The following is a 56469-nucleotide window of genomic DNA, read 5'->3' on the forward strand; positions in this document are numbered from 1 at the left end:
CACCGGAATGTTGCGGGTGGCTTCGTGACTTCGCAGCCAGCCGAGGACCTCGACGCCGTTCATCCGAGGAAGTTTCAGGTCGAGCAGTATCACGTTCGGCACTCCGTTGGCGCCGCCGCCATCCGGCGTAAGTCGCTCCACCGCCTCGACGCCGTCGCGCGCGACGATCACCTGGGCGTCGACGCCGATCCTCCGCAGGGCGCGAAGGGTCAGGAACACGTCGTCATCGTTGTCCTCCACGAGGAGGATATTGCCGCTGCGCTGCCCGCCGTGCCTCACTGGGGCGAGAGTAGCACGGTGCAGTTCGAGCAGAGGTCCTGCCCGCGGGCCGGCCGGTCGAATTCCTGGAGCGGCTGTCGAGTGCGAAACTCGACTGGCCCGGCAGGCGCGTGTATACTCTAAATCGGAATAGCTCCTAGAAACGACTTATCCCGACTCGCAATACCAAGAGACAAGCGCAGAGGTAGCCGATGAGTGAGAACAAACTGGAAATTCGCGACCTGCACGCCCGCATCGTGGGCGGCGAGAAGATACTCCACGGAGTCGACCTGGTCGTGCCGAAGGGTGAAGTGCACGCACTCATGGGTCCGAACGGATCGGGCAAGTCGACTCTGGCCAAGCTCATAGCGGGCGACCCGGCCTACGAGGTGACCCAGGGTGACGTGCTCGTCGACGGTCAGAGCGTCCTCGAGATGGAGCCTGACGAGCGGGCCAGAGCCGGCCTCTACCTCGCGTTCCAGTACCCGGTCGAAGTGCCCGGGGTGTCGATCGCGAACTTCCTCCGTCTCGCCCTCAACGCGCGGCGCGAAGATGACGACGAGATCGGCGTGATGGAGTTCTACAACAAACTCCAGAGCGCGGTGAAGGCGCTCGACTGGGACGACTCGATCATCGAGCGCAACCTGCACGAGGGCTTCTCGGGCGGCGAGAAGAAGCGCTCCGAGATCCTCCAGCTCCTGGTGCTCGAGCCCCGCTACGCGATCCTCGACGAGACCGATTCCGGTCTCGACGTCGATGCGCTCAAGGTCGTGTCCCAGGGGGTGAACGCGGCCCGCGGTCCCGACTTCGGCGCCCTCGTGATCACCCACTACCAGCGGCTGCTCAACTACATCGTCCCCGACCGCGTGCACGTGATGGTCGCAGGCAAGATCGTCACCTCCGGTGACAAGGAGCTCGCCAAGGAGCTCGACGTCAAGGGTTACGACTGGGTTCGCGAGCAGGTGGCCGTCTAGCCCGCCCTGCCCATCAGGCCTGACGAACGAGAGGAGCAAAGCATGGCAGAGATGCCGCTTGAACACCCCGATGCCGGCAAGCTCGAGGGGATGCAGCACGAGCAGCAGTACGACTTCCGACTGCCCGAGAACTACTTCTTCAGGTCCGAGAAGGGCCTGAACAAGCGGGTCATCGAGAAGATCAGCTACTACAAGAATGAGCCGCAGTTCATGCTGGATTTCCGGCTCAAGGCGCTCGAGATCGCCGAGAAGAAGGGCCGCCCCAAGTGGGGACCCGACCTCTCGAGGCTGAACTTCGACGACATCTACTTCTACATCCGCCCTCAGGACCGCAAGGGCAGCAACGACTGGAACGACGTGCCCGAAGAGGTCCGTGAGACCTACCGCAAGCTGGGCATCCCCGAGGCCGAGCAGAAGGCGCTGGCAGGAGTCGGCGCCCAGTACGAGTCGGAGATGGTCTACCACAGCCTCAAGGAGGAGTGGGAGAAGAAGGGCGTCATCTTCCTCGACACCGACACCGGGCTGCAACAGCACCCGGAACTGTTCAAGGAGTACTTCGCGACGGTGGTGCCCCCCGAGGACAACTACTTCGCCGCGGTGAACTCGGCGGTCTGGTCTGGCGGCTCGTTCGTCTACGTTCCCGAAGGCGTCGAGGTGGAGGTTCCTCTGCAGGCCTACTTCCTCATCAACGCCCAGAGCATGGGCCAGTTCGAGCGCACCCTCATCATCGGCGCTCCCGGTTCGAAGTTCCACTACATCGAGGGCTGCACCGCACCCACCTACAACTCCGATTCTTTCCACTCCGGAGTGATCGAGATAATCTGTCAGGAGAGCTCGTCGGTGCGTTACTCGACCATCCAGAACTGGTCGCACAACGTCTACAATCTCGTTACCCAGCGGGCGCTCGTGCATGAGCACGCCTCGATGGGTTGGCTCGACGGCAACCTGGGGTCGAAGACCACGATGAAGTACCCCAGCTGCTTCCTCGTCGGTGAAGGGGCCCACGGCGAGGTGCTCTCGATCGCCTTCGCCGGTGACGGTCAGCATCAGGACGCCGGGGCCAAGATGATCCACGCCGCGCCACGGACCACATCGTCGATCGTCTCCAAGTCGATCTCCAAGGGCAGCGGCCGCTCCAGCTACCGGGGCCTTGTGCAGATCCACGAGGGGGCCGAGTACGCGCGCTCGAACGTCGAATGCGACGCACTGCTGCTCGACGAGACCGCGAAGACCGACACCTATCCCTATATCGAGATCAACGAGAAGACGGCGCACATCGGCCACGAGGCCACGGTCAGCAAACTCAACGACGAGCAGATCTTCTACCTGATGTCGCGGGGTCTGCCCGAGGACGAGGCGATGGCCCTCATAGTTCGGGGCTTCCTCGAACCGGTGGCCAAGGAGCTACCGCTCGAGTACGCCGTCGAACTGAATCGCCTCATCGAGCTCGAGATGGAAGGGAGCGTAGGATAGGGGCCCGCGGGCGACCCGAATCAAGATGGCAACACTCGTAGACAACACCCCCCTGTCGGACGCTGCCCTCGAGGCGCTGATACAGAAGTACGACGAGCCGCAGTGGCTGGCGCAGGAACGCCGGGCCGCCCTGCGTTCGTTCGAGCAGACTCCCTTCCCGACCAGGAGGGATGAGGAGTGGCGCTACAGCCAACTCGACCGCTTCTCTCTCGAAGGACTCTCGATCGTCGAGGGCGCGCGGGACCGCGAGGTGTCGGAGCGCATCCGGATGCGGATGACCGACTCGGACGCCGAGGGGATACTCGTCCACAAGGGCGGCGAGGTGATCCACCGCGACTCGAAGATCAGCGAGAAGGGGGTCATCTTCACCGACTTGAGGAGTGCGCTCCGTGAGCACGAGGACCTCGTTCGCGAGCACCTCTACAGCGCCGTCAACGCCGGGCAGAGCAAGTACACCGCCCTCAACTCGGCGTTCTGGGAGAACGGCACCTTCGTCTACGTTCCGAGTGGTGTCGAGGTGGCACTGCCCCTGGGTGCCTTCACCACCGCCGACAGCGGCGGCCTCGTGAACGGGCGAACTCTCGTGGTCGTCGGTTCCAATGCCAAGGTCACCTACCTCGATGAGTACACCAGCGAGCCGATCGGCGAGCGGCACTTCTACAACGGAGCGACCGAGATCATCCTCGAGGGTGGCGCCAAGCTGCGCTACGTCGCGCTCCAGAACTGGAGCCGCGATGTCGTTCACATGAACCGCATCAGGGCGCATCTGGCCCGCGACAGTCGGCTCGAGAGCCTGAGCGTGAGCCTGGGCGCCAACACCGCGCGAGCCGAGGTCGAGAGCCGACTCGAGGGGCCGGGTGCCGACAGCGAGATGCTGGGTCTCTACTTCGCCGACAAAGGTCAGCATTTCAACCAGTACACGCTGCAGCACCACGCCTCCCACCATGCCAGGAGCGACCTGCTCTTCAAGGGTGCCCTGCGTGACGCCTCGACCGCCGTCTACTCGGGCGTCATCCGCGTCGACGAGGGTGCTCAGAAGACGGACGCATACCAGACCAACCGGAACCTGCTGCTCGATCGCGATTCAGAAGCGGTGTCCATCCCGCAGCTGGAGATCGGCGCCAACGACGTGAGGTGCTCCCACGGTTCCACCACCGGCCCCGTCCCCGAGGACCAGCGCTTCTACCTGATGAGTCGCGGCCTGCCGCCCGAACTCGCCGAGCATGTGCTCGTCACCGGCTTCCTCTACGAGGTGATGAGCCGCGTTACCCTGCCGAAAGTGGCGCAGTACGTCGAGCGGGTGGTGCAGGCCAAGCTGGGCGTGCCGGGCGTGAAGGAGAAGCTCTGATCACGCAAGAGGCTGGTCGGTGGTGACCGAGACGAGAGTCGAAGTCGGAGCGACCGAGAGCTTCCCTGAAGGTAGCGTCACGGCGGTGAGCGTCGGGGGCCAGAGTCTGGTCGTGATCCGTCAGGATGGCGAGTTCTTCGCCGTTCCCGACCAGTGCACCCACGAGAAGTACCCGCTATCCAACGGCGAACTGCTCGACGGGAAGATCAAGTGCATAAAGCACGGCGCTACCTTCGACTTGCGCACCGGAAGGGCGACCCTGCCCGCGGTGAAGAAGCTGAGGCTGTTCGACACCGCTGTCGAGGACGGCAAGGTCTACGTGGTGATGCAGGAGGCCTAACGGTTCCCCCTACCGCCGGATGAAGGGCACCGGACCCGCGTTCACAGCGCGGTCACGCCATCCACGACCAGTTGCACGGCCAACATGATCAGCAGCATCCCCATGAGCCGCTCGATAGCGACCAGGCCGCGCTCGCGCAGGACCTTGTAGAGGAGCGGGGCGGCCATCAGGACCGCAGCGGTCCCGATCCAGGCGATCAGCAGCGCCGAGATCCACTTGCCCATGGCTTCCGGCTCGGTCCTCGACATGAGGATGACCATGGCCATCGCCGATGGCCCGGCGATGAGCGGGATGGCGAGCGGCACGATGAAAGGCTCGCCGCCGATCTGCCGCCCCATCACACCTTCCGGGCGCGGGAATACCATCCGCAGCCCGATGACCCCGAGCACGATGCCGCCCGCGATCGCGACCGACTGCTGTTGCAGGCCCAGGAAGCCGAGGATGTCCTGACCGACGAAGAGGAAGAGGACGAGCACGGCGAGAGCGATCAGCAGTTCGCGGAAGACGATGAAACGGCGGCGCGACGCATCGACATCCCTGAGCAGCGAGAGCACCAGCGGAGAGTTCCCGAACGGATCCATCACGAAGAAGAGCAGTGCAGCCGCGGACCACACGCTGTTGCCGATGTCCATGCGTCAGAGCGTACCCGTCGAGCCCGGCCACGACGTCGGTCCGACTCGCCGTGACCTCGGAAGGCCGGTCGCACCTGCTCAACTGGCACTACCTCACGGTGATGGAGCGGTACACCGTTACCGTGGGACACGTTCAATGGCGGCGCGAGCCGAGGTTTCGCGGCGCCAGCCATCCGGGGGTGATATGAAACGACTGACAACGATACTTTTCGCTTTGCTCCTGTTGAACGCGGCTTCCGCTCAACAGGAGCTAGGGGACGTGCCCGACGACCATTGGGCTGCGGATGCGGTGCAGCGCATGGTCGAGCTGGGCATCATCCAAGGTTTCCCTGACGGAACCTTCCGCGGGAACGAAGCGTTCACCCGCTATCAGGCGGCGCTCGTGATCGACAGGGTGCTCGACGTCCTCGAGGACCAGCGACAGGCCGCTCAGGTGCTCGGCGAGGAAGACATCGAGGTGCTGCAGAACGCCATCGACGAGTTGCGGGCCGGTTTCGAGGACCTCGATCGCAGAGTCGCTACACTCGAACAGGAGGAGGACCAACCAACGGTCCAGTCGGCCGAAGTCGAGCAGTTGCGAGCCCAGGTAGAGGCGCTCAGCACCGAACTGGAAGAGTTGCGGGCCCAGATCGAAGAAGGTGAACTGCAGGGGCCACCGGGACCTCCTGGACCGGCGGGACCGCAGGGTCCCCAAGGTCCGCCCGGACCCGCCGGGCCCGAGGGACCACCCGGACCGGAGGGCCCGCAGGGACCGCCAGGACCACCAGGACCCCCGGGGCCGGCAGGTCCGGCAGCCGAGGTCGCGCCCCGACCCGAAGTGCCGCCAGTAGTCGAGGTCGAGGAACCGGAGCCCATCCGTCCCGCCGGCCAGGTCGAAGGGTTCCACCTGGGGGTAGCAGCGGTGAGCGAGCTCAACGACCGCGTGCCGGCAAGGTTCATCATGGGGTACAGCCGTCTCATCGGGCCGATCGGCATACGAGCCAGCGTCGACTACGGGCGTCAGAGCCCGATCGACCAGGGGACACTCGCTTTCGCCGGTCACCTCACCTACCGGATCGGCATGGGGCCCCGACTGTCGAGCTACCTCGGCGCGGGCGGCGGCTACCAGCTCAACCTGATGGACTGGTACCAGGCGAACGACGGGCCGTTCGCGAGCGCCCTGCTGGGCGTCGAGTACTCGCTCAACGACTCGATGGGCCTGTTCGTCGAGGGGATGGCCGACTACTACTTCAACACCCCGCCCATCGTGGGCGAATATCAGTACGACCAGTTCTACCCGACGGTCGCGCTCGGCTTGAACCTGCGCTTCTAGGTCGCCGAGGAGGATGACGCGAGGGCGGTCCCGATCACCGGGACCGCCCTCGACGTTGCGGACCGGGCTTCTCCTTGTCCTGCTACTTCACGTCACTCGACAGCAGGACGGTGACCCGGGCCTGGATGTGATCGGGAGCGGCCCCTTCGCTGGTCTTGAACGTCACCCCCACCCGTCCCGAATCGAGACCCAGGAGACTGCACAGCCGCTTCTCTATCGCGTCGCGCTGCTCGCCCAGCTTGGGCTCGTCGAGGGTGATGACCGCGGCGACGTTGTTGAACTCGATCTTGCCACCCAGCCGACGTAGCCGCCTCAGGACCTCGCGCACGATCTCGCGGCCCGGGATGTCGCGGTAGCGCTCGTCGGCCGGTGGGAACAGGCGACCGATGTCGCCGAGGGCGAAAGCCGACAGGAGCGCGTCGGCGAGGGCGTGCAGGAGCACGTCACCGTCGGAATGCGCCTCCGGACCTCGGGGACTCCCTTCGATCTCCACCCCGCCCACGAGGAGCTTGCGCCCCGTCACGAGCCGGTGGCTGTCCTCGCCGTAGCCGATCCTCTGCATGGTTGGCATCGTCGCATTCTAAGTCAGCCGCCACTTTGCGCCGCGGCCTCTTCCAGTCAGATGGCTCCAGCAGAAGGGCCCATGCGACAATGGCGGCGATGTCCCGTGCCGGTGGGATCCTCGTCCTGGTCTGCATCACGCTGGTGTGGGGAACGACCTTCGTCGTCATCAAGGACGCCCTCGACACGATCTCGGTACCGCTCCTGTTGGCCGTGCGATTCAGCCTCGCCGCGCTGCTCCTCGGCTGGGTTCGCGTCGAACGCCGTGCTCTCGGTCCCGCGATGATCCTCGGCGTCCTCGCATTCCTGGGCTTCGCCAGCCAGACGATCGGCATCGACCTCACCTCGGCCTCCAAGGCAGCCTTCATCACCGGGCTGTCGGTGATCCTCACGCCGCTGATAAGTTCCGTCTGGTTCAGGAACAGGATCGCCCCTCGGGCCTACCTCGCAGCGGCAGTGGCTCTGGGCGGCCTGGCGCTGATGAGTTCCACCGGAGCCAGCGGGGTCAACGCCGGCGACGTCTGGCTGCTGGGCACCGCTCTCTCGTACGCCCTCTACATCGTCTACCTGGGCCAGGTCGCCGCCGACCTCCCGGTCCTCTCGCTGGCCGGGGCGCAGCACTGGCCGATGGCGCTGCTCGCCTGGGTCTGGGCGCTTCCGCAGGTCGGCCAGCTGGGTAAGGTGCCGCTGGCCACGTACGGCGCTATCGTCTACCTGGCGCTGGTCGCGACCGCGCTCGTCGCAGTCCTGCAGGCTTACGCTCAGAAGGTCGTTCCGGCGCACGTGGCCGCGCTCATCTTCCTGCTGGAACCGGTTTTCGCGGCCCTGTTCGCGTTCCTGCTGCTCGGTGAACGCCTGGGGCCCCTCGGCTGGCTGGGTGGCGTGCTGGTGGTCGTGGCCATGCTCATCAGTGAGCTGCCCAGGCGCAGGCGTGGTTGGCCGAGCAGGGAGCAGGACAGGTGAGTGCCGAGAGCAGCGGCTCACACCGCTGTTCATGAAGCATGTGTCGGACGAGTAGCGGTAAGGCGGACGCCCTCATCCAGGTGACCGAAACACACGCCTCTGACGACGGCTCCCCTTTCGCCGAGGAGGCAACGGTTCTCGGAACGTTCGGGACGTACCCAGCGCCGAGCGCGAATCTCTCGACTCCGCCTGAGCTGTGCCGAAGAGAAGGCCGTCCGGGATAGAACCCGGACGGCCGCCTTCCAGTGACTGGAACGACTTCTCAGTGTGCCCGCATCAACTGCTCCACGACGCCCTTGTCCTCGAGGGTCGAGATGTCGCCGCTCTCCTCCTTGCCGGCGGCGATGCTGCGCAGCAGGCGACGCATGATCTTGCCGCTACGCGTCTTGGGCAGCGCGTCGGCGAACCGGATCTCGTCGGGCTTGGCGATCGCGCCGATCTCCTTGGCTACGTGGTTGCGTAGTTCCGCCGCGAGTTCGTCGGAGCCTTTCAGGTCGCCCTCCAGCGTCACGAAGGCGACGATCGCCTGGCCCTTTACGTCGTGCGGCTTGCCCACCACGGCCGCCTCGGCGACATCGTCGTGGGAGACCAGAGCGGACTCCACCTCCATGGTGCCCAGCCGGTGGCCCGAGACGTTCACCACGTCGTCGACCCGCCCCATGATCCAGAAGTAACCCTCTTCGTCGCGACGCGCGCCGTCGCCGGCGAAGTAGACGTGAGGGATCTCGCCCCAGTACTGACGCTTGAACCGCTCGTCGTCACCGTAGACCGTGCGCAGCATGCTGGGCCAGGGCCGCTTCACCACCAGGTAACCGCCCTCGTTGGCAGGCAGTTCGTTCCCCTGCATGTCGACCACGGCCGGTTCGATGCCGAAGAAGGGCACGCCCGCCGAGCCAGGCTTGGCGTCGTGGACGGCAGGCAGGGTGGTGATCATCACGCCGCCGGTCTCCGTTTGCCACCAGGTATCGATCACGGGACAGCGGTCGCCGCCGATGACGCGCCGGTACCAGGTCCACGCCTCGGGGTTTATCGGTTCACCGACGGTACCGATGAGCCTTAGTGAGGAGAGGTCGTGCTTCCCGGGGTGCTCCTCACCGAGCTTGATGAAGGCCCGGATGGCCGTGGGCGCGGTGTAGAAGATCGTCACGCCGTAACGCTCGATGATGTCCCAGAAGCGGTCGGGCGCCGGGTAGGTGGGCGCTCCCTCGTACATCACCTGGGTTGCGCCGTTGCTCATCGGGCCGTAGACGATGTAGGAGTGCCCGGTGACCCAGCCGACATCGGCGGTGCACCAGAAAACGTCGTCCTCCTGCAGGTCGAACACGTGCTTCGTGGTCAGGTAGATGTAGGTCTGATAGCCCCCGGTCGTGTGGAGCACGCCCTTGGGCTTGCCGGTAGAGCCGGAGGTGTAGAGGATGTAGAGCGGGTGCTCCGAGTCGAGCGGCTCGGCCGGACACTCGTCCGAGGCGCCCTCCATCAGATCGTGGTACCAGAAGTCTCGGCCGGAGACCATGTTCACGTCGTTGCCGGCGCGCTTCACCACGATCGCCGTTTCGACGCTGGGGCAACGCTCCAACGCCTCGTCGACCGCCGGCTTGAGGGGCAGTACGCTGCCACGCCGGTGGCCGCCGTCGGCGGTGATGACGGCCTTGGCCTGAGCGTCCTGGATCCGGTCGGCGAGCGCCGTCGAACTGAAGCCGCCGAACACGACCGAGTGGGTCGCCCCGATCCTGGCGCAGGCGAGCATGGCCGCAGCGGCCTCGGGGATCATCGGCATGTAGATGGCGACGCGGTCACCCTTCTTGATCCCCTTCGACTTGAGGACGTTGGCGAGCTTCGAGACCTCGGTAAGCATGTCGCGGTAGGTGATAGTGCGCTTGTCGCCCGGTTCGCCCTCCCAGTAGAAGGCCACCTTGTCGCCCCGCCCCTGTTCGATCTGATAATCGAGGCAGTTGTAGGCGAGGTTGGTGGTGCCTCCGACGAACCACTCCACGAACGGCTCGTTCCATCGGGTCACCTGATCCCAACGACGGAACCAGTGGAGCTCCGAGGCGACCTTGCCCCAGAACTCGTCGGGCTCATCCAGCGACTGGCGGTAGAGGCGTTCGTACTCCTGGGGATCGTTGAACTTCGCCCGCGAACGGAACTCGTCCGAGGGCTCGAAGCGACGTTCCTCCTGAAGGATGGATTCGATGTTCTCCGACATTCTCTCTCCTAAAGAGGCAACTCGAATCGGGGCGTGGGCTCGCTGGTTTGGTTCGAGGATAGCCCAAAGCCGGGGGCTCCGACAAATGAGCTACAGGGTTTACGCCGCCGCAGGTACAACGGGCAGGGGGTTGGCAACTTTCCTCACCACAGGTGTAAAATTCTCATGCAGAGCAAATGTCCATAGGTCCACCAGGACGACAGCTTTGTGCGGCTGTGGCAGTCAGCTGCGCACACAGTCGCCGATCCCAGAGCCGCGGAGGTTACTCGATGGCGAAGTCCCGTGACAGGAAGAAAGCCCCGTCCGAGAGAGCAACGCTCGAGAACGAAGAGCAGAGGATCGAAGAGCAGAGTGTCGATGAACAGAAGCCGAAACGCGCGATAAGCCGCCGCTCGTTCTTGAAGACGGGCGTCGGAACGGCCGGTGGCCTGTTCCTCGCCAGCCGACTGGGTGGATCGTTCGCACGAGCGCAGGACTATCCGGCGCTCGGCAATTTCCCGGTTCGGGGCAGCACCGTAGTCTTCGGCTTCAACGTGCCGCAGACCGGCTCCTACGCCGACGAGGGCGCCGACGAGCTGCGGGCGTACGAACTCGCGGTGAGGCACCTCAACGAGGGAGGCGGGATCCTGGAGACGATGCAGCCCCTCGCTCTCACCGGCCAAGGGGTGCTGGGCAAGCGGGTCGACTTCGTCACCGGCGACACCCAGACGGATCCCGACGCCGCTCGAGCTTCCGCCCGGCGGATGATCGAGCGTGACGGTGTGATCATGTTCTCGGGCGGCTCGAGCTCGGCAGTCGCCATCGCGCAGCAGTACCTGGCCCAGGAGGCCGGCGTGATCTTCATGGTGGGCCTCTCCCACTCGAACGACACCACCGGCAAGGATCGCCGCCGTTACGGCTTCCGGCATTTCTTCAACGCCTACATGTCGGGTCAGGCCCTTGGCCCGATCCTTGCCCAGGAGTACGGCAACGACCGGCGCGCCTTCCACCTCACCGCCGACTACACCTGGGGCCACACTCAGCTGGAGTCGATGCGCAACTCCACCGAATCGCAAGGTTGGACCACGGCGCGCAACATCATGACGCCGCTGGGCCTGCAGGATTACAGCCAGTACCTGACCGCTTTCCTCAACAGCGACGCCGACGTCCTGATCCTCAACCATTACGGGCAGGACATGGTCAACTCGCTCACCCAGGCGGTTCGCTTCGGCATCAAGGACATGGATCGGAACGGCAAGCAGGTGCAGATCGTGGTGCCGCTCTACAGCCGACTGATGGCCAGCGGCGCCGGTGACGCCATCGAAGGGATCTTCGGCAGCACCAACTGGAGCTGGAAGATGGACGACCCTGGCTCCCAGGCGTTCACGCAGGCGTTCGAAGCCGAGTACGGCCAGCCTCCCTCCCAGGCGGCCCAGACCGCTTACGTGCAGACGATCCTCTACGCCGATGCCGCCGAGCGGGCCGGCACCTTCTACCCGCCGGAGGTCATCCGCGCTCTCGAGGATCACGACATCCAGGGCATCGGCCCGGGCACAACGACCTACCGCGGCTGCGATCACCAGGCGTTCCACGACATGCTCGTGGTGCAGGGCAAGTCGCCCTCCGAGCGGGAGAACGAGTTCGACCTGCTCGAGACAGTGGCGCAGATCGACCGCGACAGCGTGATGTACGAGTGCGACTTCTTCCCGGGAGAGCTCGGTCCGTACAAGGACGAGTAAGCCGTCATCGCCCGCAACGGACTCGACCGTGCCCGCCGCAGCAGATGCTGGCGGCGGGCACCCTCAGTAGGGAAGTGATATGGGGTTCGAACTCGGAGATCTGGCCCTCCAACTCCTCACCGGCCTTCAGGTCGGCGCCATCTACACCCTGGTCGCCCTCGGCCTCACACTCATATTCGGCACCCTCGGCGTCGCCAACTTCGCCCACGGTGCCCTCTATCTGATCGCCGCCTACGCCGGTTACGTCCTCTCGGAGGAGGTAGGCTGGTGGGCAGTATTCCTGATCGTCCCGATCGGGCTCTTCGTCGTGGGGGTCGTCCTCGAGCGAACCCTGATCCGTTACTTCTATCGGCGGCCGGTGACCGACCAGATCCTGGTCACCTTCGGACTCGCGCTGGTGATCCAGGAGGCCGCCCGTACCATCTTCGGCGGGACGACCAGGCCGTTCCCGCCGCCGCAGTGGGCGCTCATCCCGATCGACATCGGCATAGGCTTCTATCCGCCGTGGCGACTGGTGATCATCGCGGTGACCATCCTCGTCGTAATCCTGCTCTACCTTCTGCTCCGCTTCACCCGGGTGGGCCTCATGGTGCGGGCGGGGATGCGCGACCCGGAGATGGCCAGGTTCCTGGGGATCGACATCGACAAGACGTTCACCTGGGTGTTCGGCTTCGGGGCGCTGCTGGCGGGCGTTGCCGGCATCGTAGGGGGGCCCACCACGTCGGTCTACCCGGGTCTGGGAATGAGCGTCCTGGTCCCCTCCTTCCTCGTCGTTGTGATCGGCGGCATGGGGAGTATCCCCGGCGCTATCCTCGCCGGATTGCTCATGGGTGAAGCTATCAGCCTCTCGGTGCTCTTCTACCCACCCCTGGCTCAGGTGATCGTCTACCTGGTCGCGGCCGTAGTCCTCTCCTGGCGCCCGCGCGGCCTGATGGGCGTCGAAGGGGTGATGGAGTGAGGGGCCTGCGCAGAGATTCGGTCGCACGCGAGTGGCTGATCATGGTGATCGCCGCCGCCGTGCTCCTCGCACTACCCTGGTTCCTGGTGCAGATCGGCGGTTACCGCGAGCTGGCCACGAGGATAATCATCTTCGCCATCTTCGCCCTCGGCTTCGATCTGCTGGTCGGTTTCACCGGGTACCTCTCGTTCGGTCACGCTGCCTTCTGGGGGGTAGGCGCCTACGTCTGCGGCTACTACATGCTCCACTTCTCGCCCAACCCCCTCATCGGCATGCTCCTCGCCGTGGTCGTGGTGGGCATCATCGCTCTCGTGCTGGGGCTCATCACCCTGCGACGCCACGGCATCTACTTCGCGATCCTCACGCTGGCGTTCGCCGAGATGTTCTATTACGCCGCTTTGGCGCCACTACAGCAGTGGACCGGCGGCGACAACGGCCTGACAGGCATCCCAACCCCGGACCTCTTCGGCATCGAGTTGCAGGGCAACGCCGTCCACCTCTTCACCTGCGCCTGGGCGCTCGTAGCGATCTACGTGGCGCTGAGGATCCGGCGTTCCCCGTACGGACTCATCCTCAAGGCGATCAAGGCCAACGAGCGAAGGCTCCTCTACACCGGAGTGGACGTCTTCCGCTACAAGGTCGCCGCCTTCACCATCAGCGGCATCTACGGCGGGCTGGCGGGCAGCCTCTACGCCATCTACGAGACCTACGTGCCTACCGAGAGCCTGCGCTGGACCACCTCCGGGGAGGTGATCATCATGTCGGTGATAGGTGGACTGGGCACCCTCTTCGGCCCGATGATCGGCGCCGGGATCGTCCTCTACCTGGAGAACGTGCTCTCGGCGGTCACGTCACAGTGGTACCTGATCCTCGGCCTGATCTTCATGGCCTTCGTGATCTTCCTGCCCGGCGGCGTGGTGGAGGCTTTCGGGCGCATCGGCCGGCGTTTCGGCCGCAAGAGGGCGGTCGGGGGCGGTCCCACGCCGGCAGAGATACGAGACCGGCCGGAGCGGGGAGTGGACAGATGAGCGCGCTGCTGCAAGCGACAGGAATCAGCAAGCGGTTCGGTGGGCTGGCTGCGGTCAGCGACGTGAACCTCTCTATACGGAAGGGCGAGGTGCACAGCATAATCGGCCCCAACGGGGCGGGGAAGAGCACGCTGGTGAACATGCTCACCGGCGCCCTCGTGCCCGATACAGGCACCATCGTCTTCGACGGCAAGCCGATAGCGGGCCGCAAACCTTACGAGATCAACCAGTTGGGGGTGTCCAGGGTTTTCCAGAGCCCCGAGATCTTCCCCCAACTCTCCCTCGTCGACAACGTCACCATCGCGGCCCTATCGGCACGCGACGGCAGCTTCAAGGTCAACCCGCTCGAGCGGCCCAGCAGGCGGCGCGACGCTGTCAGGGTGGCCGAGGAGGCGTTGGACAAGGTCGAGCTCCTCGACAAGCGGGATGCCGAGGCGTTGCATCTCTCTCGCGGCGATAAACGGCGCCTCGAACTCGCCGTCTGTCTTGCGCACGAACCGCGCCTGCTGCTCCTGGACGAGCCCACCGCCGGCATGTCGCAGAAGGAAACCCAGGCGACCACCGAACTCCTGCGCCGCCTCGCGCGCGACGGCATGACCAAGTTGGTGATCGAGCACGACATGAAGGTGGTCTTCGCACTCTCCGACACGATCACCGTGCTCCACCAGGGCCGCGTGATCGCCTCCGGTCCGCCCGACACCATCCGCGAGGACGAGGCGGTGCAGGAGGCGTATCTGGGAGGGGTCGAACTGTGAACGCCACCGGGGCGAACGGCCACTACTTCGCTTGCGACGACGTCCACGCCTGGTACGGCGAGAGCTACATCCTGCGGGGCATGAACTTCACCGTCGAGCACAACGAGATCTTCACGCTGCTCGGACGGAACGGCGCGGGCAAGACCACGACCCTCAGGGCGATAGCGCGCGCTCAGGAGCCCGTCGTCAGATCGGGGCGGATAAGCCTGAAGGGCAACTCCGTGGAGCGGTTGAGCACCCATCAGGCGGCGCGACTGGGGATCTCGCTGGTACCTGAGGAGCGACGCATCATCCCGGGTCTCACGGTGGAGGAGAACCTCATCCTCGCTCAGGTCGCGCCGAACATCGGCTGGCCGCTGGAGCGGATCTACCAGCACTTCCCGCGTCTTGCCGAAAGGCGCCGCCAGCTGGGAACCACCCTTTCCGGGGGCGAGCAGCAGATGCTCGCCATCGCCCGGGCGCTCGCACGCGAACTCTCGCTGCTCCTGCTCGACGAACCGTTCGAAGGGTTGGCGCCGCAGATCGTGCGCGAGATAGAGGAGATCCTGGTCGAGATCAAGCAGGCGGGGCTGACGATAATCCTCGTCGAGCAGAACGCGGTCGCGGCCCTGCGCATCGCCGACCGGGCGGCCATCATAGACGACGGCCAAGTGGTCTACGAGGGCAGCCCGTCGGGTGTGCTGGAGAACGAGGAGCTCAGGCGCGACTACCTGGCGCTTTGACCGGCTGATGCAGGTTCGGGCGGTCGCACCGGCCGCCCGCTCGTCTGCTTCCAGGAAAGCGTAGGGGAGCGATATTCGTCTTGCCTCCCGGGGGCTAGCGTGGCACGGGAGGAAGCGGATGGAGAAGCTCATGCGAGCGGTTCGCCCTGCGCTCGATCGCCTCGGTCCACTGCAGCGAGCAACACCGGACATCGCTCTCCTGCGCACCCTGATCGTGAACCTCTACTTCGTCGAGGTGCCGGGCGGCTGGATCCTCGTCGACGCCGGACTGCCGGGTTCGACCGGGGCGATAAAGCGGCAGGCAGAGAGGCTTTTCGGGGCCGCGCGGCCCCTTGCGATCGTCCTCACCCACGGTCACTTCGATCACGTCGGCGGATTGCCTGCGCTGGCCGATTGCTGGAGCGTGCCGGTACTCGCCCATCGGCTGGAACACCCTTACCTCGATGGGCGGTCGGCCTACCCGCCCCCCGACCCGTCGGTGGGCGGGGGCCTCATGGCGCGTGCTGCCCCGCTCTACCCGAGGGGACCGATCGACGTTGGGCCTCACCTCCGGGCCCTGCCTGGCGGCGGAACTGTTCCGGTAATGCCGGGTTGGCGCTGGATCCACACGCCCGGTCACACCTCCGGCCATGTCTCGCTCTTCCGCGAGAGCGACCGAACCCTGATCGCCGGTGATGCCTTCATCACCGTCAACCAGGAGTCGGCCCTCGATGTGATGAGACAGCGGCCCGAGGTATCGGGCCCCCCGGCCTACTACACGCAGAACTGGTCGGCGGCCAGGCGGTCGGTCGAGGCGCTCCTCGAACTGGAGCCGTCGGTAGCGCTGACCGGACACGGGTTGCCGATGAGGGGAGAGGAGCTGCAGCGCGGACTGGAGGCGTTGGCGGCCAACTTCGAGCGGCACGCGGTGCCGCGCCGCGGCCGCTACGTGGGCGACCCGGTGCTGGCCGACGAAAGCGGACCGAGGTGGATTCCTCCCCCGGAAAGGCGATTCGGCGCCGTCCTCCTTGCGGGGGCCGCACTCCTCGGGGTGGCACTCGCGATCCGCCGAATGCGCGAGCGCCGTGGCGGGGGGACCTAAGGAAGCTCGGGTCGCGAGCGCCACAGGTTGCGACGCGGCAACCGCCACCAGTCGACGGTGAAGACGACGAAGACGGTCACCACCTCTAGCCGTCCCGCGTACATCTCGAAGATGAGCAGCGCCCTCCCCAGCGGGTGGATCTCGGTGAAGTTGAGCATCGGGCCCACTCTCGCCAGGCCCGGTCCGATGTTCCCCAGGCAGGCGATGCTCGCGGTGAAGGCCGTGATGAAATCGCTTCCCAGAACCACCAGGATGGCGGTGCCCACCGCGAACAGGAGCACGTAGAGCGTGATGAAGGCCGCTACCGCCCGCAGTACCTCTTCGGGCACCGCCCGGCGACCGAGCCGCACTGGCAGCACCGCCCGTGGATGGAGGGCCCTCTGCACCTCGCGGCCGGTATGACGCAGCAGGATGAGCCACCGGACGACCTTTACCCCGCCGGCTGCGCTGCCGGCGCTGCCGCCGATGAACATCAGCATCAGCAGGATCATCTGCGCCTGCTGCGGCCAGAGGGCGAAGTCGGCGGAGGCGAAACCAGTCGTGGTAACTATCGATAGCGCCTGGAACGACGCGTGGCGGATGGCCCCGAACAGGTCGTAACTGCCCAGCAGGAAGAGGGTGAGCAGGGCGGTCGAGACCAGGACGATCGCCGTGTAGGCGCGGAACTCGGCGTCTCTGCCGAGGAGCCGTGGTTTGCCTGTGAGCACACGGTACTGGAGGGCGAAGTTGGCTCCAGCGAGGAACATGAACACGACAGCGACCCAATCGACGGCGCCACCCGCCAACCCTTCGAAGGAGAGCGGATCGGTCGAGAAGCCGCCGGCCGCCAGTGTGGCGAAAGCGTGGGCGATCGCCTCGAAGGGCGTCATCCCCGCGAGCCAGTAGGCGACGATGCAGGCTATCGTGAGCCCCGCGTAGATGACGAGCAGGTTGTTGGCCGTGTTCCGCAGGCGCGGGGTAAGCCGGTCCTCCGTCGGTCCCGGAGCCTCCGTGAAGAAGAGCTGGCGCCCGGCGATCGCCAGTTGCGGGAAGACCGAGATGAAGATGACGATGATCCCGATGCCACCGACCCAGTGTGTGAGCGCGCGCCACATGAACATGGTGCTGGGGAAGCTTTCGAAGTCGCGGAGGACGGTAGCGCCGGTGGTAGTGAAGCCGCTCATAGACTCGAAATAGGCGTTGAGCGGGGAGAAGAAACCGGAGTGAACGAAGGGGATGGCGGCCGCGGCGGGGATTATCAGCCAGAGCAGCAGAACCGCCATGAGCGCCTCCCGGCGGGTGGGCTCGCCCACGGCCGAGCCGAAGCGCCTCAGTGGATAACCGAGGACGACGGACACCAGGGCCGTGTACAGGAAACCAGCGTGAGGTTCACTCGCCACGGCTGCATAGGCAGCGAAGAAGAGCGCGGCGAGGGCGAGTGCGACAAGGCCCGAACCGACGACGTAGGGGGCGAAGCGTCCACGCATTCAGAGTCGGCTCAAGCTACCGGCACCCGTTTGCGGCCGATCCAGGTCTCCACGGCCTCGACGTTGTCGGGAGTGGTGACGATGAAGAGGTGATCGCCGTTCCTGATGACGGTGTTGCCGTTGGGGATCAGCACCTGCCCGTCCCGCCTGAGCGCGCCGATCAGCGAACGCTTCGGCGTTCCGAGCTCGGCCAGACGCCCGCTCCGGGCGTCGGCCGGGTACTCGACTTCCATGACCTCGGCCCGGTCCTCGATCGAAGCCAGGTGGTCGACGTCGTCGACGTGGAGCCAATTGAGGACCTCCTGGACGGCTGCGCTGCGCGGCGTGAGGGGAACGTCGATGCCCACCCGTTCGAAGAGCCTGCGGTTCTTGGCCCGGCCCACTCTCGTCACGACCTTCGGGATGCCCAACTGCTTGGCCAGCAGCGAAACGAGGAGGTTCTTGCCGTCGTCGCTCGTTACTGCCACCATCACGTCGGCGTCCTCGACCCGCTCCTGCTCGAGCAGTTCGAGGTCCGAACCGTCCCCCTTGAGGACGGTCACTCCGGGCAGCCAGTAAGCAAGCTTCTCGCAGCGTGCTTCGTCCTGTTCGATGACGGTGATGTGGGCCCGTTCCTCCTGTAGTTGTTGAGCGACCATGAAACCGACGTTGCCGCCACCTACTATGGCCACGAACATCTGCCGCTTGCGGCGGGCGAACTTCGCTTCCAGCCGCCGCATGCTCTCGGTCGACCCCATGAACACGACCTTGTCGCCGGGGCAGAGGACCGTGTCGCCCGACGGCACTATGAACTTCTCGTTGCGGATCGAGCCGACCACGAGGACGCTCTCGGGCATGCGCGTTTCGTTGAGCGTCTGCCCCACGAACGGGTCGCCCTCCTCCATCCGGTACTCGAGCATCTTGATCAGACCGCCCGCGAAGACGGCGCTGTCCACTGCCCTGGGCACACGCACGATGTCGACGATCTGGTTCGCCAGGGTCCGCTGAGGCCAGAGGACCCTGTCGATCGCCGTAGCGACCGAGGCGACCGCGTTGCGGCCCTTGAAGGCGTCGATGTAGCGTTGGCGGGTGACGAAGGCGAGCGTCTTCTTGGCGCCCAGGCCCTTCGCCGCGAGGCATGAGAGGACGTTGATGTCGTCGTTGTCGGTGCAGGCGATGAACGCGTCGGCGTGCTCCACCCCGGCGTCTCGCAGGTCATCCGGGTCGGTGCCGTTGCCCCGCACGAACTGAACGTCCATCGTGTCGAAGCTGGTAGCCCTCTCTTCGTCCGCCTCGATGATGGTCACGTTGTGCTCGCGGTAGAGCGCCTCCGCGATCCTCGAACCGATCTCGCCACCGCCTACGACGAAGACGTTCATGGCGCAAGCATACCCATACCGCTGCTCATCGCGAGGATACCCTCACCACTATCGCCGTGACGATCCAGACGGCCAGCAGCGGCATGAGCAGGTGGCCGAAGCGCACCCACGGAGTCTCACCGTCGAGCAGCGCGAACTGCGCCGCCATAACCGCCCTGGTCCCCCGCTCGAGCTGTTCGACCGTGCGTCCCAACGGATCCACTACGCCGGTTATGCCGTCGTTGCCGGCTCTCAGCAGGTAACGGCGGTTCTCGATCGCCCGCATGCGCCCCATCGCGTAGTGCTGCTGCGCCCCGTCGCCCCTGGCGAACCAGGAGTCGTTGGTGATGTTGACGAGCAACCTGGCTCCTGCCGCGACCATCGCCCGCTGCACCTGGGGGAATACCGACTCGTAACAGATGTAGGCGGCGAGCGGTCCCAGCGGGCTCGCCAGCGGCTCGAAAGCCGAACCCTGGGCGGTACCGGGGATCGGCTGCATGCCGAAGAGGCCGAAGACAGCGCGATAGAGGGGTGCGGCGGCGTCGGCAAGAGGGAAGCGCTCGCCGAAGGGTACCAGGTAGTACTTGTCGTACCGGTCCAGCAGCCTGCCATCGGCGATCGTGTAGGCGCTGTTGTAGGAGGCGCCGTCGACGCTGGCCCGGGCGCCGACCAGGAAGACGGCTCCCGGAACGCTCGACTGCACCTGCATCAGCATCTGCCTGCCCCGCTCGCCGTCGAAGCCGGCCAGCACCGCCCCCTCGGGCCAGACGACGAGGTCGGGCGGCTGAGCCAACGCCTCCGCACCCTGCCTGCTCAGGCGTGCCTGCAGCTCAACCTCGTCCGACAACCCCATGAGCCGGCCGAACGGATCCACGTTCCCCTGCACCAGCAGAGCGGTGTATTCGGGCTCGGGCAGCTGGCGCTCGAGCTTGACCCCGCCGGTCCACCAGGCGAAAGCGAAGACCGCGGCCGCCGCGAGCGGCGGCACCACCAGGCCGAGGGACCGAGGAGCGCGTCGGGTCCCGTGCCGCCCGGGCACGAAGGGGGCAGCCAGCAGCGCGGCGAGGCTGGTAGTGAGGAGGCCGAGTCCCCATACTCCCACCGTGTCGGCGAGCTGAGCTATCGGGGTGTCGAGCCAGGCGTAGCCAAGCGTCCCCCAGGGGAAGCCGAAGTAGCCCTGAGTGCGGGCCCACTCCATCAGTATCCAGAGAGGTGGCAGCAGGAGGAGAGTGAGTCGACCACCACCGCCCGCGACCCGTGCTGCAGCCGTCACCAGCCCCCAGAACGAGGCGAGGACGAGGAGCATGGGGGGGTAGAGGAGCCAGAAGGAGGAGCCGAAGAAGTCGGGGCCCGCGAACGATGCCGGAAGCCACAGGATGTAGAGCGTGAAGAAGGGGAGGGCGAAGGCGAACCCCAGCCAGAAGGCGTGGGCGGTACGGTCGCTGCGGGCGACGAACACGAAGAGCGGCACCAGGGCGAGGAGCAGCGGCCACGAGCCGGTGGGCGGAAGCGCCGCCGACAGGAGGGCGCCGCAGGCGACCGTTATTGACAGCGTCTCCCTCCTCACCCCCGGCTCGCCTCGGGTTGGAGCAGGGCGGCCAGCAGCGCGACGCGCTCGAGCGTCTCACGTAACCGGATGTGCTCGTTCCTGGCGTGCGAGGCGGCGCCCGAGGAGCCGAGTCCGTCGAGCGTCGGGATCCCCAGGGCGCTGGTGAAGTTGCCGTCGGAGCCTCCCCCTACGATCGCTCCCTCCAGCTCCAGACCGAGCTCGCGCAGCCGTTCCTGCGCCTCGTGCCAGAGGCGGGTATTCGCCTCGGTCGGCTCGAGCGGCGGCCTATTTAGGCCACCCTCCACCTCCACCAGGACCCGCGGATCACGGGGCCGGTAGCGGCGTAACGCCTCGTCGACTCGCTCGTCCTCGCCGGCACGCAGGACCCGAACGTCGAGGATCGCCTGAGCCTGTTCGGCGATCACGTTGACGACGGTCCCGCCACCGGCGACGGTGACGTTCACGGTCGTGCCCGCTTCACGGTCGCTCAGGTCCTCGGCGTAGAGGAGGAAGTGGGCGAGTTCCCGGAGCGCGCTCGCACCAGCCTCGGGATCGTTGCCGGCGTGGGCGCTGCGTCCGCCGAAGTTCACTCGGTACGAGGCCACTCCCTTGCGGCCGATCTTGATGGCCCCATCGTCGCGGCTGGTCTCGAGCACCAGGACACGGTCGTGAGCTCGAGCGAGCTCCTCGATAGACGGGCGGGAGTGGTGGCTGCCGGACTCTTCGTCCGAAGTGATGAGCAGGGTAACGTCGCCCCGCGGCTCGTGTCCCGCGGCGCGAAGCAGGCGCACCGCGTGAACAGCAGCGGCTATCCCCGCCTTCATGTCGCAGGTTCCGGGTCCGTAGACTACGTTGCCGTCGCGTCTCCACGGCATCCGCTCGAGCGTTCCGAGAGGCCAGACGGTGTCGTAGTGGGCGAGCAGAAGCGTTCTGGGCCCGCTCCCGCCGGCGATCTTCGCCTCGACTATCTCGCCCGCCTCGTCGCGAGGGTGCCGCTTGACGCTCCAACCGTCACCCTCGAGCAGGGCGGTCAGATGCTGCGCGAGGGCGTCGCAGGCTTCCTTGTGGGCAGTCGGAGTTTCGAAGCGGACGAGCTCCTCGAGCGTCCTGAGGTACCCGTTCTCCTGTTCCAAGGCGAGGGTCAGCATCGGCCCATGCTAACCGGCAAGCGGTGACGCCAGGCGTCCTGCCGCCGCTTCAGCGTGTCGCTTGCGGCTCCTCTTCGGCGCCCGCCCAGCGCCTGCGCCAGAGCTCCTCGGCCAATCGGCGGACGCTTGGTTCGAGGGTCGTGCGGGCGTACGAGTAGCCCCAGCGCAGATCCGCCAGAGCCGCTTCCCCATCCGTCTCCCGGGCGATCTGGTAGCGCGACAGGTAGACCTGCGCCAGCAGAACGTCCCGCATGCGCTGCGGCTTTACGGCGTGCAGGTCACGCAGAGCCTGGTCGAACGCCTGCAGGGCGCCGCGGACATCCCCGCGTTCCGCGAGGGTCCTGCCATTCTTGTAGTGCCTGGCGGCGTCGTAGAGGAGTTCACGCATCGCTTGGCGGGAGTATATCGCGCGTTGACGCGTTTTTCGGTCGCTCACAACGGCGCCCGCCGGGATCGGTGCCGGTCGAACCCTCGTTCAGGCGGGTGAGAAGGGACGTTCCATACCGGCCCGAGCCGCATCGACGGCCTCCTGCGGAGCATAGTCGAGCGCCAGTACCCCCCGGTAGGCGCGTACGGCGTCGTCGCGCCGGCCTGCCAGGTCGCGCAGCTGACCCAGCCGCGCCAGCAGGTAACCGGGGAGGAAGTAGGGGGAACTGAAGTCGCCGCGGCTCGCCCCCTCGAGCAGTTCCAGCGCCTCGAACCCGTGTCCGTTGGCGAGCAGGATGTTGGCTTCGTGGTAGCGAGCCTCGGCCCCGTCGAGCTCCCGAAGCTGAGCGAGCAGCCGTTCGGGGTCCGGCACCTCGGAACGGAAGGCGAAGTCCAGCAGCGAACGCTCCCGCGAGTCGGGGGTGAGCGCCGGCGCGGAGGGAGCCACGAGTGTCGCGCTCGAACCGGCCAGTGCGTCGCTGAGGAACGGGAGCGTATCGACAGGCACGAGCAGAGCGACCCGTTCGAACTCCAGGTCGAGGATCCGGTCGGCGATGACGCGGCACCGTTCGCGCAGCCAGCCCGAAGCGGGACCGTCCTCGAACGCCTCCTCGCGCGTCTCCTGGTAGCGCCGCAGATGGGGCAGCAGCGCTTCCTGGATGCGGTCGAGGCTGAGCGGTTCCTGGAGCAGGCGCGAGACCGGCTCGAGCAGCGCGTCCACCTGGGCCAGGCGCTGCCGCATCTCCGGGTAGGGCTCCAGGTAACGCCGGAAGTCCTCCTCGGCACCGGGCTCGGAGCTGGCTTCGCCGACCTCGAGGAGAGGTACGCCCCTGCGGCGGGCCCACGGCGCGACCGCCAACGGCAGGGCGACCTCGGGAGTATCCTGCCAGCGCAGGTCCGCGAGGTCACCGGCGAGCAGGGCCGGGGTGGCGAGCGCCTGAGGCTCCCATCCCGCGACCAGATCGCGTACGCTCACCGCGTTGTAGGCGGGGCTGCGCAGGTGGAAGGGCCCGATGAGGGGCACGAGAGCCAACTCCATCCCCGCATCGTATCTCCCGCCCAACGTCGGGGCTGCCTCTCCACGCCGAACAGTTCAGCAGTCTTTAACCCGCCCTGGATAGAATCGCGCAGTCGTTCGTCCGGTGCGCGAAACGCAGATCAGAGCCGGCAGCCGCGAGTCGAACGAGCAGAGAGTTGAGGCAGATGTTCGAACGAAATACTCCCGGTTGGCGGGTAGACGCCAAATGGTTGAGCGGAATCCTCCTGGTACTGACACTCGTCGTTTTCGTGCCGTTGCTTGGCCTGAGCCAGCTCACGGCGCGGGAGCGTGCCCTGCCGCTGCTCGAGGGGATACTGCGACTCACGCTCATGCCCCCCGGCAGCGAGGGGGTCGTGGAGGCGGTACGCGAAGAGGTGGGCTACAGGCCCGGTGAACCGCTCGAGGTGCTCCCCGGAACAGGCGTTGTCATCGGGCCGGACGAGATCGCCCAGGCGAGCGCCCCGGTTGCCGCCAGGCTGATCGCCCAGGCGCTGAGCGTTCAAGTGATCGAGGAGGGTGCGCCGGCCGTCGTCGAACGGCTCTCGGGCAGCCCCATCGCCGAGCAGTTCGCGCGTGCCCTCGACGGCAGCGCCCGTGACCTGGTGAGGGCTTCGTTGCTGTCGGCGCTGATGCCATCCGGACTGGACAACGGCAGCCGCCTGGCCAACTGGCCCCTGCAGGCCCAGCGGAACCCTGGCGAGCCGGTACAGCCCGTCGTAGGGGTGTTCGTCCGCATCCCTCCCGCCGAGCTGCGGTCGCTCAACGAGCGGCAGATCGGTGAGCGGGTCGTCGTCGAACTGGCCGACATCCTCATGGCGAGCGGGCTCGAGGCAGCCCGCGAGCAGGTGACAAACGTCAACCTCACCGCCCGCCTCACCGAAAGCGCTACCGGCGCAGCCCGGGAGCGACTCGAGGAACTCTTCGGGACCATGCTCGTGGCCCGCCACGAGGAGATCGGCGAGCGCCTCGAGCAGGCACGTGCCGCGATCCAAGCGCAGGTCAGCGGCAGCGATCAACCCGATCTGGGCGTGGTTCGCTCCGAGGAACTCGCCGGCCTCACGCCGGAGAGCGCGAACGCCCTCGTCATCGGCCGGCTCGCCGAGCGCGCCTACGAGGGTGGGAGCGAGGCCGTGCTCGCCGCCATCGAGGAGAGCGAGCAGAGTGAGCGGCTCGCTTCGGTCGCTGGTCTGATGGACGCGCTCTCGCGGCAGGCCCATGCGAGGTACCTGCGGAACACCTGGCTTGCCGGACTACTGGCCATCCTCCTGCTGGCTGCTCTCGTGACCACCAGTCGTGGTTGGGGCAGGCTCGCCAACCCTGGCCTGGCCCTGATCGTAGCGGCCTCGGGAGGGGCCCTGCTCTCGCTGAGGCTCGCACAGATCACCTCCTCGGCCGGATCGAGCGGCCTGCCCACCAGCATCCAGGCCCAAGGCGTCTTCGGCTACCTCCTCCAGCTGGCCGGATACGCGGGCGCCAGCCTGCCGGCCGGCGGCGTCGAACTCATGCTGCGGAACCACCTGGCGTTGCTAGTGATCGGGGGCGCCCTGGTCGTTTCGAGCGTCCTGCTCCGCTTCATGGGCGGCATCCGACCGAGGCGGAGGTCGTTCATCTGAGGAAGGACCACCTCACCCCTCCAGTAGGTGCTCCAACTTGAACCAGCGGAAGCCGTACGGCCCCAGTTCCAGCGCTCCGTCGTTCTGATCGAGACGGTCGTAACGCGCGTCGGCGAACATCTCCAGGGCAACGTCGAGCTCCTCGTGACCGAGGTCCAGCCTGAACCTGCGCGTCTCGGGCGAGAGGTTGTGCACCGCCAGGGCCGAGGAGTCGCCGCTACGGCAGAGGTGAGCGAAGACGTCGGCGCAGCCCGTCTCTATCACCTCGGGTTCCCCCTCCCCGAACTCCGGCAGCTCGTGTCGAACGTGGATCGCACGGGCGAACCAGTGGAGGAGAGACTCGGGGTCGCGGCGCTGATCGGCCACGTTGATCTTGTCGTTGCGGAACGGGCCCGAGTCGATGAGGGTGCGCGCCCATCGCTCCCTGGGAGCGGTGGAGAAGCCGGCGTTGTCGTGATCGGTCCACTGCATGACCGTGCGGACGCTGTCTCGGCCGTGGAGCGAGAGATCGTCTCCCATGCCGATCTCGTCCCCGTAGCGCACCACGGGGGTGCCCGGCATGGTGAATAGCAAGCTGTGGGCCATCTGGATCTGCCGCCGGTCGCCCTCGAACATCGGCGCCAACCGGCGCCTTATGCCACGGCCGAACGCCCGCATCTCCTCATCCGGCGCGTACGCCTCGTAGACCTTCTGGCGGTCCTCCTCGGACAGCCGTTCGAGGTCCAGTTCGTCGTGATTGCGCAGGAAATTGCCGTACTGGTCGTATGGGAGGGTAACCGGCAAGGTCTCCAGGACGTGCTGGAGGGCCGAGCTGCGCCGGGTGGCGAAGGCGAGGAACAGGTAGTTGCACAGGTAGAAGTTGAGCAACACGTTGAGCTGATCCTCCTGGCCGAAGTAGTTCTGGTACTCGTCCGGTTCGGTGTCCACTTCGCCCAGCAGTACCGCGTCGCGACGGTGCTCCTCTACGAAGCGGCGTATCGCCCTCAGCACGTCGTGCGGGTCCCCGTCGAAGCGCTTGCTCCCCTTGGCGCGCACCATGTGGGGGACGGCGTCCAGCCTGAACCCGGCGACCCCCAGGCGCAGCCAGAAGCCCATTACCTTCTCCATCTCCTCGAGCACGGCCGGGTTGGTGTAGTTGAGGTCCGGCTGATGCTTGTAGAACGTGTGGTAGTACCAGGCTCCCGCTTCCTCGTCGTAGGTCCAGTTGGACTCCTGTTCCTCGCCGAAGATCGGGTTGTCTCGCAGGTTCTTCGGCTCCTCGCGGCTCCAGTAGTAGAAGTCGCGGTAACGGGAGCTCGGGTCCCTGCGGGCCTCCTGGAACCAGGGGTGGTCGATCGAGGTGTGGTTAAGGGGCAGGTCGAGCAGGACGCGGATGTTGCGCTGCTCCGCGTGCTCCAGGAGCGTGACGAAGTCGCCGAGGTCCCCGTAGCGGGGGTCGATCGCCAGGTAGTCGGTCACGTCGTAGCCGTTGTCACGTTGAGGCGATGGATAGAAGGGCTGCAGCCAGAGGCAGGTTATGCCGAGGCTCGCGAGGTAGTCGAGTGAATCCCTGAGCCCTTTCAGGTCTCCGATCCCGTCACCGTTCCCATCGCGGAACGCCTCGAGGTGAAGGCTGTAGATGACGACGTTGGTGTACCAGTTTGCCATTCGCCCTCCCGCGGCGCAGTATCGGCCACCGGCCGGTGGCGATCTGTCGCAGGGGACACGCGAGCAAGGCGTTAGTCCCTCCGGGCCTTCGATCGTGTTGGTTGGCGCGGAGGGTGCTGCACGCGGCCCTGACTCGATCGCAACGGAAGAACCAGGGCGGGCTCGTCAGGTAGCTCCGCACCGCGTCCCTCGCCTACCGGCGCGGTCGAGTACCGCTGCTAGACTGCCCCTATGACCGGAACTCCTCGGATCAGCGTCATCGGTGCCGGCATGGCCGGTAGCGACGCCGCTTTCGCCGCTGCCTCCATGGGCGTCGCCGTCGACCTCTACGAGATGCGTCCAGTACTCACCACCCCCGCCCACCACACCGACCGGTTCGCCGAGATCGTCTGCTCCAACTCGTTCGGCGGGGAGGGCGCCTCCAACGCCAAAGGGCTGCTGCAGGCCGAGATGAGTGATGCCGGTGGGCTGATCATGAGCGTGGCCAGGGGTACCAGGGTTCCGGCCGGCGGCGCGCTCGCGGTGGACCGTGAGCGCTTCTCGGATGAGGTCACGCTCCGGCTCGAGCGCCATCCGCTGGTCACCGTCCACCGGGCCGAGCTCACCGAGATACCCGAGGGGATCGTCGTACTGGCGACCGGGCCGCTCACCTCTGACGCCCTCGCCCAGGCGATCAGGGACCGCCTGGGCACTGAGTTCCTCGGCTTCTACGACGCCGCCGCCCCGGTCATAGACGGTGAGACGATCGACATGGACGTCGCCTACCGCAAGGGGCGCTACGGGCAGGCCGCCGACTACCTCAACCTCCCCTTCACTCGCGAACGGTACGAGCGTTTCGTTGCCGCGCTGGCGCGAGCCCGCAAACACGTGGGGCACGACTGGGAAAAGCTCGAGTACTTCGAGGGGTGCATCCCCATCGAGGAACTCGCCCGGCGCGGCGAGGACACTCCCCGTTTCGGGCCGATGAAGCCGGTGGGACTCGAGCACCCGGAGACGGGGGAACGGTTCTACGCCGTCGCACAGTTGCGGCAGGAGGACGCCCGGGGGCAGATGTGGAGCCTCGTCGGGTTCCAGACCGGACTGAAGTGGGGCGACCAGAAGGAGATCATCGGCCTCATCCCTGGCCTCGAGAAAGCCGAGGTCGTGCGTTACGGGGTGATGCACCGGAACACCTACCTGAACGCTCCGCGCTTGCTGGGTGCCGACCTCGCCATGAAGGAAGAACCGCAGTTGTTCGTTGCCGGCGTTCTGGCGGGCACCGAGGGTTACCTGGAGTCCTCGGCCACCGGCTGGCTGGCCGGCAGCAACGCGGCACGGCGGGCTCTGGGCCTCGATACGGTCGTGCCCCCCGAGGAGAGCATGCTAGGCGGTCTGGTCCGCTTCCTGTCCAGCGCCAATCCGGACAACTTCCAGCCGATGAACGCCAACTGGGGCCTGGTACCGGCGGCACCGAAGCGGAAGGGCGTGGGCCGCAAGGAGCGGCGCGAGGAGATGTACGGGCGGGGCCTGGAGGCGTTCGGAAACTGGCTCAGTGAGTGGCGGGCCCCGGCTTCGAGCGGTGAGGTAGGGGCAGCAGCCGCCGGTTGAACGGCCTGCCATGACGTAAACGGATGAGTCAGGAGACACTCAGGGAACGCGTCGGTCGAGTCATATTCGAAACCCACACGCCTCAGGCGCGTGTTTTCGACGTGATCCTGCTGGTCGTGATCCTGGCCAGCGTCGCAGCGGTCGTCCTCGAGAGCGTCCCATCGATGTCGGCCAGATGGGGCGAGACGTTGCGGGCTCTGGAGTGGGCGTTTACGGTCGCCTTCACCGTCGAGTACGTGCTGCGCGTGTACTCAGCGCCCAACCGGCGACGCTACGTGCTCAGCTACTTCGGCGTCGTCGACCTGCTCGCGGTCCTGCCCACCTACCTCAGTCTCATCTTCCCAGGCGCCCAGTACGCGCTCGTAATCCGCTCGCTGCGGCTGCTCCGCGTGTTCCGGGTTCTCAAGCTGGCCGAGTACATCGACGACGCCGATCTGCTGGTGAGGGCGCTCAGGGCGAGCCGCGAGAAGATCCTTGTCTTCCTCTTCGCGGTGGTCACCATTGTTCTCATCGCGGGTACCAGCATGTACCTCGTCGAGGGCCCGGAGAACGGCTTCGAGAGCATACCCATAAGCGTTTACTGGGCGATCGTTACGCTGACGACAGTAGGGTTCGGCGATTTCATCCCTGTCACGCCCGTGGGCCGCTTCCTGGCGGCTGTGCTGATGGTGACTGGCTACGCCATCATCGCCGTCCCAACCGGGATCGTGACGACCGAGATAGGTTTCGCGCGGCGGCGCAGCAACGAACTCAGGCGGGTATGCGCGCGCTGCGGTGCCGGCGGGCACCTCGCGGAGGCCAACTACTGTTACAACTGCGGCGAACGGTTGCCCGCCTGATCTCCCGCTTCCGGTAGCCTGCCCTACCACCATGCCCGATCAACCGATGATCACTTCCTCGGCCGGGTAGCGCACGCGATCCTCTCGCTCCTGAGTGACGAGAGCCAGGGCGAAGGTCGTGGGCCCGAGCCTGCCAACGTACATCAGCAGGATGATGGCGAGCTTCCCCAGGTCGCTCAGCTGGGCGGTGATGCCTGTCGACAGACCAACGGTCCCGAAAGCAGAGAAGGCCTCGAAGGCGACGTCCAGGAAGCGCAGACCGGGATCTGTGAGAGCGAGCACGAGCAGAGCGCCGGCTATGAAGAGGAAACTGAAGAGAGCCACGGTTCCGGCTTTCAGGACGATGTTGGAAGGTACCCGGCGACCGAAGACCTCCAGCTCGTTCTTGCCGCGGACCTCGCTTATCGCGCTCAACAAGACGACGAAGGCTGTTACCGTCTTGATCCCGCCACCCGTTGACGCTGGGCTCGCGCCCACGAACATGAGCAGTATCGTGAAGAAGAGTGACACTTCGGTCATCGAGGCGTAGTCGAGCGAGTTGAACCCGGCGGTGCGAGGGGTAGCGGCCTGGAAGAAGGCGTTCACGAACTTCGCTGCGGGCGAGAAGGTGCCCAGTGTCGCGCTGTTGTTCCACTCGAAGAGCAGGATGAGGATCGTACCCAGAAGGAGGAGGGCTCCCGAGGTCAGCAGCACGATCCGGGCGTGCAGAGTCAGTCGACTACTCAAGCCGGCCAGGTAGAAGGCGTAGTTGACGAAGACGAGGAAGCCCAGCCCGCCGATGATGAAGAGAGCCGCGATCGTGAGCAGCAGGAACGGGTCGTTGGCGAAGCGGATGAGTGAATCGGGGTAGAGGGCGAAACCGGCGTTGTTGAAGGCGCTTACGGCGTGGAAGGCGGCGTAGTAGAGTCCCTCGCTCCAGCCGTAGAGGGGCCAGAAGCGTATCCATAGCAGTAGGGTGCCGATAAGTTCGAAAGCGAATGTGAAGAGCAGGACCCCCCGCAGAAGTCTCACCACGCCACCGACCTGGAGGGCGTTCAGCTCGGCGCGCAGGCGCAGCCGCTCGCGGAAGGAGATACGGCGCCTGACGACGAAGGCGAGAACGCTGCCTAGGGAGAGTACGCCCAAGCCACCGATCTGGATCAGGGCCAGGATCACGACCTGCCCGAAGCGCGTGAAGCCGCTGCCGGTGTCGATGACTATCAGGCCGGTGACGCAGACTGCGCTAGTTGCGGTGAACAGGGCGCCGAGCGGATCCAGCTGGGCCTCGCTCGTGGTGGAGATCGGCAGCAGTAGCAGGAGGGCGCCGATGACGATGGCAGAAAGGAATGCGATGGCGATGACTCTGGCAGGTTGGAGGGCCCTCCGTGCTCGACGTCTGTTTTCGACCGGACCCTGTGGTTCTGACTGCATTCCGGTGGACACGTTACCCGATGCCCACCTTGGTCGGCGGTAGATCGCGGGGTGTTGTAGGCTCCTGGAGATGAAGGCGAGAGAGTTCCTTGTGATCGGCGCGGGCCGCTTCGGTTCAGCTGTGGCCGTCACCTTGCACGAGAACGGTCACGGCGTGGTTATCGTCGACGAGGACGAAGAAGCGGTCGAGAAGATCATGAACAGTGTGACTCACGCGATGATCGCCGACGCCACCGATGAGGAGGTGCTCGCGAAGCTGGGCTGCAACAACTTCGATGCGGTCATCGTAGCGATCGGCAACGACCTCGAGGCGAGCACCCTGGCGACCATGGGGGCGAAGAGTTGCGGTGCCAAACGGGTGATCGCCAAGGCCACGAGCGCGATATCGGCGAAGGTCCTGCTTCGCGTTGGCGCCGATGAGGTGGTGCGACCGGAGCACGACATGGGAGCTCGTCTCGCCCATACCCTCATCACGCCCGACGTCGTCGACGCGTTCGAGTTGGGTGAGGGCCACTCGGTCGTGGAGATCGAGACGCAGGAGAAGCTGCAGGGGAGCTTGGCCGAACTGCGGTTGCCGCGCCGTTTCGGCGTCCAGGTGATCGCGGTTCACAGAAGGGATCAGCTCGTCGCCGCGCCCGGCGCCGACTTCGAGCTGCGGGCAGGAGACAGGATCGTGGTGGTGGGTGAGAACGAGGCGATCGATCGGCTGAAGGAGTACATCACCGACTGAACTGCCCGAGCTCGCTTCCGGCGCGGACTCCTCAGTAGGCTCTCTCGAGCAGGCTGCAACGGTCAAGCAGCGGGTCGAGGAAGCGGAGGGCCGCAGCGAGGATCATCTGCCCCTCTTCCACGTGCGGGCGCCGAACGAGTACGGTCATGTTCCCTCGCTCCTTCGGCTGCAACCGCCCGACCAGGAGCAGGTCGGTGACCAGTCGGGCGGCCACCACCTGCGAACTCGTCTCGCCAGTTGCCGTCACCGGCCAGGGCAGGCTCTGGCCGATCGAGGCGAAACCGGAGGATGCGGGAGCTGCCGCCCGGGGCGCAGTGAACCGCTTCCCATCGTGACTCGCCAACACCACCGCGTCGGCTGCGAGCAGCTCCCTCAGCTCGACCGCCGTTCTCTGCAGGAACTGCTCGAACGGCATCGGATCGCTCAGGCGAGCCAACATCTCGCGCAACCTGACCTCCTGTTCGCTCCGGCGCGCCCTCATGCGGAGCTTCACCTCACCGGCGGCAGCCCTCCGCAAGGCGATCGTCAGGATGCCGATCAGCACGAACGAAACCGCTGCCAGTGCGCGGTTCAGCAGCGACACCCGATCGACCCCGTTCTCCAGCGCGTTGCCGTACCCGGCAACGACGCTCGCGGCGAGCGCGGCAAGCGTGATCCAGACGGGCAGCCGTCGCGATGTCGATAGGGCCGAAAGGGCGATCGGGATGTCGAAGAGGATGGCGACGACCAGTGCGGGTGGGGTGGCGAGGTCGACCAGCAGGCCCGCCGCGATCAGAGCCAAGCTGGCGATGGCCACGATCCGGTTGCGGTCGCGAACTGCGAGGAAGCGGCGAGCCTTCACCGGACCAATCTAACGCTCGAAGGGCGCTGGCTGCGTTTTACCTGGTCGGGAGGTCGGGCAAGATGCCCGCCGGTCAGCGCGCTACTTCTGCCGCCCCGGTCTGGCTGAAGAGTTCGGCATAGAGCCCGCCCTGCGCTATCAGCTCCTCGTGCCGGCCGCTCTCGACCACGCTGCCGGCCCGCATCACCAGGATCCGGTCGCAGTTGACGACGGTCGAGAGCCGGTGGGCGATGACGAAGGTGGTGCGTCCTTCCATGAGCTTGTCGAGCGACTGTTGGATGAGCCGCTCGGATGCCGTGTCGAGGGCCGAGGTCGCTTCATCGAGGATGAGGATGCGGGGGTCTTTGAGGAAGGCGCGGGCGATCGTCAGCCGCTGCCGCTGTCCGCCCGAGAGGAAGGCCCCGCCCTCACCTACTTCGGTATCGAAGCCGTGAGGCAGCGCGTTGATGAAGTCGAGCGCGTTGGCGGCCCGGCAGGCCTCACGCAACTCCTCGAAACTCGCTCGAGGCCGCCCGTACTGCAGGTTGTCACGGACCGTGCCGCTGAACAGCACAGGGCTCTGCAGCACCATCGAAACGTTGCGACGCAATGAGGCGAGGGTGACTACTCTCAGGTCGACTCCGTCCACTCTTACGACCCCGTCGGTCGGGTCGTAGAAGCGCGGGATGAGCGAGATTATGGTGCTCTTGCCCGAGCCGCTGGGGCCCACCAGGGCGATCTTCTCACCGGGCCTGGCGGTGAAGCTGACCTCTCGGAGCACCGGGGCGGTTTCCGGGTCGTAGGCGAAACTCACCCGAATGAACTCCACTTCTCCCTTCACCCGTCCAATGTCGATCGCGTCCGGTTTCTCCCTGACATCGGGCTCCTCGTCCATCACCTGGAAGACGCGGTCGAGGGCGGCTGTCGCGTTGGCGAAGATGACGTTGAGGTCCGAGAAGCGCTGCAGCGGCAGGTAGAGCGAGCCGAGGTAGAGGGTGACGGCCACCAGGTCGCCGATGGTGAGACGGCCGCTGATCACCTGGGAACCGCCGTAGATGATGACGATGAGCGGCGCGACCTGGGCGAGCAGACCGGTCACGACCGCGTTGAGGCTCTGCAGGCGCACCGAGCGCAGGTTGCTGGTGAGCAGCCGCCTGGCGTCGTGGTAGAAGTGCCGCTCCTCGGTCTTCTCGCGCCCGAACGCCCTCACCACCGTCGAGCCGGCGATCTTCTCCTGCACGTTGCCCGAGAGAGTGGATACCTTCTGCTGCACGTCCTCCGAGGTCTGCTTGATGCGGCGGTTGAAGCGCCTGAAGAAGAAGAGGTAGGGCGGGAAGGTCACCAGGGCGATGACCGTTAGCCCAACATCTATGCGCAGCAGCAGGATGATCACCAGGATCAGGGAGACGAGGTCCATCCAGACGTTGGTCAACGCCCCGCCCACCAGGTTCTGCACCTGGTCTATGTCGTACGTGATGCGGGTGACGATCGAGCCCGACTTGTGGCGGGTGAAGAAGGAGGCCGACATGCGGAGGATCCGGTAGTAGAGGCTGCTGCGCAGGTCGAAGACGGTGCGTTGTGCTGCGAGCCCGGCGAAGACGTGGCGAACGTAGACCCAGGGCGCCCAGAAGAGGGCGAAGAGTGCGATGAGGCCGCCGCCCACCAGCCACAGCTGACGGAGCTTCTGTGCGGTGGTCAAACCCTCGTCGAGGAACACCTGATCGAGCAGGTAGCGCGTAGCGAGCGGTACGAGCAGTGGGACGCTGAACTTCACGATGCCGCCGGCGCTCGCAAGCGCCAGTTGGCCCAGGTACGGTTTGAGGAAGGCGGCGAAGCGGCGGACGTTGCGCCAAGTGTGAGTAGCGGCGGCTGTGCTCATGAGCGGCTGTAATGCTAGCCCGGTCTCACCTCGCAAGGTCAAGGCTACACCCTACCGACCGTTCCCGCCGGGCCGTCGCGCGGGCGCCCCACCGGTAGAATCCCTTATGCCAGAGGCCGCAGCGACGATAGACCTGAGATCCGATACGGTTACCCGACCGACCCCAGCCATGCGCCGGGCAATGGCCGAGGCTCCCGTTGGAGACGACGTTTACGGCGAGGATCCGACGGTCAATAGGCTCCAGCAGATGCTCGCCCGGATGACAGGCTTCGAGGCGGGTTTGCTGATGCCTACCGGGACGATGAGCAACCTCGCGGCTCTTGCCGTCCACGCTCAGCGGGGCAGTGAGGTGATCGTTCCCGCCGGCGGTCACGTCTACGAGTTCGAGCTCGGCGGGATGGCGGTCGTATCCGGTCTGATCCCTCGGCCCATCCCCGCGCCGCTGGGCGTGCCCGAGGTGGGGGCCGTGAGAAGCGCCATCCACCGCTCCATCCACACCGCGCCGACCGGCCTCATCTCGCTCGAGAACACGCACAATCTGGCTGGTGGCACCGTCGTACCGCTAGAGCGTTGCCGCGAGCTGACGGCGCTGGCGAGGGAGGAGGGCCTCCCCATCCACCTCGACGGCGCGCGGGCCTTCAACGCCGCCGCGGCTCTCGGAGTCTCGATCGCCGAGGTCTGCCGCGGCTTCGACTCTGTTTCCATCTGCCTCAGCAAAGGGTTGGCGGCACCGGTTGGCACGGTGCTCCTGGGGAGCGGCGAGTTCATCCGCGAGGCGCACCGCTACCGCAAGGTACTGGGTGGCGGCATGCGCCAGGCCGGAGTGATCGCAGCGGCCGGCATAGTAGCGCTCGAAACGATGACCGAGAGGTTGGCCGAGGACCACGTCCGAGCGCGGGCGCTTGCCGAGGGACTGGCCGGACTCCCGGGCGTGAGGATAGATCTGGCGGCCGTGCAGACGAACATGGTCTACCTGAACGTGGACGGAGCGCCTCGCCTGGTCGATGGTCTCGCTCGAGAAGGGATCCTCGCGAACGCCGTCGCCAACGACTCGATCCGGTTGGTGACCCATTACGAGATCGGCGATGCGGACGTCGAACGGACCGTGGAGGTAACCAGGCGGCTCTGCGAGCGGCAAGCCGCATGATGAGGGTAATGCTGTTCGCCTACCCGGCGTGGCACAGCCTGAGCCCGGCGATGCACAACGCCGCCTTCGCGAGCCTCGGACTCGACGCCCGTTACACGGCGCGCGAGGTGCCTCCGGAAGCGCTTCCCGAGGCGGTCGAGGAGTTGCGGCAACCCGACTGTTGGGGTGCGAACGTCACCATCCCTCACAAGGAGTCCATCATGGGGTTGCTCGACGCCCTCAGTGCTGAAGCGAGAGCGGTCGGCTCGGTGAACACCATCGTCCGGCGCGGTAGCGAGCTCGAGGGGCATTCGACCGATGTTTCGGGTTTCCTCAAGGCGCTCGCCGACCTGAGGGTGGACCTGGCGGGGCGCAGGGTCCTGCTCCTGGGCGCTGGTGGCGCGGGTCGAGCCGTGGCTTACGCCCTGCTGCTGTCGGGGATCGGCGAACTGGTCCTCCATAACCGGACCAGGGAGCGGGCCGAGAGGCTCAGGGACGACTTCGCGGGCTTGGGTGAAATCAGGGTGATCGGCGACGAGGAGCTCTGCGAGTGCGGGCCCCGCTCGCAACTGGTGATCAACTCGACCTCGGTCGGGATGATGCGCGAGGGCGTGCGGACGGATGAGACCCCATTGCCGGCCGGGGACCTCCCGAAGGAGGGAGCCGTCGTCGACCTGGTGTATCGGCCGGCCGAGACTAGACTGTTGCGGGAAGCGAAGGCCGCCGGGCTCAAGACCCAGAACGGTCTGCCCATGCTCGTCTATCAGGGGGCCGAGTCGTTCTCGATGTGGACCGGACACACCGCACCCGTCGAGCTGATGCGCCGTGAGGCGAGGCGGATGCTGGCGAGCTGAAACTGCGCGGGTACTGTCCTCACCGCTCTGTCGAGGGCACCAGGGGGTGCGCTCAGCCTCCTCCGGTCACTGCCCCGCGCCGCCCAGAGTGTGAACGGGGCCGCTGTGCCTGCGTCCCGTCCCATCAGTGTGAAGAGGGGGGACGAGATGCTGGTAGTAGGAATGTTCGACGATGCCGATTCGCTCGAGGAGGGACTCGAGCGTCTCACCGAGGCGGGGCTGGACGAGCGCGTGCAGCGACTCGAGGGTGCGCCAACCACGGGCAACCCGACCGCAGCAGGAGCGAGCGAGGGCGGAGCTGAGCCGGTGGACCTCGCCAGAGGCGCTGGTACCACAGCCCCGTGGCCCGGTCAGGTTCGCTCCAGCGAACCGCCGATGATCGGCGGCAGGGTGCTGGACGATGAGGAGCGGGAGTACTACCGCAGGCTGCTGGAGGACGGCGGCAGGCTGCTCTTGGTGGAGATCGACGCCGCCAGGGCCGATGAGGCCGAGAAAGTGCTGGACGGAGCCGGAGCTACCAGAGTCGCCAGGCACGAGCGCTGAGCACGCTCACTCCCGGTCATGGCGCTTGAACTCCCGCTGCTCCCGGTAGTCCTCGGCGATCAGCGAGGCGTCGCCCGCCAGCGACTCGACGTGGTGACGGAGTTCGTGGGTGAGCGTCTCCCAGATCTCCTCCTCCCAGTCGAAGTCGGCATCGAACTCGGCCACTCTGCGGAACGACCCGTAGTAGAGGGCGACATGACGTCCCAACCCCTCGCCGGACCCGAGGAAGTCCTCTGCCCCCGGGTCGAGGTACTCACCCAGTCGCCAGACGTCCTCGAACTCCTCCTCGGGCCGTTCCTCCTCCAGGGCGTGCACGCCCTGGAGCCCCCGCAGGAACTCGTCCGGTATCTCCTCTACCATCTCCTCGATGGTGCGACGGAACTGTTGGTAGGTCATGCTCAGCGGGGGTGGTGGTCGATCCCCTCGAAAGCCTCTATGAACTCTCGCATGCCGTCCGGGTCGATCTCGTCGAACCGCTGAAGCCGCTGCCAGGCGGTCAACGCGTAGGTGGTGGGCATCTCCTCGCGAGGAGCGATGACGACCCGCCGGTAGCCGCGAGCCACCTCCTCGAGCGCCTCGACGTGCGCCTCGTTCTCCTCGGGGGTCCCGTGCCGGTACCAGAGGATCACGCCGCCATCCTCCATGTTGTGCACCAGCCGCTCGTCGGGCTGTATCTCGTAGTAGGAGCCCCAGTTCGCCAGGTTGGGAGTGTGGGGCCCCGAGGTGGGTGGATCGCTGTTGTAGGGAACGTGCTCGGTCCCGAGCGCGATGTGCAGGTTGCCCTGGCTCCGGAACCCCTCACCCGGCAGGTTCGCCCAGCGGACAGCATTGACGACTATAGGCAGGACGATGAGCGCCGCAACGCCGGTTATCCCGACGATCCAGGGGAGGTTGTTCTTGCGGTTCCGGCGCCTGCTTCGGCCCCGGCCGGCTCTGGGCTTCGTTTTCGCCATGCGGAAGTCTATCAAACGAGCGGAGGCCGTTCGGTCCTCGTATCAACCCGGTCTGCGCGGGCCCTCGACGTTATATTGCGCTCATGAGAGGCCAGGAGACGAGTCCAGAAACCTTCCGAGCTTTCCGAGCCTTCAAGGAGGGGGAACGCTCCTGGACCGAGGTGGTGGAACTCGGGGAGAACGACCTGCCTGACGGCGACCTGACGGTCCGGGTCCACTACTCGTCACTCAACTACAAAGACGCCCTGTCGGCTCGTGGCCGACCCGGTGTGACCCGCCACTACCCTCACACGCCCGGCATCGACGCTGCCGGGGTGGTGATCGAATCGAGCGATCCGGCGCTGCCGGCGGGCAGCGAGGTGATAGTCACCTCGTACGAGCTCGGTGTAGACCTTCCCGGCGGCTTCGGCGAGCGGATACGGGTGCCGGCCGCATGGGCGGTGCCGCTCCCCAACGGCCTCACCCTGCGCGAGGCGATGATCCTCGGGACGGCCGGGCTCACGGCCGGGCTCGCGCTCGACGCGCTCGAGAGGAACGGCGTGGTGCCAGGCGACGGTCCGCTGGTGGTGACCGGAGCAAGCGGAGGCGTAGGGAGCCTCGCGGTGGCCCTGCTCGCCGGCAGAGGGCACGAGGTCGTCGCATCCAGCGGCACGAGGGAGGCTCACGAACTGCTCCTGCGCCTGGGCGCCTCACGGGTACTGGACCGCGGGGAGCTGGGCGAGTCGAACGAGCGGCCGCTGCTCAAGTCGACCTATGCCGGGGGGATCGACACCGTCGGAGGCGCCACTCTGGTGAACCTGCTCAAGAGCCTCCGGTACCGCGGTGCGGTTGCGGCCTGCGGGCTCGTCCAGAGCCCCGACCTGCGGATGAACGTCTTCCCCTTCATCCTGCGGGGGAACTCGCTCCTGGGGATCGACTCGGCCAACTGTCAGATGCCGATGAGGCGCGAGGTGTGGACCCGGTTGGCGGGAGAGTGGAAGCCTGCTCATCTCGAAGAGCTGACCCGGGAGATCGGGCTCGGGGAGCTCGACGACGCCGTCGACGCCATCTTGGCGGGGCGCACGATCGGGAGGGTGCTCGTTCGGCACCGGGACGCCGTGGACTAACCGAAGCGAGGACGGCGTTGCGACGCCTTCACGCCACGCGGCGTGGCGACGCCTTCACGCGGCGGTGCGTTGCGACTCCTTCACCCGATGCCGCGTTGCGACTCCTTCACCCGGCGCGGCGCGGGCGGAGCCATTGTAGGCCCGGAGATAGCGGCGGAAATCACCTTTGTTAGACTGAAATTTCCTGGCGGGTGAGCTACCCGCATGCTTCGAAGGAGGGACTCACAGATGGCTTTTCAGCTGCCCGATCTTCCGTACCCCAGCAACGCACTCGAACCCCACATCGACGCCCGGACCATGGAAATCCACCACGACAAGCACCACAAGGCCTACACCGACAAGCTGAACGCCGCCGTGGAGGGCACCGACATGGCCGGCAAATCGATCGAGGAGATCCTGGGGCGGGGCGCCGACTCGTTACCAGGGGCGGTTCGCAACAACGGCGGCGGCTACGCCAACCACAACCTTTTCTGGGAGATCATGAGCCCCAACGGCGGCGGAGAGCCCAGCGGAGCGTTGGGGGAAGCGATCCGCGAGGTGTTCGGATCGTTCGCCGACTTCAGGCAGAAGTTCGAGGATGCAGCCGCCACCCGCTTCGGTTCAGGTTGGGCGTGGCTGGTCGTGAAGCGGGACGGCAAGCTCGACGTCTACAGCACGCCGAACCAGGACAGCCCGCTGATGGTGGGCGACAAGCCGGTCCTCGGCCTCGACGTCTGGGAGCACGCCTACTACCTCAAGTACCAGAACCGGCGACCCGAGTACATCAGCGCCTTCTGGAACGTGGTCGACTGGGGCAAAGTAGGGGAGAGGTTCCAGCAGGCCAAGGGCTGAGACCCGGTTCGAGAGCAATCACCAAGGGCGCCGAGCGATCGGCGTCCTTCTTCTTGCCGTGGCCGGAAGGCGCCGAAAGGTCTGGCGGATTCGCGGGTCGATCTAGCTTGGCGGATGCCCATCGTCGGTGGGCAGGAACGGAGCCCTCCCACAGCGGCGCCCGGCAACGTCTTTACCCTCGGGCATGTCTGAGCGAGGAGAGTTGCTGCTTACGCTGCTCCTCACGGGCCTCTGCCTCACGGTCGGAGGGATGGCGCTCCTCCCGCGACTCCTCGTGAGGGAGGTGCCCATCGAATTCGAGGCGCCCGATATAAGCGTGGCTGTCGACGGCGCGGTCGTCAGCCCCGGCATCTACCGGCTTCCCTTCCGTTCCAGGGTCGCGGACGCGATCGAACTGGCAGGCGGGCTCACGCCGGCTGCCGAGACGAGTCTGGTCGACCTGGCGGCCCCCCTGGGGCCCGGTGACAAGGTGTTCGTGCCGTACCGGACTGCCGAGGGCGGCGACCAGAGGATCAGCGTCAACTCGGCGACCGTGGACGAGCTCGAGGAGTTGCCCGGGATCGGACCGGTGACCGCCCGCCGGATAGTCGAGGGGCGGCCCTACTCTCGATTGCAGGAGCTGCTTCAGGTGAAGGGGATCGGCGAGAAGACGCTCGAGCGGCTGCAGCCGCATGTGCGCTTGTGACGGCACCGGCTGGGGATGGGAGTGCATGGCTGCCCCGCTTCCCGTGGCCTCTGCCGGCGGCGTGCGGCGCCGCGTGTGGGATCTTGGCCGCCGCTTCGGGCGCGAGCGGTTGGTGGCTGCTCCTCCTCCCGCCGGCCAGCCTGCCCCTTCGCATGCTCCTCCTGCGTAATCCGGCCCGCCTGCCGTTCGCCCGCGCCTCGCCACGCCGCCTCCCCCCGCGCGCCGTCCTTTCGCTCGCCCTGCCGCTCCTCTGCTTCGCTCTCGGCTACCTCCGGTTCGAGCAGTGGCGGTCGAGGCCCGACCCGCTGACCGGGATCCGGGAGCGCCTCCTCACCCTCTCCGGCTCGAGCGAGGGCCGGATCCTCACACTCGACGATCCGGACGGGGTGCGGGTCGCCGTGGCACCGCGGGGCGCGCTGCCGGTCGGGGAGGTCGAGTTCCGGGGCACGCTGGTCGAGGCGGCCGGCCGGCGCAACCCTGGCGGCTTCGACTACCGGGGCTACCTGCGACGCAGGGGCATTTACGGTCAGGTGCTGGTCGAGGAGGTGCTGACGGCCGATCCCCGCACCAGGCTCCTGGATCGCCTGCGTTCTGGCGTCGGCCAGGGCTTGCCACCGGATGCCTCGGCCCTGATGGAGGCCATGACGCTGGGCGTGCGCGACGAGCTGGGGGACCTGCAGGACCTGTTCGCGGCGGCCGGACTCGCCCACGTACTGGCGCTCTCCGGGCTCCATGTGGGTCTCCTCATGGCCGCCGCCGGCTGGCTGCTGGCGCCGCTGGGCGGCTTCCGCTACCCGCTGCTGCTCCTGCTCGACTTCGGCTACATGCTGTTGGTAGGGGCGACGCCGAGCATCGTTCGTGCTGCCGTGATGGTCGCGGTCGTGCTGTTGGGTCTATGGCTGGGTGCGGGTAAGGTGCAGCCCTGGCCGGCGCTCGGCCTGGCCGGCCTCGTGACCCTGCTGGCGAGACCTGCGTGGCTCTTCGACATCTCGCTGCAACTCAGCTACGGCGCGGTGGCCGGGATCCTCCTCTTCGGCCTACCGCTGGGTCGGTGGTTGCGCGGCCAGCCGCCGCGGCCCTGGTGGCACCCTAGGGTGAGCATCGGGGTCGCTGGCATCACCAGTCTGTCGGCCCAGGCTCTGACGCTGCCACTGGTCGCCAGCGCCTTCGGGTCGCTGCCGCTCCTCTCGCCCCTCGTCAACGTGGTCGCCCTGCCGTTCGCGTCCCTCCTGGTGCCCCTCGGTTTCGTGGCCGGACTCCTCGGCCTGGTGGCGCTGCCGCTCGCCGGGCTGCTCAACCTCGTGACCGGCCCGCTCGCGGCTCTGCTGCTCGCGCTCGCCCGCCTGGGCGCCGCCCTGCCCGCACTCACCTGGGGCGAGGTCGAACAGGTCGGCTATCTCTACTTCGCGATCGGGATGGGCGCGCTGGCGCTGGTCGTCAACGGGATACTGAAGCCGTGGCGCGGTCTGCTGGTCGTCGCGCTGGCGCTGCTCCTCTCGGCAGCCACGCCAGCACGCCGCCAGCCCCCCGAGCTGGTCGTGCTCGACGTGGGCCAGGGCGACGCGATACTGTTGCGCCTCCCCGGCAGGATCGAAGCGCTGGTCGACGGCGGAGGGACGCCTTTCTCCGACTTCGATACCGGAGAGGGCATCGTCCTTCCGGCCCTCCGTGCCCTCGGGGTGGACGAGCTGGAACTGCTGGTCTCGACGCATGCCGACGTCGACCACAGCGAGGGCCTCCCGACCATCCTCGACGAGATGCCGGTTCAGCTACTGGCCATCGGCGGCGCCGGCGCCAGCGGAACACCGGCCTTCGACAGACTGATGGCCGCAGCCGAACGGAACGGGGTGCCGGTGAGGTCATTCCGGCGAGGCGAGCGGTTCCGCCTCGGGTCGGCCGAGTTCGAGGTACTGAATCCACCGCCACACAGCTACGGGACCAGCAACGACGATTCGCTGGCGTTCGCCGTCTACCTCCGCGGCGTACCGCGGGTGCTGCTGCTGGGCGACATCTCCGAACTCGTAGAGCGCGACCTCGCCCCGCCTGAGGTCGAGGTGATGGTCGTGCCGCATCATGGTTCTCCCAGCTCGAGCTCTGCGAGGCTGGTGAGCATGGCTCGACCACGGCACGCGGTGATATCGGTGGGCCGGAACGCCTACGGCCACCCCAGCGCTCAGGTGCTTGAGCGCCTTCGCGAGTGGGGAGCGGTCGTCCACATCACGCGTGACGAGGGGGCCGTCCGGCTGCCGCTAGACTGATTGCTCGGTATGACCCAGTACCCCCCGAGCAACGCGACCAGATTAGTGAGCAGGCTCTCACTCTGCTCTGTGTTAGATTGTTCGCAATGCTGACACCGGTACGTGTCCTGCAGGCCCAGGGACCGATGCGCGTGGAGTTGGCACGTTGGCGCGGTCAGTTGGTCGTCGTCAAACGCCTCCAAAGCGTCTCCCCGGTACTCTCCGCTCGACTCGAGCGCGAGGCAGAAGTCGTACACAAACTCGATCACCCGAACATAGTTCCGCTGCTCGGCTCTCACGAGGGCGCCCTCATCTACTCCTACTGCCCTGGAGTGAGCGTCGCCGAGGCCCTCGAAGAGGGTCCCCTCTCCCTGGGGCGCAGTCTGCGCGTTGCCCACGACGTGCTGGAAGCCCTCGAGTACGCCCACGCCCAGGGGGTCATCCATCTCGACGTCAAACCGGCGAACATCTTGGTGAAGGGCGAGCGCTGCCTGCTCACCGACTTCGGTTTCGCCAAGGACCTCGCCCTCACGGCCATCACCGGCGAGCAGACGATGCTCGGGACGCCAAGCTATATGGCCCCGGAGCAGTTCCAGGGCACGCGCACCGAGCGGCGCAGCGATATCTACGCGGTGGGCGCCGTCCTCTATCACATGCTGAGCGGCTCACCGCCCTTCGGAGGGCAGGTCCTGCGCTTCCTGGTCGGGGACGAATCGATCCAGCTCGAGCCGCTGCCGCCTTTACCCGGCAACCTACACGAGGTGGTCCACAGGGCGCTGCAGCGCGACCCCGAGCGGCGCTTCCCCACCGCCAGCGCGATGCTCGAAGCGCTCGAGCCTGTTCCCAGCTAGACGACTCTGCCACCCGGCCCCTCAGGGAGCGAATCCTGGATGATCATCAGTTTCAGCGGTGACCCGTTCCTGGCAACCCGCGCTGCCCGGCGCGAACTGCGCGAACTGGGCCTGCGAGGACACGAGATAGTCGAGTTGGGCGAGGGCCTCGACCCCGAGGTGTTGAGGCGGCAGGGCGCTCAGGGCGGCCTCTTCGGTAGGGTAGGGCTGCTGCTCGACTTCGACCAGGCGTTCACCGGCAAGGCCGGCGTGAAGCCTCGCAACGACACTATCGCGGCACTTTCCGATGTCCCCGCAGAGACGATCGTGGCCGTCATCGACTCGAGCGCCAGCGCCTCGAGGCAGAAGCGCTACGCGGAGTTCGGAAGTCACCGGCACATGCCTACGCCCCGCTTCGGAGGACTCACACAGTGGGTGCGCGCGGAACTGCAGGAAGCGGGTGTCGACTTCGACGGGGACGTTCCCGGTGCCCTTGTGGATCTGTTCGGCGAGGACCTGCCGGGCATAGCGTCGGAGGTCACCAAGTTACGGGTGCTCGGCGAGAAGCTGTCGGCCCAGCGGGTCCGTGAGATCGCCGGGCGTCTCGCGGCCCGGGGCGCCTTCGACCTCATCGAGGCGATCGCCCAGGGGGAGCCCGTGCGTGCCATCGAAGTCTGCGATTCGCTGGTCAGCCAGGGGGAGGCGGCGCCCCGGGTCATCGCCGCCCTCATCTGGCAGTACGGTCTGGTGGCTCGTTGCCTCGCCATGCTCGAGAGCAGGGGCAGGCTGAGTGAAGCGGAGGCGGCGCGCGAGCTGGGCGTCAAGCCGTTCGTGGCCAAGAAGAGCCTGGGGATCGCCGGCCGCCTCGACGAGAGCGGCCTGCGGCGCATCCTCATGACGATCCTCGAAGCCGACCGGGCGATGAAGTCGGGACGTGACGAGAGCTGGGCCCTGGAAGCCCTGGCCCTGGAGTTGAGCGGGCACCATGCCCGCGCATAGCCTCAGGCCGAGGCCTACGGCGCCTCGGAGCTGGGGCATCGCTCAGACGTCGCCGCCGGTGTTCCTGTCCTGCGGCAGCTCGCCTCCCTCGGTCCTGATCGTGTCTTCCGGAGGGTTCCCGAGCCTCTCGGAAACGTCTACCAGAGTGTCGTAGATCTCCTGAGCGTCCTCGTCCTCGGCGCGCCCCAGCCAGTCGTAGGCGTCGGCGACCAGTTCCTCCATGCGTCTCGCCAGTTCGTCTCTGTCGGCCATGTCCTCGTACCTCTTGGTCAGGGGCGTGTCGTGGATCCCGTCGCCCCACGGGTCGTCGTCATCGTGGTTGCGCGGTTCGTCCTCGTCACCGCGAGCGTCGGCCGTGTCCTGCCGAACGTACTCCTCGATATCGCTTCGCGAGCGGTCGTTGGCCGCCTGGGTGTCGAAGTCGGGGTCGGCGTCGCCCAGGTCGACAATTTCCTCGTCGTAACCGGCGTCCTCGTCCCTGGGGTCGCTCACCCGGTCGAGTTGCGCCAGCTCGTCGTCGGCGTCCGTCTCGGCCGGCTCGGGTTCGAAGTTCTGACGGTCGTGATACGGGTTCGGCTCCGACTGGTGGACCTCGCGGAGCGTCCGCTTGTCGTGATCTCTCATGCTGCCTCCCGACGCGGCGCCGCCGGCTCGTGTACTCGGCCGCAAGCGCGCGTTCCCTCCGCCCACCGTAACGAACCGGAGTGAGGGGCAGATGGACCTGGTCCACAATGAGCGCCGGTACGACCCGCTCATCGGAACGCCCCTCCGTGCCCGCTCTCGTCCGGGGGCGCCGGAGCAGGCGCAGATCTCGGGCCTGACCGTCAGTGACCTGTCAGGGGCCCAGTCGCCGGTACCGTGCGTAGGCTTCCTCGAACGGCTCGAAGTCGCCCGGTTCGATCCAGTCGATCCCATCAAGCGTATGAGGCGGCCGCCCACCGAGGCTCTCTAGCGCCAGCCGAGCCGCCCCGTAGGCGGGGCCGCTCTCCGATCCGCTCCGCCCCAGCGGCAACTGCAGAACATCGGCCACCATCTGGCTCCACACGGGCGATCTTGCGCCGCCGCCGGTCAGCAGCGCCTGCTCTGGAGCGCCGAGCGGCTCCATCACTTGCAGCGCCTCACGGAGGCTGAAGGCCACTCCTTCCAGAACCGCGCGCGCCATCTCGGGGAGCCCGGCCGCCAAGCTGAGGCCGTGGAACGAAGCCCGCAGCGACGGATCGAGGTGTGGCGTCCTCTCGCCCGACAGGTACGGCTTGAATGTGACGCCCATGGCTCCAGTCGGAACCTGTGCGGCTAACCCGACCAATTCCTCAACGGTCCGATCGGGGGCAAGCTTCTCGCGGAACCACCCCAGGCTGCCTGCCGCAGCCAGCGTCACTCCCAGCAGGAAGAAGCCTCCATCGGCGTGGCAGAAGAGGTGCAGGCGCCCCTGAGGGTCGGGTCGCGGAGTGCCCCTGGGCGCGGAGATGACGCCGGAGGTGCCCAAGCTCACGCTTCCCAGCTGCGGCCGCTCGCTCGAGAGGCCCAGCCCGTAGGCGGCGGCGGCGTTGTCGCCCGCGCCCGCGACCACATCGAGCCCGGGAGGCAGGCCGAGTTCGGCGGCAACTGCCGGCTGGACCGCCCCCACCACGGCCTTCGACGGCATCACCTGCGGCCAGCGGCGCGCGTCGATGCCCAGGGCGTCGAGGATGTCGGCGTCCCAGGCCTGGGCGTGGAGGTTGAAGGCGTTGGACCCGGAGGCGTCGCACGGTTCGGCGAACAGTTCCCCCGTAAGCCGGTAGCCGATGAAGTCCTTGGGGAAGAGGACGTGCCGGGTGCGTTCGAAGTTCTCCGGCTCCGCTTGCCTCAGCCACACGACTTTGGCCAGTTGGAAGCCGGTGATGGCGGGGTTGCCCGTTCGCTCGATCATCTCCCGGCTCGGTACCGCCGCTTCGATGGTCCGAACGGCATCGCCGGTTCGCTGGTCGTTCCAGAGGATCGCGGGTCGCACGACCTCACCATGCTCGTCCACCGCCACCATCCCGTGCATCTGGCCGGAGAGACCGAGCGCCCGCGGCTCGAACTCGCCCGCGACGTCTTGGGCGAGTTGCCGGAGCGCCGAGCGGGCAGCCTCCCACCACTCCTCGGGTCGCTGTTCGCTCCAGCCTGGACGGGGAGTGAGCAGTGGGTAGGTCCTGTCGCACCGGGCGATCACCTCACCCGATTCGTCCACGGCGACGGCTTTCAGGGCAGAGGTGCCAACGTCCAGGCCCAGCGCCGCTCCTCTCATCTGTTCCGACCGGTGGCGGGCCGGTACTCCATCAGCGCACCCCCAGCAGCAGTTCCACGGTCAGCTGGTCGATCCGTTCGAGGCCTGCTCCCCTGCGGCGCAAGGCATCCTCGTCGAACGAAAGCGTCTTGAGCCGTTCGGCGTTCTGGCGGGAGTAGCGGGTGAGGGAATCGAGCTCTGGCTCCTCGACGCGGTAGGCCGCCAGCGCCTCCTGGATCTCAGGGTCGGCCTCGAACCGCTCGACCTTCTCCTTGAGTATCAGGTAGCTCCGCATGCAGCCCCTGGCGAACTGCCAGACACCCTCCTCGTCCTCGGTACGGAGGGCGTGCGCGTCGAAGTGACGGGGCCCGTCGTAACCGCCCTTCTCCAGCAGTTGCACGGTGAAGAACGCAGCCTTCTGATTCTCCGCGGCGAAGCGGAGGTCCTGGTCGAAACGAGCCATCTTCTGGTCGTTGAGGTCGATGTGGAAGAGCTTGCCCGCGTCGAGTGCCTGGGCGACCGCGTGGGGGAAGGAGAGACCGGCCATCGTCTCGTGCGCGAACTCGGGGTTGACCCCCACCATCTCCGGCCGCTCCAGAGTCGCTATGAAGCCGAGCATGGAGCCGACGGTCGGGAAGAAGAGATCTCCCCGCGGCTCGTTCGGCTTGGGTTCGAGCGCGAACCGGTAACCGTACCCCTGGTCCTCGGAGTAGGCGCAGAGGAAGTCGAGCGCTTCGCGGAACCAGGCCAGCGAGTCGAGCAGCTTGCCGGCCGCGTCCACCTCCGAGCCCTCACGTCCGCCCCAGAAGACGTAGGTCCTGGCGCCGACCTCGGCGCCGAGGTCCATCGCGCGCATGACCTTCTGTAGCGCGTAGCCGCGCACTCGAGCGTCGGCGCTGGTGAAGGCGCCGTCGCGGAACGCAGGGTCGGAGAAGAGGTTGGTGGTTGCCATGGGCACGACCAGCCCGTTGTCGTCGAGCGCCGCCTTGAACTCCCGAACTATGCGGTCGCGTTCGGCGGAGCTGGCGCCCGCGGGCACGAGGTCGTTGTCGTGGAAGTTGACGCCCCAGGCGCCCAGTTCGGCGAGCTTCTCGACGATCCTCACCGGCGCGATGGGTGAGCGGGTCGCCTCGCCGAACGGGTCTCTGCCCACGTTCCCGACGGTCCAGAGGCCGAACGTGAACTTGTGCTCGGGCCGCGGCCGGTAGTCGCTGGTCACGCCAGGCTCCCGGCCGGAGACCAGGCCGCCGGCGTCCACTTCCTGTCGCTGCGACTGCTCTCGACCGTCTTCTCGATGAAGTGCACGCCCCTGGCGCCGTCCACCACCGTCGGGTAGTCGGCCTCCTGACCGCGGATGGCGGCGGCGACGTTGCCGTAGACATTGGCGAACGCCTCGATGAATGCCTCCGGGTGCCCAGACGGCAGCCGGCTGTGAGCCATCGACGCTTTGCTCAGGTAGCCTCCGCCGTTGCGCGTGTAGATCTGCGCGGGTCCCTCCAGCGGCTTGAAGACGAGCTGGTTGGGATCCTCCTGGCGCCAGGCGATCGACCCCTCGCTGCCGTAGACGCGGATCCGCAAGTCGTTCTCCTCGCCCACCTCGATCTGGGAGGCGATGAGCACCCCGCGCGCTCCCCCCTGGTAGCGGATGAGCAGGTTGGCATCGTCGTCGAGCCGGCGTCCGGGTACGAAGGTGGTGAGTTCGGCGCATACCGACTCCAACTCCAGGCCGGTGATGGTGGCGACGAGGTTCTCGGCGTGCGAGCCGATATCGCCGATCGCGCCGCCGATGCCGCTCCGCTCCGGATCGGTCCGCCACTCGGCCTGCTTGGCGCCCTGATCCTCGAGCTTCGTGGCCAGCCAGCCCTGGTTGTACTCGACGATGACCTTGCGGAGTTCACCCAGCATCCCCTGACGCACCATGTCGCGCGCCTGCTTCACCATCGGATACCCCGTGTAGTTGTAGGTGACCGCGAAGACGACACCCTTCGCCTGCGCCGCCTCGACGAGATCGAGTGCCTTGTCGGTGGAGGTGGTGAGCGGCTTGTCGCAGATCACGTTGATCCCCGCCTCGACGAACGCCTTGGCGACCGGGTGATGGACGTGGTTGGGAGTAACTATAGAGACGGCGTCTATCCGCTCACCCTCGAGCAGGGCCCGCTCCCCCTGCAGCATCTCCTCCCAGCTGCCGTAGTTGCGGTCGGCCGGCAGGCCCAGCTCCTTGCCCGACGCCTTCGCCTTGTCGGGGTCCGACGAGAGCGCGCCGGCCACCAGGTCGAAATTGCCGTCGAGCCGCGCCGCCATACGGTGTACGCCTCCGATGAAGGCGTCCCGGCCGCCCCCTACCATCCCCAGCTTGAGCGGACGTGCCGGCTCCCTGATCACGCCTTCTCCTTCTCGAAGGCCGCGTCGAAAGCGACCGCGGAGGGCTCGAAGTCGAGCTGCGAGACGAAGGCGGCCGATTCGCGGGCCCCGTGCACCCGGTCCATGCGGCCGTCCTCCCACTCGACGGAGAGGGGTCCCGAGTAACCGATGTCGTTGAGGGCGACGATTATCTCCTCGAAGTCGATGTCCCCCCGACCCACGGAGCGGAAGTCCCAGTAGCGGCGGGCGTCACCGAAGCTGGTGTGACCGCCGAAGACCCCCGTGCTCCCGTCGCCGCGGCCCCACCAGACGTCCTTCATGTGGACGTGGAAGATGCGCCCGCTGAAGCGGCGGATGAAGGCGACGTAATCGACTCCCTGGTAGCCGAGGTGCGACGGATCGTAGTTGAAGCCGAAGCGGGGATGGTGCTTCACGGCTTCGAGCGCCCGCTCGGCCGAGGCGATGTCGAAGGCGATCTCGGTCGGATGCGCCTCGAGGGCGAAATTCACCCCGGCGTCCTCGAAGGCGTCGAGGATAGGCAGCCAGCGGTCGGCGAAGTCACGGAATCCTGCATCCCAGTAGTCCTGGGTGGTGGGCGGGAAGGCGTAGAGCGAGTGCCAGATCGAGGACCCGGTGAAGCCGGTGACTACGTTCACCCCTAACCGCGCCGCAGCGCGGGCGGTGTCGATCATCTCCTGGGCGGCCCGCTGCCGCACCCCTTCGGGATCGCCGTCACCCCACACGTGCTCGGGCAGGATCGCCTGGTGGCGGGCATCGATCCTGTCGCACACCGCCTGACCCACGAGGTGATTGCCTATCGCCAGGCACTCGAGTCCGTTGCGATGGAGTATCTCGAGCTGGCGATCGACGTAGCCATCCTCGGTCAGGGCCCGACGCACCTCGAAGTGGTCTCCCCAGCAGGCCAGTTCGAGCCCGTCGTAGCCCATCTCTTTCGCCAGAGGGGCCAGACGTGCGAGGGGCAGGTCTGCCCACTGGCCGGTGAAGAGGGTTACTGGTCTTGCCATCCGTACCTCCTTGAACGAGCGGCTCGGGACGCTGGGCATCCCGAGCCGGAAACGTTGCTCAAGCGTTGGCGGCGTATGCCGCCGGAACTCCTGCTTCGGTCAGAAGGGCGAGTTGGGGAAGTAGTACCGCTCGGCGTTCTCCGGCGTGATGAGCACGGCGTCGAGGATGTACTCGCCCAGCAGCGGCGCGTCGTAGGCGAAGTGCTGCGCTGTGACCTGCATGGCCGTGGCGATCATCGCCGGCGGGTAGAGGACGTCGACCGGCACGGTCTCGTCACCCTCCATGACGCGCTTGATCATCTCCTTCATGCCGGCGCCGCCGACTACGAACATCTCGTCGGTGCGGCCGGCCTGACGCAGCGCCTCGAGCACCCCGATGGCGATGTCGTCATCCTGCGCCCAGACCGCGTCGATTTCGGGGAAGCGGGTGAGGAAGTCCTGCATCACCACGAAGCCGTCGTCTCGGTTCCAGTTGGCGTAGGCCGAATCGAGCACCTCGATGTCGGTCTCGGCGAGGACCTCCATGCAGGCGTCGAAGCGCTGGTTGTCGATCACGGTCGGGATGCCGCGGAGGATGACGATCTTCCCTTCACCACCCAGACGCTCGGCGATGTACTCGCACGACACCCGGCCCATGCCCGGGTTGTCGCCCGCGACGTAGATGTCGTGGATCGATGGGTCGACCAGGCCACGGTCGACGACGGTGATGAACACTCCCTGCTGCTTCACCTGGGCCACGGGAGCGGTCAACGGATCGGACTCGAAGGGCAGGATGACCAGGGCGTCGATCTGCTCGATAGCCACCAGGTCCTGCAGGTCGTTGGCCTGTTCGCCCGAGCTGCCGGCGGTCACGACCACGAAGTCGATGTTCGGGTAGGTCTCCTCGAGATAGCCCTCGGCCCGGTCGGCCCAGTAGTTGACGCCCCCGGTCCAGCCGTGGGTCGCCGAGGGTATCGACACGCCGATTTTCACCTGCTCGTCCTGCGCGAACGCCGCGCCCGCCACCATGAGTACCAGTGTCATGAAAAGCATCGCTCGTTTCATCTGTCGCTCCTCTCTAATCTGCTGCTGCCTCTGTTCCTGTTTCCGCCTCCGGAGTCTTCAGCTCCGTTGAACGCCTTGGGATTGAAGCGCCGAGGAACCACCCCCCTTCACTTGCGCCCCCTCTGCAGGAACACGGCGACGATGATGATCACGCCCTGCACCGCTCCGTTGAGGTAGGGGCTTATGACGTCGGTGAGGTTCAGGACGTTGCCGATGGTCGAGAGCATGACGGCTCCGACGACGGTTCCCCAGACGTGTCCGGAGCCGCCCTTCAGGGCGGTCCCGCCGATGATCACCGCGGCGATCGCCTCGAGCTCCCAGAGGATGCCGGTCGAACCGGACGCCGAGCCGAGCCTCGGCACGTATACGATCACAGCGAGCGCCACGCAGAGGCCCTGGATCACGTAAGTGAGCGTCTTGATGCGGCGAACGTCGATGGCCGAGTAGCTGGCCACCTGCTCGTTCGATCCGATGGCGTAGACGTAACGGCCGAAGCGGGTGCGATGCAGCACCACCGACGCGACGATCGCCACCGCCGCGAAGATGAGGATCGGGTAGGGGATGCCGAGGAAGTGCCCGTAGTAGACGGGCCGGTAGGCGCCCCTGAGCCCGAAGTCGAGCGAGAGGGTACCGCCGTCGGCAAGGTAGGTGACCACCGAACGGAAGATGCCGAGGGTTCCGAGCGTGACGATGAACGGCTCTATCCGCCCGCGAGTTATAGCGAGTCCGTTCAGGGCGCCCGCCGCCAGCCCCATCAGCAGAGCCAGCAGGATCCCCAGGAGGATCGTGAGCAGAGCGGAATCGACGTTGCCCACCAGCATGTTCATGCCGATGATCATCACTCCGGCAAGGAGGGCTGCCATCGAACCAACCGAGAGGTCGATCCCCCCGGCGATGATCACGAACGTCGCTCCGACCGCGATTATGCCGATGAAGCAGGCGCGGGTGAGGACGTTGAAGAGGTTGATGGGGGAGAGGAAGACCGGGTTGATGATCGTTCCCAGGACGAAGAGGGCGATCAGGCCGACCAGGGGCGTGAGCACCTGCCAGTTGACGCCGTTTCGGCGGCGATCTGCGCCGGCTTCAAGCCGCTGCTGCATCGACGGCCCCCTGTTCCTTCAGACCCGTGGCGTACTGCATGATCTCTTCCTCGTTGATCTGGGCGCCCGAGAGGACCCCGGTTATCCTGCCGCTGCGCATGACCGCCACCCGGTGGGCGAGCCCGACGATCTCCGGGAGTTCGGAGGAGATGAGGATCAGCGACTTGCCCTGCTTCAGGAGCTCGTCCATGTAGAAGTAGATCTGCCGTTTCGTGCCGACGTCGATCCCTCTCGTAGGCTCGTCGAGCACGATTATCTCCGGTTGGGCGCGCATTATCTTGGCGAGCACCAGCTTCTGCTGGTTGCCGCCCGAGAGCGTGCCGGCGCGCGCCTCCTCGGATGGGGCGCGGATGTCGAACTCGTCCATCGATTCCCGAAGCGCTGACTGCTCACCGGCACGGTCCAGGAACGGCCTGGCGAAGAGCTCCAGCGAAGCAAGGGTGAGGTTGGGCCTGAGCGGCATGTTGCCGAGCACCCCTTTACCCTTGCGGTCCTCGCTCAGGTACATGATCCCCAGGCGCTTGGCGTCCCCATAACGGCGGATCCTCACTGGTTCGCCCTCCAACAGCACTTCACCGTGCGCCGGGCGTAGTCCCAGGACGCCTTCGAGAAGTTCGGTGCGGCCTGCCCCGATGAGGCCGGCGAAACCGAGGACCTCGCCGCGGCGCAGCGAGAAGGAGGCGTTCTCGACGAAGCCCGGGACGTGCATGCCCCGCACTTCGAGCACCGTCTCGCGATGCTCGGTTTCCCGCTTCGGAGGGTACATGTCGGCGAGCTCCCGTCCCACCATCAGTCGAGCCATCTCGGCCTCGCTCAGGTTCGCGGCCAGGTCGGTAACGACCCGCTCCCCGTCGCGCAGGATCGTGACCCGATCGGCGATCTTCTTGATCTCGTCGAGCTTGTGGGAGACGAAGACGATCGCTACCCCCCGCTCCTTGAGTTCCCTCACGAGGCGGAACAGGACTTCGGTCTCATTGCCGGTCAGCACGTCGGTGGGCTCGTCCATGAAGAGCACCTTCACCTCGCGTGAGACGGCCTTGGCTATCTCCACCATCTGCTTCTGTGAGACCGCCAGACGCCGGACCGGGACAGTGGTATCGAGCGGAGAGTTGAGGCTCTGCAGGAGTTCGTCGGCCCGCCTGCGCATGGCTGCCCTGTCGAGGAAGGGACCTCTGCGGAGCTCCCTGCCCAGGAAGATGTTCTCCTCGGCCGAGAGGTCTTCCGCCAGGTTGAACTCCTGATGGATGAGGACGATTCCCCGCTCTTCCGCGTCGCCCGAGCCGGTGAAGTAGACCCGCTCGCCAGCGACCAGGATCTCCCCACTCGACGGCGCCAAGTATCCCGCCAGCATCTTCATCAGCGTCGACTTGCCCGCCCCGTTCTCACCGAGGATGGCGTGCACCTCGCCCGTCTTCACTTCGATATCGACCGCATGGACGACCTCCACGGGGCCGAAGCTCTTGGACAGGTTGACGCCTTCGATGGCAGTTTCGCTCACGTTACTTCGCCTCTTGGGCCTATGCGGACGGGGCTGCTTGCTCGCCCTGGCGTCCAGGACGAATTAAATTGACTGTCAAATTAATTGGCACTATACTTCCGGCACCCGGAGCCGTCAAGCAAGGGCGGGCGGCGCCGGCGGATGGAGGAGCGCGACCACATGTCCGCCAGGAAGCCGAGGCTCAACTCCGCGCTCATACGGCAGCTGAACGTCTCACGGGTCTTCCATGCGCTCAGACTCGCCCCCCGCTCCTCGCAGCGTGACCTCGTGGCGCTGACCGGGCTCGACCGGGCGACCGTCTCGGCGGTAGTCAGCGAGCTCGAGTCGAACGGCGTCATCGAACGTTCCGTCCGGGAGAGCGGCAGGCCGGGACGCCCACAAATATCCCTCACCATCGCCGAGGGGGCCGGCGCCCTGCTGGGCGCTCGCCTGGAACCGGACGGCATTAGACTGATCGCCACCACCCTCGCCGGGGACCCGCTCGGATCGCTCCAGGTGGCCGGTTCTCTGGAGGCCGAGATGGCGGTGGACCTGCTGGTCGAAGCGGTGGCGGAACTCCTGGCCAAGGTGGACCTGGAGCCGGAGCGGGTGAGGGGGATGGGTGTAGGCGTTCCGGCGCTGATGAGCGAGGCCGGCAGGCTCGCCTTCGCCCCCAACCTGCACTGGCGCAACGTCTGGCTGCGCGATCTGCTGGGCAACAGGCTCCCCTTCCCCGTCTACTTCGACAACGACACGAAGGCAGCGGCGCTCGCCGAGAAGCTCTTCGGCTGTTGCCGTGATGTGCGCGACTTCCTTTTCATCGCCGGCCACTCCGGTATCGGTGGCGGTCTCTACCTCGACGGCACCCTCTATCGAGGGCACAACGGTTACGCCGGGGAGATCGGTCACCTCAAGGTTCGCCCCGGCGGCCGGGAGTGCGGTTGCGGCGGGCGCGGCTGCCTGGAGGCGTACATCTCGGAGAAGGCGATACTGGCGCGTCTCGCCGACCTGGGGGTGGCGCTGGCCGACCTGCGCGCCGTGGCGGGGGCTGCGGAGGCGGGCGACGAGCGGGTGCTGGCGCTCATGGAGGAGTCCGGTGAACTGCTGGGCGAGGCGTGCGCCAACCTGGTGAACCTGTTCAACCCCGAGCTGATAGTGCTGGGTGGCAATATCACCCTGCTGGCACGCTTCATGCGCCCCGCTCTCGAGCGGGCCCTGGAGAGTGACGCGCTCAGCGCGCCACTCTCCGCCAGTCGGGTGCGGGTTTCGCCGCTCGGGACCGAGGTCGTGCCGATGGGCGGAGTAGCCCTGGCGCTGGAAGGAGTCCTGTCGTTACCGTCGTGGCTGGCGGCTTCCGAGATCAGGGACATGGTGGAATAGGGCGTGGACGATCTGTTGCAGCGGTTGAGGGCCGGCGAAGCCCGGGCCCTCGCCAGGGCGATAACCCTGATCGAGAGCGGCGACGAGACCGGCCAACGTCTTCTGGCGCGCCTGCGGCCCGAGGGCGGCAGGGCTCGCGTGATTGGCGTCACCGGCGCCCCCGGCAGCGGCAAGAGCACCCTTACCGATGCGATGGTGGGCTGGGCCAGGGCTAGGGACGAGCGGGTGGCGGTCGTCGCCGTCGACCCCAGCAGTCCCTTCAGTGGCGGTGCCATCCTGGGAGACCGGATACGGATGACTCGCTGGCACTCCGACCCGGGCGTGTTCATCCGGTCGATGGCCACCCGGGGCCACCTGGGTGGATTGGCGGCGGCAACCCTCCAGGTCGTCGCCTTCCTCGATGCCGTCGGGTTCGGCACCATCCTCATCGAGACGGTGGGCGTGGGCCAGTCGGAGGTCGAGATCGCCGAGGCCGCCGACACGACCGTCCTCGTGCTCACTCCGGGCCAGGGCGATGCGGTGCAGGCGTTCAAGGCGGGGATCATGGAGATCGCCGACATCTTCGTCGTCAACAAGGCCGACCAGCCTGGAGCCAACCGGCTCAAGCGGGAGATCCGAGCGATGCTGGCGATCGCCCGGCAGAACGCTCACGACGTCGGTGGCGACGAGCGCGGCGGCATGGAACGCGGCGGCGAGCATCGCGGTGGCGAGCATCGTGGCGGCGAGCATCGTGGCGGCGAGCAACATGGCGATGAGCATCGTGGTGATGGGCATCGTGGCGACGTCTGGCGGATCGAGGTGCTGGAGACCGTAGCCAGTGAAGGCAGCGGGGTCGAGCAGGTGATGGAGGAGGTAGAGCGCCACGCCCGTTACCTGCGAGAAACCGGGCTCCTCGAGCAGCGCCGCCGACGGCGGGCGGGCTTCGAGGTCGCTGCCATCCTCCACGAGGAGTTGAGGCGTTCCCTGGCTGGCCGCGAGGACGCCCTGGTGGGGGAGATACTGGCCGGCAAGATGACCCCTGCTCAGGCGGTCGCCCGGCTGCTCGAGCGTTGAAGTTACCGCTACCGGTACACTGAACCCAACATGACCCACGCCGTCTACCCCGGCTCCTTCGATCCGCTCCACAACGGGCATCTCGATGTGGTGAGGCGTGCCGCGAAGATCTACGACCACCTCACCGTCGCGGTTCTCGAGAACCCGCTGAAGGGCACCAAACTGTTCGAGGTCGAAGAGCGGGTGGCCATCATCGCCGAGACGGTCGCGGGAATCCCGAACGTCGACGTGGATCGATTCGAGGGCTTGCTGGCGGACTACGTGCGACGCCGGAAGGCGACTATCATCGTCAAGGGGCTGCGGGCGATCAGCGATTTCGAGACCGAGTTGCAGATGGCCCACCTCAACCGGCAGCTGAACCCGGACGCCGAAACGACGTTCATTATGACCGCCACACGCTGGTCGTACGTATCGAGTACGCGGATAAAGGAACTTGCCAAGTACGGGGCCGACATCTCCAAGCTGGTTCCCAGAGCGACCCTGGTCAAATTGCAGGAGCGTTTCCGGCCGGTCCAGCAGCAGTCCTGATAGCGGGGCGCGCCGCCTGGGACCTTCGCGGCGCGCCGCCTTCACGCACCGGTTCAGGGCCGGCGAAGCCACCCCAATTTCAGTCACTACGAACGCGCGTGCATGGAGAGGGCATTCCTGCTGCCCGGCGCGTCGGTGATCTGTGCGCGACAGTGGCTTCTTCGGCATCCGCCCATCACGCGCAGATGTCTGCCGCCCGTGCGAGGGCAGCTGCCTGCGGAGAGCCGGCCGCAGCCGAGCCTGTTCGCCTCGACCCGGCAGCTGTCGGTT

Annotated in this window: 52 protein-coding genes; 28 read left to right on the forward strand and 24 right to left on the reverse strand. The window is 66.6% G+C overall.

Annotation, left to right across the window (positions count from 1 at the left end; translation table 11 throughout):
- Positions 1 to 279 (reverse strand): response regulator (locus tag VF168_01010; protein HEX7002751.1); only part of this gene is annotated, 279 nt, incomplete at its 3' end.
- Between the two features lie 191 nt (positions 280 to 470).
- Between VF168_01010 and sufC the strand changes: the two genes are divergently transcribed.
- The 4 genes from sufC to VF168_01030 are packed head-to-tail and all read left to right on the forward strand — an operon-like array spanning position 471 to position 4393.
- Complete coding sequence (gene sufC, locus VF168_01015; protein ID HEX7002752.1) at positions 471 to 1232, forward strand: Fe-S cluster assembly ATPase SufC; 762 nt, start codon at positions 471 to 473, stop codon at positions 1230 to 1232.
- Positions 1233 to 1274: 42 nt separating this feature from the next.
- Positions 1275 to 2705: a Fe-S cluster assembly protein SufB gene (gene sufB / locus VF168_01020; protein ID HEX7002753.1), complete on the forward strand. Its 1431-nt coding sequence runs from the start codon at positions 1275 to 1277 to the stop codon at positions 2703 to 2705.
- Positions 2706 to 2730: 25 nt separating this feature from the next.
- The gene (gene sufD, locus VF168_01025; GenBank protein ID HEX7002754.1) at positions 2731 to 4053 is read left to right on the forward strand and encodes a Fe-S cluster assembly protein SufD; all 1323 of its coding nucleotides are present in this window, start codon (positions 2731 to 2733) and stop codon (positions 4051 to 4053) included.
- A 22-nt stretch (positions 4054 to 4075) separates the two neighbouring features.
- Positions 4076 to 4393 carry a non-heme iron oxygenase ferredoxin subunit gene (locus VF168_01030; protein HEX7002755.1) on the forward strand — a complete coding sequence of 106 codons (318 nt, stop codon included), beginning with the start codon at positions 4076 to 4078 and terminating at the stop codon, positions 4391 to 4393.
- Between the two features lie 41 nt (positions 4394 to 4434).
- On the opposite strand, the gene VF168_01035 is transcribed toward VF168_01030, so the two are convergent.
- Positions 4435 to 5025 carry a MarC family protein gene (locus tag VF168_01035; protein ID HEX7002756.1) on the reverse strand — a complete coding sequence of 197 codons (591 nt, stop codon included), beginning with the start codon at positions 5023 to 5025 and terminating at the stop codon, positions 4435 to 4437.
- 184 nt (positions 5026 to 5209) lie between these two features.
- Between VF168_01035 and VF168_01040 the strand changes: the two genes are divergently transcribed.
- Positions 5210 to 6337, forward strand: coding sequence for an S-layer homology domain-containing protein (locus VF168_01040; GenBank protein ID HEX7002757.1), 1128 nt, complete (start codon positions 5210 to 5212; stop codon positions 6335 to 6337).
- Between the two features lie 82 nt (positions 6338 to 6419).
- Here VF168_01040 and ispF read toward each other — a convergent pair whose 3' ends face one another.
- Positions 6420 to 6908, reverse strand: coding sequence for a 2-C-methyl-D-erythritol 2,4-cyclodiphosphate synthase (gene ispF / locus VF168_01045; protein HEX7002758.1), 489 nt, complete (start codon positions 6906 to 6908; stop codon positions 6420 to 6422).
- Between the two features lie 89 nt (positions 6909 to 6997).
- On the opposite strand from ispF, the gene VF168_01050 reads away from it, so the two are divergent.
- Positions 6998 to 7861, forward strand: a complete 864-nt coding sequence (locus tag VF168_01050) for a DMT family transporter (protein HEX7002759.1) — start codon at positions 6998 to 7000, stop codon at positions 7859 to 7861.
- 262 nt (positions 7862 to 8123) lie between these two features.
- On the opposite strand, the gene acs is transcribed toward VF168_01050, so the two are convergent.
- The gene (gene acs, locus VF168_01055; protein HEX7002760.1) at positions 8124 to 10067 is read right to left on the reverse strand and encodes an acetate--CoA ligase; all 1944 of its coding nucleotides are present in this window, start codon (positions 10065 to 10067) and stop codon (positions 8124 to 8126) included.
- 269 nt (positions 10068 to 10336) lie between these two features.
- Here acs and VF168_01060 point away from each other — a divergent pair, with 269 nt between their 5' ends.
- The 6 genes from VF168_01060 to VF168_01085 all read left to right on the forward strand — a co-directional run bounded on the left by VF168_01060 (position 10337) and on the right by VF168_01085 (position 16329).
- Positions 10337 to 11785, forward strand: coding sequence for a substrate-binding protein (locus VF168_01060; GenBank protein ID HEX7002761.1), 1449 nt, complete (start codon positions 10337 to 10339; stop codon positions 11783 to 11785).
- Positions 11786 to 11864: 79 nt separating this feature from the next.
- Entirely contained in the window at positions 11865 to 12743 is an 879-nt protein-coding gene (locus VF168_01065) for a branched-chain amino acid ABC transporter permease (protein HEX7002762.1), read from the forward strand.
- Positions 12740 to 13771: a branched-chain amino acid ABC transporter permease gene (locus VF168_01070; protein ID HEX7002763.1), complete on the forward strand. Its 1032-nt coding sequence runs from the start codon at positions 12740 to 12742 to the stop codon at positions 13769 to 13771. Before VF168_01065 ends, VF168_01070 begins: the two co-directional genes overlap by 4 nt.
- Positions 13768 to 14526, forward strand: a complete 759-nt coding sequence (locus tag VF168_01075; GenBank protein ID HEX7002764.1) for an ABC transporter ATP-binding protein — start codon at positions 13768 to 13770, stop codon at positions 14524 to 14526. Before VF168_01070 ends, VF168_01075 begins: the two co-directional genes overlap by 4 nt.
- Positions 14523 to 15248, forward strand: coding sequence for an ABC transporter ATP-binding protein (locus VF168_01080; protein ID HEX7002765.1), 726 nt, complete (start codon positions 14523 to 14525; stop codon positions 15246 to 15248). The genes VF168_01075 and VF168_01080 overlap by 4 nt, the downstream gene beginning before the upstream one ends.
- A 118-nt stretch (positions 15249 to 15366) precedes the next feature.
- Positions 15367 to 16329: an MBL fold metallo-hydrolase gene (locus tag VF168_01085; protein ID HEX7002766.1), complete on the forward strand. Its 963-nt coding sequence runs from the start codon at positions 15367 to 15369 to the stop codon at positions 16327 to 16329.
- On the opposite strand, the gene VF168_01090 is transcribed toward VF168_01085, so the two are convergent.
- The 6 genes from VF168_01090 to VF168_01115 form a co-directional block, all read right to left on the reverse strand.
- Positions 16326 to 17795 carry a TrkH family potassium uptake protein gene (locus tag VF168_01090; GenBank protein HEX7002767.1) on the reverse strand — a complete coding sequence of 490 codons (1470 nt, stop codon included), beginning with the start codon at positions 17793 to 17795 and terminating at the stop codon, positions 16326 to 16328. The two genes, VF168_01085 and VF168_01090, sit on opposite strands and share 4 nt — an antisense overlap.
- Positions 17796 to 17806: 11 nt before the next feature.
- On the reverse strand, positions 17807 to 19153 hold the full coding sequence (trkA, locus tag VF168_01095) for a Trk system potassium transporter TrkA (protein HEX7002768.1): 1347 nt from the start codon (positions 19151 to 19153) through the stop codon (positions 17807 to 17809).
- Between the two features lie 25 nt (positions 19154 to 19178).
- A complete protein-coding gene (gene lnt / locus VF168_01100) occupies positions 19179 to 20699 on the reverse strand; it encodes an apolipoprotein N-acyltransferase (protein ID HEX7002769.1) in 1521 nt (506 codons plus the stop codon).
- The gene (locus VF168_01105) at positions 20696 to 21829 is read right to left on the reverse strand and encodes a M20 family metallopeptidase (GenBank protein ID HEX7002770.1); all 1134 of its coding nucleotides are present in this window, start codon (positions 21827 to 21829) and stop codon (positions 20696 to 20698) included. Before VF168_01105 ends, lnt begins: the two co-directional genes overlap by 4 nt.
- A gap of 49 nt (positions 21830 to 21878) precedes the next feature.
- Complete coding sequence (locus VF168_01110; protein HEX7002771.1) at positions 21879 to 22217, reverse strand: hypothetical protein; 339 nt, start codon at positions 22215 to 22217, stop codon at positions 21879 to 21881.
- Between the two features lie 87 nt (positions 22218 to 22304).
- On the reverse strand, positions 22305 to 23294 hold the full coding sequence (locus tag VF168_01115; GenBank protein ID HEX7002772.1) for a hypothetical protein: 990 nt from the start codon (positions 23292 to 23294) through the stop codon (positions 22305 to 22307).
- A 164-nt stretch (positions 23295 to 23458) separates the two neighbouring features.
- On the opposite strand from VF168_01115, the gene VF168_01120 reads away from it, so the two are divergent.
- A complete protein-coding gene (locus VF168_01120) occupies positions 23459 to 24907 on the forward strand; it encodes a hypothetical protein (GenBank protein ID HEX7002773.1) in 1449 nt (482 codons plus the stop codon).
- 12 nt (positions 24908 to 24919) lie between these two features.
- Here VF168_01120 and VF168_01125 read toward each other — a convergent pair whose 3' ends face one another.
- Positions 24920 to 26554, reverse strand: coding sequence for an alpha-amylase family protein (locus VF168_01125; protein ID HEX7002774.1), 1635 nt, complete (start codon positions 26552 to 26554; stop codon positions 24920 to 24922).
- A gap of 231 nt (positions 26555 to 26785) precedes the next feature.
- Between VF168_01125 and trmFO the strand changes: the two genes are divergently transcribed.
- Together trmFO and VF168_01135 are read left to right on the forward strand one after the other, a co-directional pair.
- Positions 26786 to 28141 carry a methylenetetrahydrofolate--tRNA-(uracil(54)-C(5))-methyltransferase (FADH(2)-oxidizing) TrmFO gene (gene trmFO / locus VF168_01130; protein ID HEX7002775.1) on the forward strand — a complete coding sequence of 452 codons (1356 nt, stop codon included), beginning with the start codon at positions 26786 to 26788 and terminating at the stop codon, positions 28139 to 28141.
- Between the two features lie 23 nt (positions 28142 to 28164).
- Positions 28165 to 28980 (forward strand): ion transporter, encoded by an 816-nt coding sequence (locus VF168_01135; GenBank protein ID HEX7002776.1) that lies wholly within the window; start codon positions 28165 to 28167, stop codon positions 28978 to 28980.
- 39 nt (positions 28981 to 29019) lie between these two features.
- On the opposite strand, the gene VF168_01140 is transcribed toward VF168_01135, so the two are convergent.
- Entirely contained in the window at positions 29020 to 30390 is a 1371-nt protein-coding gene (locus tag VF168_01140) for a TrkH family potassium uptake protein (GenBank protein ID HEX7002777.1), read from the reverse strand.
- A gap of 70 nt (positions 30391 to 30460) precedes the next feature.
- Here VF168_01140 and VF168_01145 point away from each other — a divergent pair, with 70 nt between their 5' ends.
- The gene (locus VF168_01145) at positions 30461 to 31120 is read left to right on the forward strand and encodes a TrkA family potassium uptake protein (GenBank protein ID HEX7002778.1); all 660 of its coding nucleotides are present in this window, start codon (positions 30461 to 30463) and stop codon (positions 31118 to 31120) included.
- A gap of 31 nt (positions 31121 to 31151) precedes the next feature.
- Here VF168_01145 and VF168_01150 read toward each other — a convergent pair whose 3' ends face one another.
- Together VF168_01150 and VF168_01155 are read right to left on the reverse strand one after the other, a co-directional pair.
- The gene (locus VF168_01150; protein HEX7002779.1) at positions 31152 to 31961 is read right to left on the reverse strand and encodes a hypothetical protein; all 810 of its coding nucleotides are present in this window, start codon (positions 31959 to 31961) and stop codon (positions 31152 to 31154) included.
- A 73-nt stretch (positions 31962 to 32034) separates the two neighbouring features.
- Entirely contained in the window at positions 32035 to 33819 is a 1785-nt protein-coding gene (locus VF168_01155) for an ABC transporter ATP-binding protein (GenBank protein HEX7002780.1), read from the reverse strand.
- Positions 33820 to 33925: 106 nt separating this feature from the next.
- Here VF168_01155 and ltaE point away from each other — a divergent pair, with 106 nt between their 5' ends.
- The 3 genes from ltaE (at position 33926) to VF168_01170 (ending at position 36342) form a co-directional block, all read left to right on the forward strand.
- Positions 33926 to 34966, forward strand: coding sequence for a low-specificity L-threonine aldolase (gene ltaE, locus VF168_01160; GenBank protein ID HEX7002781.1), 1041 nt, complete (start codon positions 33926 to 33928; stop codon positions 34964 to 34966).
- Complete coding sequence (locus VF168_01165; GenBank protein HEX7002782.1) at positions 34963 to 35799, forward strand: shikimate dehydrogenase; 837 nt, start codon at positions 34963 to 34965, stop codon at positions 35797 to 35799. Before ltaE ends, VF168_01165 begins: the two co-directional genes overlap by 4 nt.
- Positions 35800 to 35946: 147 nt before the next feature.
- Complete coding sequence (locus VF168_01170) at positions 35947 to 36342, forward strand: hypothetical protein (protein ID HEX7002783.1); 396 nt, start codon at positions 35947 to 35949, stop codon at positions 36340 to 36342.
- A 6-nt stretch (positions 36343 to 36348) separates the two neighbouring features.
- Here the strand turns inward: VF168_01170 and VF168_01175 are convergent, their stop codons facing one another.
- Positions 36349 to 36738 (reverse strand): metallopeptidase family protein, encoded by a 390-nt coding sequence (locus tag VF168_01175; GenBank protein HEX7002784.1) that lies wholly within the window; start codon positions 36736 to 36738, stop codon positions 36349 to 36351.
- 2 nt (positions 36739 to 36740) lie between these two features.
- Positions 36741 to 37295 (reverse strand): DUF3105 domain-containing protein, encoded by a 555-nt coding sequence (locus tag VF168_01180; protein ID HEX7002785.1) that lies wholly within the window; start codon positions 37293 to 37295, stop codon positions 36741 to 36743.
- 83 nt (positions 37296 to 37378) lie between these two features.
- Here VF168_01180 and VF168_01185 point away from each other — a divergent pair, with 83 nt between their 5' ends.
- The 6 genes from VF168_01185 (at position 37379) to holA (ending at position 43983) form a co-directional block, all read left to right on the forward strand.
- A complete protein-coding gene (locus VF168_01185) occupies positions 37379 to 38401 on the forward strand; it encodes a YhdH/YhfP family quinone oxidoreductase (protein HEX7002786.1) in 1023 nt (340 codons plus the stop codon).
- A gap of 228 nt (positions 38402 to 38629) precedes the next feature.
- Positions 38630 to 39232 carry a superoxide dismutase gene (locus tag VF168_01190; GenBank protein HEX7002787.1) on the forward strand — a complete coding sequence of 201 codons (603 nt, stop codon included), beginning with the start codon at positions 38630 to 38632 and terminating at the stop codon, positions 39230 to 39232.
- Positions 39233 to 39416: 184 nt separating this feature from the next.
- Positions 39417 to 39917, forward strand: a complete 501-nt coding sequence (locus VF168_01195; protein ID HEX7002788.1) for a ComEA family DNA-binding protein — start codon at positions 39417 to 39419, stop codon at positions 39915 to 39917.
- A gap of 83 nt (positions 39918 to 40000) precedes the next feature.
- Positions 40001 to 42175, forward strand: a complete 2175-nt coding sequence (locus tag VF168_01200; protein ID HEX7002789.1) for a DNA internalization-related competence protein ComEC/Rec2 — start codon at positions 40001 to 40003, stop codon at positions 42173 to 42175.
- Between the two features lie 86 nt (positions 42176 to 42261).
- The gene (locus tag VF168_01205; GenBank protein HEX7002790.1) at positions 42262 to 43005 is read left to right on the forward strand and encodes a serine/threonine-protein kinase; all 744 of its coding nucleotides are present in this window, start codon (positions 42262 to 42264) and stop codon (positions 43003 to 43005) included.
- 39 nt (positions 43006 to 43044) lie between these two features.
- The gene (gene holA / locus VF168_01210) at positions 43045 to 43983 is read left to right on the forward strand and encodes a DNA polymerase III subunit delta (GenBank protein HEX7002791.1); all 939 of its coding nucleotides are present in this window, start codon (positions 43045 to 43047) and stop codon (positions 43981 to 43983) included.
- 42 nt (positions 43984 to 44025) lie between these two features.
- Here the strand turns inward: holA and VF168_01215 are convergent, their stop codons facing one another.
- From VF168_01215 to VF168_01250, 8 genes are all read right to left on the reverse strand, one after another.
- Positions 44026 to 44607, reverse strand: coding sequence for a hypothetical protein (locus VF168_01215; GenBank protein HEX7002792.1), 582 nt, complete (start codon positions 44605 to 44607; stop codon positions 44026 to 44028).
- 211 nt (positions 44608 to 44818) lie between these two features.
- Positions 44819 to 46252 carry a xylulokinase gene (xylB, locus tag VF168_01220; protein ID HEX7002793.1) on the reverse strand — a complete coding sequence of 478 codons (1434 nt, stop codon included), beginning with the start codon at positions 46250 to 46252 and terminating at the stop codon, positions 44819 to 44821.
- Positions 46253 to 46283: 31 nt separating this feature from the next.
- Complete coding sequence (gene xylA / locus VF168_01225; protein ID HEX7002794.1) at positions 46284 to 47450, reverse strand: xylose isomerase; 1167 nt, start codon at positions 47448 to 47450, stop codon at positions 46284 to 46286.
- Positions 47447 to 48613 carry a Gfo/Idh/MocA family oxidoreductase gene (locus VF168_01230; protein ID HEX7002795.1) on the reverse strand — a complete coding sequence of 389 codons (1167 nt, stop codon included), beginning with the start codon at positions 48611 to 48613 and terminating at the stop codon, positions 47447 to 47449. Before VF168_01230 ends, xylA begins: the two co-directional genes overlap by 4 nt.
- Positions 48610 to 49617, reverse strand: a complete 1008-nt coding sequence (locus VF168_01235) for a sugar phosphate isomerase/epimerase (protein ID HEX7002796.1) — start codon at positions 49615 to 49617, stop codon at positions 48610 to 48612. Before VF168_01235 ends, VF168_01230 begins: the two co-directional genes overlap by 4 nt.
- Positions 49618 to 49716: 99 nt before the next feature.
- Positions 49717 to 50661, reverse strand: a complete 945-nt coding sequence (locus VF168_01240; GenBank protein ID HEX7002797.1) for an ABC transporter substrate-binding protein — start codon at positions 50659 to 50661, stop codon at positions 49717 to 49719.
- A gap of 107 nt (positions 50662 to 50768) precedes the next feature.
- Entirely contained in the window at positions 50769 to 51761 is a 993-nt protein-coding gene (locus VF168_01245) for an ABC transporter permease (GenBank protein ID HEX7002798.1), read from the reverse strand.
- On the reverse strand, positions 51745 to 53259 hold the full coding sequence (locus VF168_01250) for a sugar ABC transporter ATP-binding protein (protein HEX7002799.1): 1515 nt from the start codon (positions 53257 to 53259) through the stop codon (positions 51745 to 51747). The genes VF168_01245 and VF168_01250 overlap by 17 nt, the downstream gene beginning before the upstream one ends.
- A 159-nt stretch (positions 53260 to 53418) precedes the next feature.
- Between VF168_01250 and VF168_01255 the strand changes: the two genes are divergently transcribed.
- From VF168_01255 to coaD, 3 genes are read left to right on the forward strand one after another with little or no spacing between them, the layout of a single operon-like run.
- Positions 53419 to 54618 carry an ROK family transcriptional regulator gene (locus VF168_01255; protein ID HEX7002800.1) on the forward strand — a complete coding sequence of 400 codons (1200 nt, stop codon included), beginning with the start codon at positions 53419 to 53421 and terminating at the stop codon, positions 54616 to 54618.
- A gap of 3 nt (positions 54619 to 54621) precedes the next feature.
- Positions 54622 to 55671, forward strand: coding sequence for a methylmalonyl Co-A mutase-associated GTPase MeaB (gene meaB / locus VF168_01260; protein ID HEX7002801.1), 1050 nt, complete (start codon positions 54622 to 54624; stop codon positions 55669 to 55671).
- A gap of 30 nt (positions 55672 to 55701) precedes the next feature.
- The gene (coaD, locus tag VF168_01265; protein HEX7002802.1) at positions 55702 to 56199 is read left to right on the forward strand and encodes a pantetheine-phosphate adenylyltransferase; all 498 of its coding nucleotides are present in this window, start codon (positions 55702 to 55704) and stop codon (positions 56197 to 56199) included.
- Positions 56200 to 56469 lie beyond the last annotated feature (270 nt).

Source organism: Trueperaceae bacterium, assembly GCA_036381595.1.
Lineage (GTDB): Bacteria > Deinococcota > Deinococci > Deinococcales > Trueperaceae > DASVCN01.

Bases quoted from the DNA above. Each gene is read 5' to 3' on its own strand.
- sufC (HEX7002752.1), top strand. From the start codon at position 471: ATGAGTGAGAACAAACTGGAAATTCGCGACCTGCACGCCCGCATCGTG.
- sufB (HEX7002753.1), top strand. From the start codon at position 1,275: ATGGCAGAGATGCCGCTTGAACACCCCGATGCCGGCAAGCTCGAGGGG.
- sufD (HEX7002754.1), top strand. From the start codon at position 2,731: ATGGCAACACTCGTAGACAACACCCCCCTGTCGGACGCTGCCCTCGAG.
- VF168_01035 (HEX7002756.1), bottom strand. From the start codon at position 5,025: ATGGACATCGGCAACAGCGTGTGGTCCGCGGCTGCACTGCTCTTCTTC.
- VF168_01040 (HEX7002757.1), top strand. From the start codon at position 5,210: ATGAAACGACTGACAACGATACTTTTCGCTTTGCTCCTGTTGAACGCG.
- ispF (HEX7002758.1), bottom strand. From the start codon at position 6,908: ATGCCAACCATGCAGAGGATCGGCTACGGCGAGGACAGCCACCGGCTC.
- VF168_01050 (HEX7002759.1), top strand. From the start codon at position 6,998: ATGTCCCGTGCCGGTGGGATCCTCGTCCTGGTCTGCATCACGCTGGTG.
- acs (HEX7002760.1), bottom strand. From the start codon at position 10,067: ATGTCGGAGAACATCGAATCCATCCTTCAGGAGGAACGTCGCTTCGAG.
- VF168_01060 (HEX7002761.1), top strand. From the start codon at position 10,337: ATGGCGAAGTCCCGTGACAGGAAGAAAGCCCCGTCCGAGAGAGCAACG.
- VF168_01065 (HEX7002762.1), top strand. From the start codon at position 11,865: ATGGGGTTCGAACTCGGAGATCTGGCCCTCCAACTCCTCACCGGCCTT.
- VF168_01075 (HEX7002764.1), top strand. From the start codon at position 13,768: ATGAGCGCGCTGCTGCAAGCGACAGGAATCAGCAAGCGGTTCGGTGGG.
- VF168_01085 (HEX7002766.1), top strand. From the start codon at position 15,367: ATGGAGAAGCTCATGCGAGCGGTTCGCCCTGCGCTCGATCGCCTCGGT.
- VF168_01090 (HEX7002767.1), bottom strand. From the start codon at position 17,795: ATGCGTGGACGCTTCGCCCCCTACGTCGTCGGTTCGGGCCTTGTCGCA.
- trkA (HEX7002768.1), bottom strand. From the start codon at position 19,153: ATGAACGTCTTCGTCGTAGGCGGTGGCGAGATCGGTTCGAGGATCGCG.
- VF168_01105 (HEX7002770.1), bottom strand. From the start codon at position 21,829: ATGCTGACCCTCGCCTTGGAACAGGAGAACGGGTACCTCAGGACGCTC.
- VF168_01110 (HEX7002771.1), bottom strand. From the start codon at position 22,217: ATGCGTGAACTCCTCTACGACGCCGCCAGGCACTACAAGAATGGCAGG.
- VF168_01115 (HEX7002772.1), bottom strand. From the start codon at position 23,294: ATGGAGTTGGCTCTCGTGCCCCTCATCGGGCCCTTCCACCTGCGCAGC.
- VF168_01120 (HEX7002773.1), top strand. From the start codon at position 23,459: ATGTTCGAACGAAATACTCCCGGTTGGCGGGTAGACGCCAAATGGTTG.
- VF168_01125 (HEX7002774.1), bottom strand. From the start codon at position 26,554: ATGGCAAACTGGTACACCAACGTCGTCATCTACAGCCTTCACCTCGAG.
- trmFO (HEX7002775.1), top strand. From the start codon at position 26,786: ATGACCGGAACTCCTCGGATCAGCGTCATCGGTGCCGGCATGGCCGGT.
- VF168_01135 (HEX7002776.1), top strand. From the start codon at position 28,165: ATGAGTCAGGAGACACTCAGGGAACGCGTCGGTCGAGTCATATTCGAA.
- VF168_01140 (HEX7002777.1), bottom strand. From the start codon at position 30,390: ATGCAGTCAGAACCACAGGGTCCGGTCGAAAACAGACGTCGAGCACGG.
- VF168_01145 (HEX7002778.1), top strand. From the start codon at position 30,461: ATGAAGGCGAGAGAGTTCCTTGTGATCGGCGCGGGCCGCTTCGGTTCA.
- VF168_01155 (HEX7002780.1), bottom strand. From the start codon at position 33,819: ATGAGCACAGCCGCCGCTACTCACACTTGGCGCAACGTCCGCCGCTTC.
- ltaE (HEX7002781.1), top strand. From the start codon at position 33,926: ATGCCAGAGGCCGCAGCGACGATAGACCTGAGATCCGATACGGTTACC.
- VF168_01165 (HEX7002782.1), top strand. From the start codon at position 34,963: ATGATGAGGGTAATGCTGTTCGCCTACCCGGCGTGGCACAGCCTGAGC.
- VF168_01170 (HEX7002783.1), top strand. From the start codon at position 35,947: ATGCTGGTAGTAGGAATGTTCGACGATGCCGATTCGCTCGAGGAGGGA.
- VF168_01175 (HEX7002784.1), bottom strand. From the start codon at position 36,738: ATGACCTACCAACAGTTCCGTCGCACCATCGAGGAGATGGTAGAGGAG.
- VF168_01180 (HEX7002785.1), bottom strand. From the start codon at position 37,295: ATGGCGAAAACGAAGCCCAGAGCCGGCCGGGGCCGAAGCAGGCGCCGG.
- VF168_01185 (HEX7002786.1), top strand. From the start codon at position 37,379: ATGAGAGGCCAGGAGACGAGTCCAGAAACCTTCCGAGCTTTCCGAGCC.
- VF168_01190 (HEX7002787.1), top strand. From the start codon at position 38,630: ATGGCTTTTCAGCTGCCCGATCTTCCGTACCCCAGCAACGCACTCGAA.
- VF168_01195 (HEX7002788.1), top strand. From the start codon at position 39,417: ATGTCTGAGCGAGGAGAGTTGCTGCTTACGCTGCTCCTCACGGGCCTC.
- VF168_01205 (HEX7002790.1), top strand. From the start codon at position 42,262: ATGCTGACACCGGTACGTGTCCTGCAGGCCCAGGGACCGATGCGCGTG.
- holA (HEX7002791.1), top strand. From the start codon at position 43,045: ATGATCATCAGTTTCAGCGGTGACCCGTTCCTGGCAACCCGCGCTGCC.
- VF168_01215 (HEX7002792.1), bottom strand. From the start codon at position 44,607: ATGAGAGATCACGACAAGCGGACGCTCCGCGAGGTCCACCAGTCGGAG.
- xylB (HEX7002793.1), bottom strand. From the start codon at position 46,252: ATGAGAGGAGCGGCGCTGGGCCTGGACGTTGGCACCTCTGCCCTGAAA.
- VF168_01235 (HEX7002796.1), bottom strand. From the start codon at position 49,617: ATGGCAAGACCAGTAACCCTCTTCACCGGCCAGTGGGCAGACCTGCCC.
- VF168_01240 (HEX7002797.1), bottom strand. From the start codon at position 50,661: ATGAAACGAGCGATGCTTTTCATGACACTGGTACTCATGGTGGCGGGC.
- VF168_01245 (HEX7002798.1), bottom strand. From the start codon at position 51,761: ATGCAGCAGCGGCTTGAAGCCGGCGCAGATCGCCGCCGAAACGGCGTC.
- VF168_01255 (HEX7002800.1), top strand. From the start codon at position 53,419: ATGTCCGCCAGGAAGCCGAGGCTCAACTCCGCGCTCATACGGCAGCTG.
- coaD (HEX7002802.1), top strand. From the start codon at position 55,702: ATGACCCACGCCGTCTACCCCGGCTCCTTCGATCCGCTCCACAACGGG.